The sequence below is a fragment of the Bradyrhizobium sp. STM 3557 genome, from assembly GCF_045571465.1.
Taxonomy (GTDB): domain Bacteria; phylum Pseudomonadota; class Alphaproteobacteria; order Rhizobiales; family Xanthobacteraceae; genus Bradyrhizobium.
This window is the reverse complement of sequence record NZ_CP120697.1, coordinates 1873189-1930859: the sequence shown is the minus strand read 5'-3', so window position 1 is coordinate 1930859 and position 57671 is coordinate 1873189. Positions and strand designations below refer to the sequence as shown.

Annotated in this window: 46 protein-coding genes and 1 tRNA gene (2 of these 47 only partly in view); 25 read left to right on the top strand and 22 right to left on the bottom strand. The window is 64.7% G+C overall.

Going from position 1 to position 57671, the window contains the following annotated elements; translation table 11 throughout:
* Nucleotides 1-472, bottom strand: the 5' portion of a protein-coding gene (locus P6U24_RS08750) for an NAD-dependent epimerase/dehydratase family protein (protein ID WP_407158734.1). It extends 428 nt beyond the left edge of the window; the window shows 472 of its 900 coding nt (coding positions 1-472); its start codon is at nucleotides 470-472; its stop codon lies beyond the left edge, outside the window.
* Nucleotides 473-886: 414 nt separating this feature from the next.
* Between P6U24_RS08750 and P6U24_RS08745 the strand changes: the two genes are divergently transcribed.
* Nucleotides 887-1540 carry a hypothetical protein gene (locus tag P6U24_RS08745; RefSeq protein ID WP_407158733.1) on the top strand — a complete coding sequence of 218 codons (654 nt, stop codon included), beginning with the start codon at nucleotides 887-889 and terminating at the stop codon, nucleotides 1538-1540.
* A complete protein-coding gene (locus tag P6U24_RS08740; RefSeq protein WP_407158732.1) occupies nucleotides 1488-1883 on the top strand; it encodes a hypothetical protein in 396 nt (131 codons plus the stop codon). The genes P6U24_RS08745 and P6U24_RS08740 overlap by 53 nt, the downstream gene beginning before the upstream one ends.
* 397 nt (nucleotides 1884-2280) lie before the next feature.
* Here the strand turns inward: P6U24_RS08740 and P6U24_RS08735 are convergent.
* A tRNA-Val gene (locus P6U24_RS08735) sits at nucleotides 2281-2355 on the bottom strand.
* Between the two features lie 111 nt (nucleotides 2356-2466).
* Nucleotides 2467-2826 (bottom strand): cell cycle two-component system response regulator CpdR, encoded by a 360-nt coding sequence (gene cpdR, locus P6U24_RS08730; protein WP_015669438.1) that lies wholly within the window; start codon nucleotides 2824-2826, stop codon nucleotides 2467-2469.
* A gap of 339 nt (nucleotides 2827-3165) precedes the next feature.
* Between cpdR and P6U24_RS08725 the strand changes: the two genes are divergently transcribed.
* The 4 genes from P6U24_RS08725 to P6U24_RS08710 all read left to right on the top strand — a co-directional run bounded on the left by P6U24_RS08725 (nucleotide 3166) and on the right by P6U24_RS08710 (nucleotide 8609).
* The gene (locus tag P6U24_RS08725) at nucleotides 3166-4050 is read left to right on the top strand and encodes an N-formylglutamate amidohydrolase (RefSeq protein WP_407158731.1); all 885 of its coding nucleotides are present in this window, start codon (nucleotides 3166-3168) and stop codon (nucleotides 4048-4050) included.
* 535 nt (nucleotides 4051-4585) lie between these two features.
* Nucleotides 4586-5368: a histidinol-phosphatase gene (hisN, locus tag P6U24_RS08720; RefSeq protein ID WP_407158730.1), complete on the top strand. Its 783-nt coding sequence runs from the start codon at nucleotides 4586-4588 to the stop codon at nucleotides 5366-5368.
* A gap of 201 nt (nucleotides 5369-5569) precedes the next feature.
* Nucleotides 5570-7540 (top strand): methyl-accepting chemotaxis protein, encoded by a 1971-nt coding sequence (locus P6U24_RS08715; RefSeq protein ID WP_407158729.1) that lies wholly within the window; start codon nucleotides 5570-5572, stop codon nucleotides 7538-7540.
* 100 nt (nucleotides 7541-7640) lie between these two features.
* On the top strand, nucleotides 7641-8609 hold the full coding sequence (locus tag P6U24_RS08710; RefSeq protein ID WP_407158728.1) for a Bug family tripartite tricarboxylate transporter substrate binding protein: 969 nt from the start codon (nucleotides 7641-7643) through the stop codon (nucleotides 8607-8609).
* 2 nt (nucleotides 8610-8611) lie between these two features.
* Here P6U24_RS08710 and P6U24_RS08705 read toward each other — a convergent pair whose 3' ends face one another.
* A complete protein-coding gene (locus P6U24_RS08705) occupies nucleotides 8612-9502 on the bottom strand; it encodes a LysR substrate-binding domain-containing protein (protein ID WP_407158727.1) in 891 nt (296 codons plus the stop codon).
* An 88-nt stretch (nucleotides 9503-9590) separates the two neighbouring features.
* Here P6U24_RS08705 and P6U24_RS08700 point away from each other — a divergent pair, with 88 nt between their 5' ends.
* Nucleotides 9591-10346, top strand: coding sequence for a sulfite exporter TauE/SafE family protein (locus tag P6U24_RS08700; RefSeq protein WP_407158726.1), 756 nt, complete (start codon nucleotides 9591-9593; stop codon nucleotides 10344-10346).
* Here P6U24_RS08700 and P6U24_RS08695 read toward each other — a convergent pair.
* The gene (locus tag P6U24_RS08695) at nucleotides 10334-10972 is read right to left on the bottom strand and encodes a LysE family translocator (RefSeq protein WP_407158725.1); all 639 of its coding nucleotides are present in this window, start codon (nucleotides 10970-10972) and stop codon (nucleotides 10334-10336) included. The two genes, P6U24_RS08700 and P6U24_RS08695, sit on opposite strands and share 13 nt — an antisense overlap.
* Before the next feature lie 187 nt (nucleotides 10973-11159).
* Here P6U24_RS08695 and P6U24_RS08690 point away from each other — a divergent pair, with 187 nt between their 5' ends.
* Nucleotides 11160-12962: an adenylate/guanylate cyclase domain-containing protein gene (locus P6U24_RS08690; RefSeq protein WP_407158724.1), complete on the top strand. Its 1803-nt coding sequence runs from the start codon at nucleotides 11160-11162 to the stop codon at nucleotides 12960-12962.
* Between the two features lie 156 nt (nucleotides 12963-13118).
* The gene (locus P6U24_RS08685; RefSeq protein ID WP_407160399.1) at nucleotides 13119-15920 is read left to right on the top strand and encodes a di-heme-cytochrome C peroxidase; all 2802 of its coding nucleotides are present in this window, start codon (nucleotides 13119-13121) and stop codon (nucleotides 15918-15920) included.
* Between the two features lie 649 nt (nucleotides 15921-16569).
* Here P6U24_RS08685 and P6U24_RS08680 read toward each other — a convergent pair.
* Nucleotides 16570-17841 carry a vanadium-dependent haloperoxidase gene (locus P6U24_RS08680; RefSeq protein WP_407158723.1) on the bottom strand — a complete coding sequence of 424 codons (1272 nt, stop codon included), beginning with the start codon at nucleotides 17839-17841 and terminating at the stop codon, nucleotides 16570-16572.
* Nucleotides 17842-18245: 404 nt separating this feature from the next.
* On the opposite strand from P6U24_RS08680, the gene P6U24_RS08675 reads away from it, so the two are divergent.
* Nucleotides 18246-19463, top strand: a complete 1218-nt coding sequence (locus tag P6U24_RS08675; RefSeq protein ID WP_407160398.1) for an MFS transporter — start codon at nucleotides 18246-18248, stop codon at nucleotides 19461-19463.
* Nucleotides 19464-19736: 273 nt separating this feature from the next.
* Here P6U24_RS08675 and P6U24_RS08670 read toward each other — a convergent pair whose 3' ends face one another.
* Together P6U24_RS08670 and P6U24_RS08665 are read right to left on the bottom strand one after the other, a co-directional pair.
* Nucleotides 19737-20216: a Crp/Fnr family transcriptional regulator gene (locus tag P6U24_RS08670; protein WP_407158722.1), complete on the bottom strand. Its 480-nt coding sequence runs from the start codon at nucleotides 20214-20216 to the stop codon at nucleotides 19737-19739.
* A 239-nt stretch (nucleotides 20217-20455) separates the two neighbouring features.
* A complete protein-coding gene (locus tag P6U24_RS08665) occupies nucleotides 20456-21520 on the bottom strand; it encodes a ketopantoate reductase family protein (RefSeq protein WP_407158721.1) in 1065 nt (354 codons plus the stop codon).
* Nucleotides 21521-21958: 438 nt separating this feature from the next.
* Here P6U24_RS08665 and P6U24_RS08660 point away from each other — a divergent pair, with 438 nt between their 5' ends.
* Nucleotides 21959-22669, top strand: a complete 711-nt coding sequence (locus P6U24_RS08660) for a hypothetical protein (protein ID WP_407158720.1) — start codon at nucleotides 21959-21961, stop codon at nucleotides 22667-22669.
* On the opposite strand, the gene P6U24_RS08655 is transcribed toward P6U24_RS08660, so the two are convergent.
* Both P6U24_RS08655 and P6U24_RS08650 read right to left on the bottom strand, forming a co-directional pair.
* A complete protein-coding gene (locus P6U24_RS08655) occupies nucleotides 22664-23509 on the bottom strand; it encodes a tetratricopeptide repeat protein (RefSeq protein WP_407158719.1) in 846 nt (281 codons plus the stop codon). The genes P6U24_RS08660 and P6U24_RS08655 overlap by 6 nt on opposite strands.
* Before the next feature lie 87 nt (nucleotides 23510-23596).
* Nucleotides 23597-24544 carry an alpha/beta fold hydrolase gene (locus P6U24_RS08650; RefSeq protein ID WP_407158718.1) on the bottom strand — a complete coding sequence of 316 codons (948 nt, stop codon included), beginning with the start codon at nucleotides 24542-24544 and terminating at the stop codon, nucleotides 23597-23599.
* A 194-nt stretch (nucleotides 24545-24738) separates the two neighbouring features.
* Here P6U24_RS08650 and P6U24_RS08645 point away from each other — a divergent pair, with 194 nt between their 5' ends.
* Both P6U24_RS08645 and P6U24_RS08640 read left to right on the top strand, forming a co-directional pair.
* Nucleotides 24739-25218 (top strand): Hsp20 family protein, encoded by a 480-nt coding sequence (locus P6U24_RS08645; protein ID WP_407158717.1) that lies wholly within the window; start codon nucleotides 24739-24741, stop codon nucleotides 25216-25218.
* A 166-nt stretch (nucleotides 25219-25384) separates the two neighbouring features.
* A complete protein-coding gene (locus tag P6U24_RS08640; RefSeq protein ID WP_407158716.1) occupies nucleotides 25385-26155 on the top strand; it encodes an alpha/beta hydrolase in 771 nt (256 codons plus the stop codon).
* A gap of 192 nt (nucleotides 26156-26347) precedes the next feature.
* Here the strand turns inward: P6U24_RS08640 and P6U24_RS08635 are convergent, their stop codons facing one another.
* The gene (locus P6U24_RS08635) at nucleotides 26348-27178 is read right to left on the bottom strand and encodes a hypothetical protein (protein WP_407158715.1); all 831 of its coding nucleotides are present in this window, start codon (nucleotides 27176-27178) and stop codon (nucleotides 26348-26350) included.
* Between the two features lie 500 nt (nucleotides 27179-27678).
* Between P6U24_RS08635 and gltB the strand changes: the two genes are divergently transcribed.
* Together gltB and P6U24_RS08625 are read left to right on the top strand one after the other, a co-directional pair.
* Nucleotides 27679-32415, top strand: a complete 4737-nt coding sequence (gltB, locus tag P6U24_RS08630; protein ID WP_407160397.1) for a glutamate synthase large subunit — start codon at nucleotides 27679-27681, stop codon at nucleotides 32413-32415.
* A gap of 297 nt (nucleotides 32416-32712) precedes the next feature.
* Complete coding sequence (locus tag P6U24_RS08625; protein WP_407160396.1) at nucleotides 32713-34161, top strand: glutamate synthase subunit beta; 1449 nt, start codon at nucleotides 32713-32715, stop codon at nucleotides 34159-34161.
* A gap of 217 nt (nucleotides 34162-34378) precedes the next feature.
* Here P6U24_RS08625 and P6U24_RS08620 read toward each other — a convergent pair whose 3' ends face one another.
* A complete protein-coding gene (locus P6U24_RS08620; RefSeq protein ID WP_407158714.1) occupies nucleotides 34379-35989 on the bottom strand; it encodes an ATP-binding protein in 1611 nt (536 codons plus the stop codon).
* Between the two features lie 321 nt (nucleotides 35990-36310).
* A complete protein-coding gene (locus P6U24_RS08615; protein ID WP_407158713.1) occupies nucleotides 36311-37000 on the bottom strand; it encodes a hypothetical protein in 690 nt (229 codons plus the stop codon).
* On the opposite strand from P6U24_RS08615, the gene P6U24_RS08610 reads away from it, so the two are divergent.
* Nucleotides 36971-38191 (top strand): Spy/CpxP family protein refolding chaperone, encoded by a 1221-nt coding sequence (locus P6U24_RS08610; RefSeq protein ID WP_407158712.1) that lies wholly within the window; start codon nucleotides 36971-36973, stop codon nucleotides 38189-38191. The genes P6U24_RS08615 and P6U24_RS08610 overlap by 30 nt on opposite strands.
* A gap of 177 nt (nucleotides 38192-38368) precedes the next feature.
* Here P6U24_RS08610 and P6U24_RS08605 read toward each other — a convergent pair whose 3' ends face one another.
* Nucleotides 38369-40102: an outer membrane beta-barrel protein gene (locus P6U24_RS08605; protein ID WP_407158711.1), complete on the bottom strand. Its 1734-nt coding sequence runs from the start codon at nucleotides 40100-40102 to the stop codon at nucleotides 38369-38371.
* Nucleotides 40103-40274: 172 nt separating this feature from the next.
* Between P6U24_RS08605 and P6U24_RS08600 the strand changes: the two genes are divergently transcribed.
* The gene (locus tag P6U24_RS08600) at nucleotides 40275-41276 is read left to right on the top strand and encodes an SIS domain-containing protein (protein WP_407158710.1); all 1002 of its coding nucleotides are present in this window, start codon (nucleotides 40275-40277) and stop codon (nucleotides 41274-41276) included.
* A gap of 101 nt (nucleotides 41277-41377) precedes the next feature.
* Here P6U24_RS08600 and P6U24_RS08595 read toward each other — a convergent pair whose 3' ends face one another.
* The gene (locus tag P6U24_RS08595) at nucleotides 41378-41920 is read right to left on the bottom strand and encodes a carboxymuconolactone decarboxylase family protein (RefSeq protein ID WP_407158709.1); all 543 of its coding nucleotides are present in this window, start codon (nucleotides 41918-41920) and stop codon (nucleotides 41378-41380) included.
* 78 nt (nucleotides 41921-41998) lie between these two features.
* Here P6U24_RS08595 and P6U24_RS08590 point away from each other — a divergent pair, with 78 nt between their 5' ends.
* The gene (locus tag P6U24_RS08590) at nucleotides 41999-42328 is read left to right on the top strand and encodes a winged helix-turn-helix transcriptional regulator (RefSeq protein WP_407158708.1); all 330 of its coding nucleotides are present in this window, start codon (nucleotides 41999-42001) and stop codon (nucleotides 42326-42328) included.
* Nucleotides 42329-42346: 18 nt separating this feature from the next.
* Here P6U24_RS08590 and hemH read toward each other — a convergent pair whose 3' ends face one another.
* On the bottom strand, nucleotides 42347-43384 hold the full coding sequence (gene hemH, locus P6U24_RS08585) for a ferrochelatase (RefSeq protein WP_407158707.1): 1038 nt from the start codon (nucleotides 43382-43384) through the stop codon (nucleotides 42347-42349).
* Between the two features lie 92 nt (nucleotides 43385-43476).
* Here hemH and P6U24_RS08580 point away from each other — a divergent pair, with 92 nt between their 5' ends.
* Both P6U24_RS08580 and shc read left to right on the top strand, forming a co-directional pair.
* A complete protein-coding gene (locus P6U24_RS08580) occupies nucleotides 43477-43875 on the top strand; it encodes an MAPEG family protein (protein WP_407158706.1) in 399 nt (132 codons plus the stop codon).
* Between the two features lie 247 nt (nucleotides 43876-44122).
* Entirely contained in the window at nucleotides 44123-46231 is a 2109-nt protein-coding gene (shc, locus tag P6U24_RS08575; protein WP_407158705.1) for a squalene--hopene cyclase, read from the top strand.
* A gap of 213 nt (nucleotides 46232-46444) precedes the next feature.
* On the opposite strand, the gene P6U24_RS08570 is transcribed toward shc, so the two are convergent.
* Nucleotides 46445-48529: a M3 family metallopeptidase gene (locus P6U24_RS08570; protein WP_407158704.1), complete on the bottom strand. Its 2085-nt coding sequence runs from the start codon at nucleotides 48527-48529 to the stop codon at nucleotides 46445-46447.
* Nucleotides 48530-48663: 134 nt separating this feature from the next.
* Between P6U24_RS08570 and P6U24_RS08565 the strand changes: the two genes are divergently transcribed.
* The 5 genes from P6U24_RS08565 (at nucleotide 48664) to P6U24_RS08545 (ending at nucleotide 53611) form a co-directional block, all read left to right on the top strand.
* A complete protein-coding gene (locus P6U24_RS08565) occupies nucleotides 48664-48924 on the top strand; it encodes a hypothetical protein (protein WP_407158703.1) in 261 nt (86 codons plus the stop codon).
* Between the two features lie 668 nt (nucleotides 48925-49592).
* Nucleotides 49593-50735, top strand: a complete 1143-nt coding sequence (locus tag P6U24_RS08560; RefSeq protein WP_407158702.1) for a type III PLP-dependent enzyme — start codon at nucleotides 49593-49595, stop codon at nucleotides 50733-50735.
* A gap of 155 nt (nucleotides 50736-50890) precedes the next feature.
* Nucleotides 50891-51496, top strand: a complete 606-nt coding sequence (locus tag P6U24_RS08555; protein ID WP_407158701.1) for a GNAT family N-acetyltransferase — start codon at nucleotides 50891-50893, stop codon at nucleotides 51494-51496.
* 249 nt (nucleotides 51497-51745) lie between these two features.
* Nucleotides 51746-52135 carry a RidA family protein gene (locus P6U24_RS08550; RefSeq protein WP_407158700.1) on the top strand — a complete coding sequence of 130 codons (390 nt, stop codon included), beginning with the start codon at nucleotides 51746-51748 and terminating at the stop codon, nucleotides 52133-52135.
* Between the two features lie 51 nt (nucleotides 52136-52186).
* A complete protein-coding gene (locus tag P6U24_RS08545; protein WP_407158699.1) occupies nucleotides 52187-53611 on the top strand; it encodes a homospermidine synthase in 1425 nt (474 codons plus the stop codon).
* 144 nt (nucleotides 53612-53755) lie between these two features.
* Here the strand turns inward: P6U24_RS08545 and P6U24_RS08540 are convergent, their stop codons facing one another.
* The 5 genes from P6U24_RS08540 to P6U24_RS08520 all read right to left on the bottom strand — a co-directional run.
* A complete protein-coding gene (locus P6U24_RS08540) occupies nucleotides 53756-54082 on the bottom strand; it encodes a hypothetical protein (RefSeq protein ID WP_407158698.1) in 327 nt (108 codons plus the stop codon).
* 91 nt (nucleotides 54083-54173) lie between these two features.
* Nucleotides 54174-55193 (bottom strand): WD40 repeat domain-containing protein, encoded by a 1020-nt coding sequence (locus P6U24_RS08535; protein WP_407158697.1) that lies wholly within the window; start codon nucleotides 55191-55193, stop codon nucleotides 54174-54176.
* Nucleotides 55193-56236: a CobW family GTP-binding protein gene (locus P6U24_RS08530; RefSeq protein WP_407158696.1), complete on the bottom strand. Its 1044-nt coding sequence runs from the start codon at nucleotides 56234-56236 to the stop codon at nucleotides 55193-55195. Before P6U24_RS08530 ends, P6U24_RS08535 begins: the two co-directional genes overlap by 1 nt.
* Before the next feature lie 63 nt (nucleotides 56237-56299).
* A complete protein-coding gene (locus P6U24_RS08525) occupies nucleotides 56300-57172 on the bottom strand; it encodes a metal ABC transporter substrate-binding protein (protein WP_407158695.1) in 873 nt (290 codons plus the stop codon).
* Nucleotides 57173-57181: 9 nt separating this feature from the next.
* Nucleotides 57182-57671, bottom strand: partial view of a metal ABC transporter permease gene (locus P6U24_RS08520; RefSeq protein WP_407158694.1) — the 3' portion only. The gene runs 383 nt beyond the window's last position; only the last 490 of its 873 coding nucleotides appear in the window; its start codon lies off the right edge, out of view — the gene reads right to left on this strand; its stop codon occupies nucleotides 57182-57184.

Sequence of the window (57671 nt, the reverse complement as noted above, 5' to 3'; positions counted from 1 at the left end):
AGGAGTCCATCGGGTCGGTGTCGTAGTCCTCCTCGAGTGGGAAGCTCTTGAAGTCCTTGTCGCCCTCGGCAAAGCAGACGCCGTATGTGGTCTCGCTGGAGGCGATCACGATCTTGCGGACGCCAAGCTTGGCTGCGGCTTCGATGACGTTATAGGTGCTGATGGTGTTGACACGAAATGTCTCGTTATCTGGCTCGATCAGGACGCGCGGGATCGCCGCAAAATGCACGACAGCATCCGGAGCTATCGCTGGCATGCCGGCCCCAAACCCTTCGAAGCCAAAATGCGTGGTCAGCGCGTTGAACGCTTGGCCGCTATGCGTCAAATCGGCAATCAGGGTACCAATGCCGGGATGATCGAACGGCTTGAGGTCGACGTTTAGCAGCTCGTAGCCCTTGCTCTTGAGATACGGCAGGACATGCCTGCCGGCCTTGCCGGTGCCCCCGGTGAATACGACGCGCTTCCCTGTCATTTGCTTTCTCGTCCTTAGCTGATCGAATGATGGAGACCGTGCAGTCGCTCCGCCACAGCAAGAGCCCTCGCCTCAAGTCCACAAATCCAGAGCGCTCACGTCGATCGGGCAGCCGGATTCGGGCCAAGGCCAACTCAACCATAGGAATGAGCCGACCGAAGCGCTCTCCTTCGACCACTCGGGCCGTTCTGCGAAATTTGCCGCCAGCTTCGCTGTCGCCCACCGCGGCCCGTGCGACAGACGCCGCAAGTGGTAGCAATAAATCACACAGGTTCCGTCCTTGAAACTATCTGCGTCAAATGAACTCATCAAGAGTTCTATTGCCATTTCTGGCAGTAGCCGTATTCACGGCACCACTAACATTTTGGGGGAATTGATGTCACCTGCGACTGGCTGCACCCCGTTGCAGCTTTGATGATACTTGTACTCACCACAGCTATGGCACCTGCGGCCGAAGCGCCTTGGCTTCAGAACTACTTTGATGCCAACGGCGGATGCGGGTCACACCGACTCGCGTTCAATCGGCTCACCACTATCTCGATCGATGTCCGCCGAGGCGCGGAAAAGGGACGAGATCCCGACGTGTTCGGGAAGGCGGCAAGCGAGTGGAGCGATCAGGACATCGCCGATGCGGTCGATCTTTATATCAAGTGCGAAGCGCAGATCGACGCGCGGTCCAGGCGCTGCGCGCCAGGCGGGTCCAATTGCCCGACCGGGCCTGATCAAGCCACGATGAATCTTGCCCGGGGATATGAGCGCGATCTGCGTGACATCGTGTTGGGCGTCCGCGAGCGGCTTGGGGTTCAGCAGCGGCAGGAGGCTGCCCGGCAGGCACAAGAAGCGGCATTGGCCATACGGAAGCAAAAAATGGCAGAAGATGCGGCACGGCTCAGGCAGCAGGAATTGGCGGACCAGACCGCGCGCGACCGAGCTGCCGCGGCGGAAGCAGCCCGACGTGCCGAAATAGAAGAGCTAAGGATTGCTGAAGCGGTGAAACAGGGCGGAAGAGGCTCGCATGGCACGCGAAGCGGCGGAGCGCCGGCTGGCAGAGATCAGAAGCAAAATTGACGCCGAGAACGCGGCAGCGAAGAGCGCCACGGAGAAGACACGGATAGCTGATGCTTCTCGAGAGCAGGCCGTCCGCGAGCAGGCCGCCAAGGAAGCCGACGAGCGCCTGTCCAGCGAATGCAAGGTGAGCCTGGAGCAGTTCAGCAAGGTGCAGTTCGGCATGCAGCTGCGACAGGTGAATCAACTGTTTGGTTGCCAGGGCCGGCAGGCATCCGGGACCCGCATCTCGGGATTTGGCACTTTCTCCACCTACACCTGGGATGGCAATACAGACCTGTCGGTCGTTACGGCCACGTTCAAGGAGAATACGTTGCAGTCAAAGGCACAGGTGGGCTTGGAGTAGCCAGTCCGGTCAGTAGCTCCTGATCGCGAAAGCGGTCGTGTCCCGGCAGGAGTGCGGCTCACCAGATAGCGATAACGCCATCAGATGCGCCGCCTCCTCGTCAGGTCCGCCCTGCCGGAACGAGCCGAGATTGCTCCGAAGGCTGCATCCTTGCTCTGCGCAGATCGTCATGATCGACGCTCGCGGATTGACTCAACAAAAGTAAGTTTAGCGATCGGCTTGACTGGAGGCCAATCCCGTCGCGCCGAACGCGCGCCATCAACTCATCATGCTTGCGGATCGTGCCATGAGCATCTCGCGCGACGTGGCGCCAGACTGGGACCAGCAAAGATGCCGACTGCTTTCGGAGGATCGGGCTGAACAGGGTAAACCCGTTCAGGATCATCGGCCTGGCCGATGGTGGGCACGACAGGGATCGAACCTGTGACCCCTACCATGTCAAGGTAGTGCTCTCCCGCTGAGCTACGTGCCCAAAAACCAAATCGTCATGTTCGGGTGGGGTCCCTATATCGGCTCCCACGCGGACAGGCAAGGACGCAAAGCCACTGAAACCCGGATAAATTCGCCTCCGCGGCGGCTGGTTTCAGGCGGCCAGCATCTTGTTGACCTCGCTGACCAGCTCGCGCAGGTGCACCGGCTTGGACAGCACCTTGGCGTTCTTCGGCGCCTCCGAATCGGAATTCAGCGCAACAGCGGCGAATCCGGTGATGAACATGATCTTGATGTCGGGATCGAGCTCGGAGGCCCGGCGGGCGAGCTCGATGCCGTCCATCTCCGGCATCACGATATCGGTCAGCAGCATCTCGAACGGCTCCTCGCGCAACCGTTGATAGGCCGACATCCCGTTATCATGGTGCGACACCTGGAAACCGGCATTTTCCAACGCCTTGACCAGGAAGCGGCGCATGTCGTTATCGTCTTCGGCGAGGAGGATCTTGTGCATGGCGAGGGGTCGCTTGAATCCCGAGGAGATGAGGGGCGGCTGCCGTCACTAAGCCTGACGGACGGTAAATTTGGGGTGAAAGAGTGCTTCACCCCATCGGACATCTGCAAGGCAATTTCAGGGCCGGACTGCGCCTTCCGTCAACGCGGGCGCGTCCTCGCTCAATCTAAGATATGTTCCATGGAAGTCGTGAACTTTTTCCTTGCTTTTTGCTTGGCAGAGCGGCCGGGATTGCCGACAATGCGGCGTCAAATCAAGAGTCCACGTCGCCAGAGCCTTGGATGGCCGCGACAACCCGGCAAGACCTGCGGACTCAGCCAGAGGGAACGGCGCCCGACCATGACCGAGTTTGATGGCGAATTGCCGCCGTTCGAGATCGTGGAGCCGGCCCAGTGGCGCGCGCCCATCATCTTCAACTCGCCTCATTCAGGGTCGGTCTATCCGAAGAGCTTTTTGAACGCTTCGCGGATCGATCTGGCGACGCTGCGCCGCTCCGAAGACTCGTTCATGGACGAGTTGATCGCGGATCTGTCCAACCGCGGCTTTCCGGTGGTGCGGGTCAATTTTCCGCGCTGCTATGTCGACGTGAACCGCGAGCCCTATGAGCTCGATCCGCGGATGTTCGCCGGCCGCCTGCCGAGCTTCGCCAACACCCGCTCGATGCGCGTGGCCGGGGGGCTCGGCACTATTCCGCGCGTCGTCGGCGACGGCCAGGAGATCTATCGCGACCGCCTCAGCGTGGAGGAGGCGCTGCAACGCATCGAGATGCTGTACAAGCCCTATCATCGGGCCCTGCGGCGGCTGATCAACCGCGTTCACCAGCATTTCGGCACGGCTGTCATCGTCGACTGCCATTCGATGCCGTCGGTCGGTGTCTCCCGCGACGAGCCGCGGCGGCCCGACATCGTGATCGGCGACCGCTACGGCACGAGTTGCGCGCCGTTGCTGGCTGACCTGGTCGAGAAGGTGATGAGCGGCCTCGGCCACTCGATCGGCCGCAACAAGCCCTATGCCGGCGGCTTCATCACCGAGCACTACGGCAACCCGGCTAGCGGGCTGCATGCGATCCAGCTCGAGCTCAATCGCGCCATCTACATGGACGAGCGACGCCGCGAGCGCGGGCCGCGCCTCGCCGAGATCGCGTCCGACTTCACGGTGCTGGCCGAGGCGCTGGCAAATGTCCCGCTGGGTGATCTCGGCCCGTTCCAGGCTGCTGCAGAATAAGGAGCTCCGCCCGCGATCGCTGGCCGACTGCGCCTGCTCGGGAAATAGCGGACGCGACGCACCCCGTCCTGTCTCGCGGAAACCGTGCCCGAAAAAAAGGGCCGCTTGTGAAAACAAGCGGCCCAAGTCTAGGGAGGAAACGCCCAAGGAGGGCAGCGGTAACGCGAAGCGCTACCGCACCGCAACAATATGCGTTCGCGCTGCACAAAGCGCAAGGGTTTTTCTGCCGATTCCCATGCAAAAATCGCAAGGCCGGGTCCCATCTACGTCGACCCATGCGGGCTTTTTATATCGGATTCCAATGACTTGATCGGGAATTCCAATCCAGGTGAAGCTGATCGATGTTTCGGTATCGCTTTCGTGAACAGCCCGAACGCAAGTTGAAGCGCACGTGCCAGATCGAGGTTCCATGCCGCCAGCCAGCGATCGGTAACCAACATGCCAACGGCCCCGTTCCATCTTCCGATGCAGAACCGCCGCATTTGAGCTAGGCATAGGTTTGCGAGTTCCTCGATTCCTCAACGAAGGATGTGTTGTGACGGTCATCGATTTCTCCGCCTTCATCGGCCGCCTGGCGACTGCCGCCGGGGAAACCATCCTGCCCTTCTTCCGGACCTCGCTCTCGGTCGACAACAAGAGCGAACGCCAGGAGTTCGATCCGGTCACGGAAGCCGATCGTGCTGCCGAAGCGGTGATGCGGCGCTTGATCAAGGCCAGCTTCCCGCAGCACGGCATCGTCGGTGAGGAATTCGGCAACGAGCGCGAGGACGCCGATTACGTCTGGGTGCTCGACCCGATCGACGGCACCAAATCCTTCATCGCCGGCTTCCCGATCTGGGGCACGCTGATCGCACTGCTGCACAAGGGCATGCCGGTGTTCGGGATGATGAACCAGCCTTTCATCGGCGAGCGCTTTTCCGGCGACAACGGCGTCGCCAACTATCGGAACAGCCATGGTGAGCGGCGGCTCGCGGTGCGGCGCTGCGGTTCACTGAAAGAGGCCATCTGCTACACGACGAGTCCGCGGCTGATGAACGACCCCGACCGCGCCATCTTCAACCGGGTCGAATCCGAGGTGCGGCTGTCGCGTTATGGCGGCGACTGCTACTCGTATTGCATGCTGGCGGCAGGTCATCTCGACCTCGTCATCGAGACCGAGCTGAAGCCCTATGACATCGCGGCCCTCATTCCGATCGTCGCTGGCGCCGGCGGCATTGTCACCAACTGGGACGGCGGTCCGGCCCAGAGCGGCGGTCGCATCATCGCTGCTGGCGATCGGCGCGTGCACGAGGCCGCGCTGAAGCTGCTGCGGGATTAGCGCGGACGGCGGCCAATCCAGTCGGCGTCTCGATAACCCCTTCCCCTTCGCTGCCGACAACGGAATCCCGTATTTCCCCGGGCGCGTCTGCGCACGCCGGGATGCATTGCCTTAACGAGCCCTTGACCGAACGCTGCTTAGGCTTGCCGCATTGAAGACGGCCGCCCCCTTGGTGCGATCACCCGCAGGCACGGACGTGATATGATTGGGTTCTCCTTTCGCCTGACCCACAAGGTCATGGCCATCGCCTTGATCGGCCTGTCGAGCCTCATTGCGTTCGGCGCCATCTATCTCGTCGGCCGTGCCTCGCAGGATGCTTCGCGCACTGCAGCGACGAATGCCCGCGCGATCGCCGATCTCAACCACAAGCTCGCGAACGACATGCTCGACGCGCGACGGGCCGAGAAGGACTTTCAGCTGCGCCGTGATCTGGCCTACGCCAAACATCATGCTGAGATCAGCGCCGAGATTGGCCGCGAGCTCGCCGAGCTGCGCAGCGCAACGCGCGCCGGCGGCTTTGCAGCGCTGGCTGACAAGGTCGATACCGTCGCCAAGGGCTTCGAGAACTACAATAAGGAATTCGCAGCCGTGGAGCAGGCGGAGGTCCGTCTCGGGCTGAACGAGACGCTCGGCCTCTCCGGCTCGCTGCGCGGTGCGGTGCACGACATCGAGGCCAAGCTGAAAGATATCGACGATCCCCGATTGACCAGCGGCATGCTGATGATGCGCCGGCACGAGAAGGATTTCATGCTGCGGCGTGATGCGAAATATGTCGGTGAACTGACAAAGAGCGCGACGGAGTTCGCGAAGGCAGCGGCAGTTGCCGAACTCGCGCCGGCCATCAAGGCCGACATCGCCCAGAAGCTCGCGAAATACCAGGCGGATTTCGGCGCCTGGGTCGAAGGCGCGCAGGATACGGCACGCCACAGCGCAGCAATGTCGAAGCAATATGCCGAGATCGAGCCCGTCATCACCGAGATCGGCAGGGATGTCGCCGAGCGCTACCGCCTCGCGCAAGCTGCGGAGACCGAGACCGCCGCTCCGGTGAAGCAGTGGATGCTGGTCACGCTCATCCTGGCGCTTGTTGTCGTCGGTGCCGTGTCGTTCTTGATTGGCCACGGCATTTCGCAGGCGATCCGTGCCATGGTGAGCGCGATGACGCGGCTCGCCAAGGGCGATGCCGCCGTCAATGTCCCGGGCATGGGCCGCCGCGACGAGATCGGCGAAATGGCTAGCGCCGTCGACGTGTTCAAGACCAATATGATCGAGGCCGAGCGGATGCGCAGCGAGCAGGCAGCGATCGAGCAGCGCCAGCGGGCGCAGCGCAAGGACGACATGAACCGGCTGGCCGCCGGGTTCGAGGTCGCGGTCGGCGAGATCATCGAAACGGTGTCGTCGGCATCGACCGAACTCGAGGCGTCCGCATCGACGCTGACATCGACGGCCGAGCGCGGCCAGTCGCTCGCCACGCGCGTAGCCTCGGCCTCCGAGGAAGCGGCTGCCAGCGTGCAATCGGTAGCCTCCGCGACCGAGCAATTGTCCGTCTCCGTCACCGAGATCGGCCGGCAGGTGCAGGAATCCGCGCGCATCGCCAGCGAGGCCGTCGATCAGGCGCGTCGCACCAACGAGCGTGTCAGCGAGTTGTCCAAGGCCGCGAACCGGATCGGCGACGTCGTCGAACTGATCAACACCATCGCGGGCCAGACCAACTTGCTGGCGCTGAACGCGACCATCGAGGCCGCGCGCGCCGGCGAGGCCGGCCGCGGCTTTGCGGTGGTCGCTTCCGAGGTCAAGGCGCTGGCCGAACAGACGGCGAAGGCGACCGGCGAGATCGGCCAGCAGATCTCCGGCATCCAGGCCGCGACCGCCGAATCGGTGGACGTCATCAAGGAGATCTCTCACACCATCGAGCGGCTGTCGGACATCTCGTCGACGATTGCCGCGGCCGTCGAGCAACAGGGCGCGGCAACGCAGGATATCTCGCGTAATGTCCAGCACACCGCGCAAGGCACCCGCAGCGTCTCCGCCAACATCACGGACGTGCAGCGTGGCGCGACGGAGACCGGCTCGGCTTCCGCCCAGGTGCTCTCGGCGGCGCAATCGCTGTCGCAGGAAAGCAACCGGCTGAAGCTCGAAGTCGGCAAATTTCTCGAAACTGTGCGCGCGGCCTGAACGACCCGAGGCTCTGTCCATCGCTTCCTGCGGCATGATAGGCTCGTCCCCATCAACAAGGCGCCAAGCCCTGGATCGTAGGGAATTGGGAGGAGCAAGGATGCGTCGAAGAGGCACGTTGCTGCTGAGCCTGGCGCTCCTGATCTCGCCCGTCGTCAGTCCCGCCGACGATTTTCCAATCAAGCCGATCCGGCTGATCGTGCCATTTCCGGCCGGTGGGCCTAACGACATCATCGCGCGCGTGGTCGGACAGCGCATGTCCGAGCTGTTCAAGCAGACGGTGGTGATCGATAATCGCGGCGGCCAGGGCGGTGTGCTGGGCACCGATGCGGTCGCCAAGGCTGCGCCAGATGGCTACACCATCGCGATCTCCAGCGCAGGCGCACTCGCGATCAGTCCGTCGATGGAGAGGGTCGCCTATGACACGCTGCAGGATCTCGCGCCGGTGACATTGGTCGCGACGGTGCCGGAGATGCTGGTGGTGGCACCCGACGTGCCCGTGAAGGATATGGCCGGGCTGATCGCGCTGGCGAAGTCCAAGCCCGGCCGCCTCAATTTCGCCTCCTCGGGTCCCGGCAGCCTGCCGCATCTCGCCGGCGAGCTGCTTCACCTGACGGCCGGGATCGACATCGTCCACGTGCCCTATCGCGGCGCGGCGCCGGCGGTGAACGATCTGATCGGGCAGCAGGTGCAGATGGCCTTTCTCGACCTGCCGGTGCTGCTGCCGCAGATCAAGGCCGGTTCGCTGCGGCCGATCGCTATCGGCTCGGAGCTGCGCGCGCCGACCGCGCCCGATGTGCCGACCTTGGCCGAGGCCGGCTATCCCGCACTTCGCATCGAGAACTGGTACGGCATGGTTGCGCCGAAGGGCACGCCGGATGCGATCATCGCCACGTTGAACCGCGTCGCTCGCGAAGCGATGGCCGATCCGACCGTGAAGGCGAAGCTGGCGGACCAGGGTGCTGCGCTCGCCGGCGACAGCCCGGAGCATTTCCGCAGCTTCATCGAGGCCGAGATCAAGCGATGGGCCGGTGTCATCAAGGACGCCGGCATCGAGACCGCGAAGTAGTCTCACACCGCTGCCTTGCGTAAATGATCGACCAGCAGTTTCGCTGGCCGCGGCAGCGCCTTGAAGCTGCGCGCGCAGATCACGAGCTTGCGGTTTGCAAACGCGTCGCGCAGCGTCAGCACTGCGATCGGCATGGTGCGGGCACAGCGCCGCGCTGCGGCCTCCGGCACCACCGCGATGCCGACGCCTGCCGCCACCATCTGGCAGATGGTATCGAAGTCGCGCAAGCGGGCACGGACGTGCAGCCGCATGCCGAGCCGCGCCGCATGCTTCGAAATGTGGACCTGCAGCGCGGTGGCCTGGGTCAGGCCGATGAAATCGTGGCCCGCGGCCTCGACGAAATCGATCTGCCGGCGGCCTGCGAACGGCCCGCGTCGTGAGGCAACCAGCATCAGACGGTCGGCGCCGAACACGAAGCGTTCGATCGTGTCGGGCAGCGCATGTTCCGCGGCAAAGCCGAGATCGGCAGAGCCTGCGGCGATTGCCGCGGCAATGTCGGTGCTCTCGCGCTCCTCGACATCGACATTGATGTCGGGATTGTCGCGCAGGAAGGCGGCGAGCGCCTTCGGCAGATGCTCGGCAAGGCCGACCGTGTTGGCGAGCAATTGCACGTTGGCGCGCAGGCCCGAGGCGAAGCGCGCCAGCTCGCCCTGCATCGCCTCGACATTATGCATGATCAGCCGCGCATGATCGAGCAGGCTCTCGCCGGCCGCAGTGAGCTCGACGCCGCGGCGCCCGCGCTTGAACAGCGCCACCGCAAACGCCTCCTCCAGCCCCTTGATCCGCGCGCTGGCTGAGGCCAGCGCCAGATGCGCGCGATCGGCGCCGCCGGTGATGCTGCGGGCGTCGGCGATCGCAATGAACAGCCTGAGATCAACCAGATCGAACCGCATCGCGTCCTCTTGAGGCTTCGCCTTCAGCGAAGGCTGTCTCCGTAACCTCCAGATTGTGCGCCAAAGCCCGATCAGTCAATGTCCTGACATGACCGACCCGATGCTCATCTTCATTGCTGCCGCGCTGCTGCTGGCCGGCTTCGTCAAAGGCGCACTCGGCCTCGGGCTGCCGACCGTCTCGGTCGGCTTGCTCGCGGTTGCGATGCCGCCGGGCCGTGCGCTTGCGATCGTGATCGTGCCGGCCGTCATCACCAACATCTGGCAGACCTTCGTCGGGCCATATCTGCATGACATCGCGCGGCGGCTGTGGCCGCTGATGCTCGGCACCGTCATCGGCATCTGCCTCAATGCGGCTGCGCTGAGCCACCCATCGACCGGCTTCGGCAACATCGCGCTCGGGCTGCTGCTCGTGATTTATGCCGTGATCGGCCTGTCTAAATTCGCCTTCAGCGTGGCGCCGCAAAACGAGAAATGGATCGGCGGCATCGTCGGCCTCGTCACCGGACTGATCTCGGCCGCGACGGGCATCCAGGTGGTGCCCTCGGTGCCCTACATGCAGGCGATCGGGCTGGAGAAGGACGAGCTGATCCAGGCGCTCGGCGTGTTCTTCACGGTCGCGACCGTCACGCTCGCCTTCAACCTCACGAGCTCGGGCCTGATCAGCAGCGCGACCGCCCTGCCCGGCGCCATCGCGATGGCCTGCGCCTTCATCGGCATGTATATCGGCCAGGTCGCGCGCTCGAAAATGCCGGCAGAGACGTTCCGCCGCGTCTTCCTGATCGCGATGATCCTGCTCGGCCTCTATCTCGCGGGCACCGCGGCCTGCGAACTCTACCGCGCCTGAAGCATCGCGATGCGGACGCCGAAATAGACGAAGCAGCCGCCGATCGCGCGGTTGACCCATTGCACCGCGCGTTGCGCCTGCCTGATCCGCCCGGCGGTGCGCGCGGTGACGATCGAGACGCCGAGCAGCCAGATCACCCCGTTGAAAACAAAGGTGACGCCGAGCGCGATGAAGGCTAGCGCCTTGTGCGGGGAATCGGCCATGACGAATTGCGGCAGGAAAGCCAGGAAGAACAGCGCCACCTTGGGATTGAGCACGTCGGTGAGCGCGCCCTGCCAGAATACCGCGCCGAACGATGCCGGCGCCCGCTCGGCCCGGCTGTCCTCTTTCGCGGCCGATGGCCGCGAGAGCAACATCGTAATGCCGATATAGACGAGGTAGGCCGCGCCCAGCCACTTCACCACGGTGAACGCCATCGCCGAGGCCGCCAGCAGCGCTGAGAGCCCAAGCGCCCCGCCGAACACATGAACCAGGCATCCGGTGCTGATGCCGAAGGTGGCCGCCACGCCGCCGCGCCATCCCGTCTGCAGGCTGCGCGCCACCACATAGGCGGTGTCCGGGCCCGGCGTTATGTTGAGCAGCAGCGCGGAGACGAAGAACAGCCAGAAATCGTGAATTCCGAGCATGGGCAATCCGCCTCATCCCGCCGCTGATGCCGCGGCATTGTGTCGTCTGGCCTTGTCTTACCCGCCACACGGCATGATCTGCAACGGTGACGGGCGGCCGAGGCCGGCGGATCCAGAGCCGCTCGCGCAAAAGCATTGGATTTGGCGGCCATTGCCGTGGTATCGCCCCTGTGGGAGCACAGGAGCAATGGAAAGACGCCTCGCTGCCATTGTCTGCGCTGACGTGGCCGGCTACTCGCGCATGATGGGCGCGGATGAAGCCGGCACGCATGCCGCATTCAAGGCTCATCGCAGCGCCATCCACCCGATTATTCTCAACCATGGCGGCCGGTTCGTGAAGAACACCGGCGATGGGTTCCTGCTGGAATTCCCGAGTGTCGTCGGCGCCATCGAGGCCGCGGTTGCGATGCAGACGCTGATGGTTGAGCGAAATGCTCACCTGCCAGCCGAGCGGATCATGCAGTTCCGCCTTGGTGTCCATATGGGTGACGTCATCGTCGACGAGGACGAGGTATTCGGCGAAGGCGTCAACATCGCGGTCCGGCTCGAGGCGGCAGCAGTGCCCGGCGGCGTATCGGTGTCTGCCAAGGCCTATCACGAGGCCAGCAAGCATCTGTCGGTGACGTTCACCAACGCCGGCTGCTTTCGCTTCAAGAACATCGAGGAGACGATCAACGTCTGGACCTGGGCGCCAGGCGGCGCCGAGCAGGAGCGCGAGCCGCGCAGCGGGGCCAGCCTGCCGCCGCAATATCGGACCGCGATCGTTGGCGTGCTGCCGTTCACCAACCTCAGCGATGAAGGCGACGAATATTTCGCCGACGGTCTTGCCGAGGACCTGATCCACGCGCTGTCGCTGCAATCCTTCTTCCGCGTGCTGAGTCGCAACGCCACCTTCGTGTTCAAGCACGCCGGGCTGAGCGCGCGCCTGATCGCCCGCGAGATCGACGCCACCTATCTGATCCAGGGCACGGTGCGCCGCGCCGGCCAGAAGATCCGGGTGACCGCCGAGCTCGTGGCGCCGGAAAATGGCGAGCAGCTCTGGGCCGACCGCTATGATCGCGATATCGACGACGTGTTCGCTGTTCAGGACGATATCACCGCCAATCTCTGCGCCGCGCTGATTCCGGAGATCTACCGCGCCGAAGCTGCAGTCCCGGCCCGCTCCCTGATAACAGACATCACTGCCTGGGACCGTTTCCTGCGTGGATTGTCGCATTACTATCGACCCACCAAAACGGATTACGAGCGCTCGATCGCGCTGTTCCGGGAGGCGATCGCGCTCGACCCCGCGCTTGCCATCGCTCATACCTATCTCGGCACCATCCTGCTGCAGGGCGTACATTTCGGCTGGATCAAGAACAGCCGCGCATTGTGGGACGAGGCGATGCATCTCGCCGAGACCAGCGTCCAGCTCGCCCCCCGCTCCTCCTTCGCCTATTCGCTGCTCGCCTATGTCAACGCGATGGAGGGCCAGCACGAGCCGGCGATGGAGGCCGCGCGCAAGGCGGTCGCGCTGAACCCTTACGACATGGGCGCCCGCGGCGTGCTCGGCGTCTGCCATTTCACGATCGGCGAGCACGACCATGCGATCGAGCTGTTCTCGACCGCCGCCCAGCGCGGCAACAGCGACCCGCGCTATCAATGGGGCGTGCTGACGGCGTTCAGCCACTACCTGCTCGGCCAGTATGATGCCGCGATGTCGTGGGCGCGCGAGTGTTACTACGAAAACCCCAATCACATGCAGTGCATGGCAATCCGCGCCGCAGCCCTGGCCCAACTCGGCCGGCCGGAGGAGGCAAAGCAGGCGGCCGAGCTGCTGCGCGATCGCTATCCCTGGCTCACGGTCCAGCGGCTCTTGAGCAATATTCGCTGGAAACGGCCAGAGGATATCGCCCGCTATCGCGAAGGTCTGCTGAAAGCCGGCCTGCCGGCCTCTCAGGGCAATGTGGTCTGGATCGATCCGTCGATACGGCGCGCCGGCGAATCCTGACTCTGCAAGGTGCCGTTGACACCGCATCCGGCTGGTCAACATCCCCAAAAAAAGGCGTGATATCTGCATTCGTGTGGGCTGGATCACGGGGACGGTGACCGGTTTTGCACTATTCGTTACATCCATCCGTACTCCCGGGGGATGCAATTCATGGCCATGCAAGAAGACGACGGCCGCGCCGGTGATGCGCTGCCGGACCAGGTGGCCGTTTCCAAAGACAATCCGTGCCCGTTCCTGCGCGCACTGGTGGCCAACGGCTTCATCGAGGGCGGCACCGTGCCGCTGTCGGCGATGAGCCGGACCATCGAGGCTGCGAGCGGCGAGCGCGGACTGCGGAAACGCCTGGTCGGCATCAAGACCTTCGGCGTGGCCCTGATCGCCAACGGTCTCGACCCGTTGCGGCTGTGGCGCACCCTGCGTCACGGCGTGGAGCCCGACCATCTGCGCAACGGCCCGCTCGACAAGCATGGCGGCGGCTCGCGCATCCTTGATGCCAATGCGCAGGTCCATGACGTTCAGCTCGACCGGCTGGCGAAGTTCGCGAGCGACTGGCCAAGCCCCGATGGCGGCTTCGAACTGGGGCTCAATGCGACGCAGATCAAGGCATTCATGCGGGCCAATCTGCAGCGCGATGGGGCGAAAGCGCTCTGGTACTTCCCTCTGCTGATGAAGGGCGAATGGCCGGTGCTGCTGCGCGTGATGGGCAGGGGCTCGGGCAAGACCCGTTACCTCAGCGTCGCCGAGGTCCGCACGCTGTTCAAGGCGCGCGAATTTCCCAGGCGCATCGTGTCGCGGCTGATGACAAAGCCGATGCCCAGCACCGTGGTGGTGTGGTTCGGCCGACTTGCTCTGGGCGTGCTTGCGCTCGGCGTGCTCGCGCTGGCGGCCGTGCTCGCGATCGGCCAATTCCCCGATCGGCTCGGCCCCATGGCCGCCCCGCTGATGCCGGAGAAGCTCGCGCAACTCATTCCGCCGCCGCTCCCGCCGCGCAAAGTGACCGAGAGCGCCTATTGGCTGGAGCAGAACTGGAGAACCGAAGACAGGCACTGGTTCCACCATGTCTCGCAGGGTACGGCGACGTTCCCCGTTCCCTACACATGGTTCATGGCGCTGGAGCAGCCTTATTTCAGCATCACGAGACCCGGACTGCTCTCGGAGAGCGCTTATCTCGAACGGTTCGGCTTCATTCCGAGCACCAAGTCGGTCAGCACCGATGCGATGCAGTTGCAGGCCGCCGGGTACACCTCCACGTCCGACGCCCAGATCGAAGCCGCACCAGCGACCGTCATTGCCGGACTCAAGCCGACTCCGGCCGACAATCCCGACGGCCTGCCGGTCGGCTTCGCCCGCCTGAGCGGCGCTGGCAATCCGGTGACGGGCGCGAGCGAGCCCGACAAGATCGGACTGACCTGCGCGGCCTGCCACACCGGCAGCATCAGCTATAAAGGCACCAGCATCCGCTTCGACGGCGGCCCGGCCATGGTGGATCTGCGCAAGCTCGAACAGGTCGTCGGCCTGTCGTTGTTCTACACGACGAAGATCCCTACGCGCTTCTCGCGCTTCGCCGACCGCGTGCTCGGTCCGGATGCCGGTGATGGCGCGCGCGAGAGGCTGAAGAAGGGCCTCGATGCCGCGCTCGACTTCGCTTTGAACACCAAGGAAACGCGATATCAGGACGCGATCAAAGCCAAAGGTCAGGTCGCCACCTATGAAGGGTTCGGCCGGCTCGATGCGCTGAACCGCATCGGCAACGAGGTGTTCTATCTCGACATGGCAAGGAGCGGCCTGTCCGATTTCGCCGATAACCAGGAGGCCGTCAGCGCGCCAGTAAGCTTCCCCCCGATCTGGACGGTACCGTGGTTCTCCTGGGCGCAATATGACGCCTCGATCTCGCAGCCATTGGTCCGTAACGCCGGCGAAGCGCTCGGCGTCTCGGCCGCGATCAACCTGTCGCCCGACACGGTGCGCGAAGACCTTTACCGGTCGTCGGTCGCGATCGAAAACCTCGACCGCATCGAGAAGATGCTGCGCGGGCCCAATCCGTTCGCGTCTTCCAAGCCGACCTTCAGCGGACTCACCTCGCCGAAATGGCCGGGCAAGCTGTTTGCCGGCGACCCGGCCTGGACGATCGATCCGGCCCGCGTCGCGCGAGGCCGCAAGCTCTATGCCGAGATCTGCGTCGAATGCCATCTCGGTCCGGTCAACGATCCCGTGTTCGACGACACCTACCCGGACAAGAGCTTCTGGAAACCCGGCAACGGTCACTGGAACAGCAACGGGCCCGTGCTCAACCTGGTCGAGAAGCCGGTCGACGACATGGGCACCGATCCCGGACAGTCCAACATCCTTCGCTATCGTACGGTGAAAATGCCGGGTTTTCTCGGCCTCGATCCGGCGAAGGACCTGAAAGGATGCCGCGGCGTCGCGCCGACCTCCACCACCGAGATGCCATATGCAACGGCGCTGATGGACGTCGTGCAGAAGGCGAGCGAGAAATGGATGGACGATCACCATCTCTCCGATGCCGACCGCAAGGCGCTGCTGGAGGATCGGCCGAACTGTCCCAACCCGGCGAAGGACCCGATCTATCGCGCACGGCCGCTGAACGGCGTCTGGGCCACCGCGCCCTATCTGCACAACGGCTCGGTGCCCTCGCTGTTCTGGATGCTGACCCCGGCGGCGGATCGGCCGACCTCGTTCTGCCAGGGCCCGCGCGACTACGATCCGCGGGATGTCGGCTTCCGCGTTCCGCCCGGCGGCGAGCATTCCTGCGGCACCGGCGAGACGCGGTTCGCGACGACGGACGAGAACGGCAAGCCGATCAGCGGCAACAGCGTGATGGGTCATTCCTTCGAAGGCCCGCATATCGACAACTACAACTATCCGAAGGGCGTGATCGGGCGCGGCTTCACCGTGGACGAGCGCTACGACCTGATCGAGTATTTGAAGACGTTGTGAGATCGGTGCCTGCTGGATTGCTTCGTCGCTTCGCTCCTCGCAATGACGCATGCCTCACTTTTCGCTTCACATGTTAAAACAACAAACGAGCGACCGCGTTCTCGCGACGTATCCGCCCGAGCTGTGCATCATCGATCGCCCTCGATAAATACGGAGGGCGCAGGGAAGGCCGGGAGCTCGCCGCTCCCATGGCCCGCCTGCAGAAAAGAATGCAGGCGGCAGTTACCACAGGCTCGGCCAAGACATCCCGGCCTTCCCTGCGCGAATGGGTTACGGCTTATACGTGCTCTCCTCGGGGACCGGCTCTCTTGCCCCCGTGTCGCGACAATGCGCGTTCCGCGCATTGCGCTGGGCCTCAGCACCGGGAGGCCAGGACCACACGATTTCGCCGTCCGCGTTCAGCGCGTTCGTCCGCATGAATGAACATGCTGCGCGCCGATCGCGGCCATCGCATCCCACCTCCACGTTCGTGACGATCGCGATACGCCCTCCTTAAGAGGAGGCGGGACGCGACAATTCATGCAGCTGATTTGCCCGACGAGGCAAGCTGATGCTTTTTTCCAGAAGGGCTGGACAGGTTTTTCCGAAGCCTGCCCGTCGGGCAAATCACTTGCGGCCCGCTTATCGCCGTCATGCTGCAAGCCAGAGCCTAACGTCCCGACGTTTGGACCGGCTGCATGACATTCTTCGCAACATACTCGCCGATCTGAAGGCCCATGTCCGTGCCCACCCGGGTCGAGAAGCGGTAGTGGAAGCCGGCCCATATCCGGGCATTGGCAACCTCCTCCATGTAGGCCGTCATATCGGTGAACCGATGCGTCACGCCCGGAGCTGTCGGGCTTTTCATCTCGATTTCCGGAATCAGCTCGCTCCCGAGCGCGGTCTTGATGACGCCTGCGACTGCTCCGCTCGAGATGCAGTGCGCGCACGGATATTCGGGATGCATCGGCGTGACGGCAATCGGCTGCCAGGTCGCTTCAACTTCGGTGGCAGGGTTGCCGTCGATATCCCCGTTGCGAATGGCGGTGATCGGGCGCCAGAAGTTGTAGTGGTATTTCGCATCCATGACTGCGACAAGCGCGTCGTTGATCGCAAACGACACGAGCGCCATGAACCGGGCGCTATCGACGACGTCCATCTGCTTGGCGATCACGAGCTGCCGCGTGAACGGATGATAGGCGGCCGGTCCCACCGTGAGCCAGAAGCGCGCCGTCTCGGTCTGTTGTTCGGTCCGCTTCGCGCTGGACCGCCGACCATAATCCTTGATCTCGTTGTAGTCTCTTGCCCAATCCTCGCTGTCGAGGGCGACCGGCGGCTTCGGCCGGAATTGGGATGGCTTGGCGATGGCGAACGGCGTCAGATCCGGCCACATCGAGCTGACGGTCATCGCCGTCGGCACGTAGACACCAGGCGAGGTTCGCGGCCGGTAGGCATCCGGCGCATCGCAACCATCCTGCGCCCGCGCCTCGATGACCTTTGCTGCTATTGCTTCGCCGAGCTTGATGCCATCCGATTTCGCGGCCCCCTCGGGGATCGATCCCAGATAGGCCGCCAGCGCGGTCTGCATGTCGCCAGCCGTTTTTCCATCAATCGTCGCCAGCACCGCGGCGGCTGCGGCCGCGGCAGCCGCCTCCTTCGAGGTGGCGGAGTCGGCGGGCAACTGCGTCAGATACGGACGATATCGTGGCTCGATCGAGTTCACCGCATCGAACATTGCGGCATGGACGATCGCCATCAGCCGCTCCATCTCAGGCGGGGTTTTGCCGAGGCTCGCCATTGGGGCAATGACCGCGACAGCCTTGTCGTCCCAATCCGTGATGACGTTGGCGGCTGCAGACAACGGCACACCGACGGCAAGCGCAGCGCCGATGATGATGGCTGACACCGAATGGCTTTTCTGAGAGGCAGGAGAAGCAGGCATATTTCCCTCCTCAAATCTGTTGCAGATCAGGCGAGACCGCTGCACGCGCAGCGAGCCGCACCGCTGAAACGACGGATGAAATTGCGTTGCTTGATGGAACGAGTCGCCACGTGTACTCCCCAGGAGCCTCGACGACGTCGAACCGGCAGACTACCACGAAGGTCTCGACCTGGAGGGTAAATAAGCCCACTTCGCAGCTTCGATTCTGGGACATCCATCATGCAGAGAAGCCCGGCGCATATGCACCTTATGCGCCTTTCGGCGTTGTCAGAGCACGGGATTGCCCGATAATCGACGTCGTCACCTTCTGCAGGAATCCAGACTTGTCACGAGATTTGTCCACCGCAGCAGCATCAAGTCCCGTTGGCGTGAAGCGGGCGGCGTTCGCCGCCACGATCGGCAACATGCTGGAGTTCTACGATTTCATCACCTACAGCTTCTTCGCGATCCAGATCGGGCACACCTTCTTCCCGGCGCAGAGCGAATATGGCAGCCTGATGCTTTCGCTCGCCACCTTCGGCGCCGGATTCATCACCCGCCCGATCGGCGGCATCGTGCTCGGCATCTATTCGGATCGGATCGGCCGCCGGCCGGCGATGCTGCTCAGCTTCGCGCTGATGGGGAGCGCGATCATCGTGATCTCGATCACGCCGTCCTACAACACGATCGGCCTTGCCGCCCCAATCATCGTGATCATCGCCCGCATGCTGCAGGGATTTGCACTTGGCGGCGAGGTCGGCCCGACCACCGCCTATCTGCTCGAGATCGCCCCGCCCGAACGGCGGGCGCTGGTGATCTCGCTGCAGCCGACCAGTCAGGAAATCGCCGCCACCGCGGGCGCACTGGTCGGCTTCATCCTGACCCAGACCATGACGCCTGCGGAGCTCGAATCCTATGGCTGGCGGATCGCATTCCTGATCGGCGCGATCGCCTTACCGTTCGGGCTCTGGATGCGCCGGACGCTGCCGGAGACAATCCCGCAAGGCGAGAGCGGTGCCAGGCGGTCTGAGGAGTCGGGCCATTTGAAGCTGGCGCGCCGGCATGGTCGCGTGATCGCGCTGGCGCTGATGATCCTGGCGAGCGGCACCATCTCAACCTACGTCACGCAATACATGACGACCTATGCGCAAGATACGCTGCACATCGCGCCGTCTGTCGCCTTCGCCACCTCGCTGGTCAGCAACGGGCTGCAGATCATCGGCGCCCTGCTTGGCGGCTGGCTGGCCGATCGCTACGGCCGCAAGCCGATCATGATCGCGCCGCAAATCGTCGTGCTGCTGTTCACCTATCCGACCTTCCTGTGGATCGTCGGCGCGCCCGGCGGCTGGTCGCTGCTGTTCGGCTTCGGCGCGTTGTCGCTGATCGGGTCCCTGCCCTTCACCGCCTTCTACGCGACCTTCACCGAGGCGCTGCCGCAAGCGATCCGCGGCGGCGTGTTCGCAACCATCTACGCCGTCGCGATCGCGAGCTTCGGCGGCACCGCCCAGCTCGTCGTCACCTGGCTGCTGCATATCTCCGGCAATCCGCTGGCGCCCGCGTGGTACCTTCTGCTCGCCGCCGCTGTCGGACTGCTCGCGATGGCACTGATGCCGGAGACCGCGCCGGTGAAAGGCGGCAAGTAGCTCGGAAGAATCGAGGCGGCTGGTGAGGGCCGTAGCCCGCATGAGCGAACGCGACATGCGGGAATCCCGGGTGTCGCTGCGCTCACCCGGGCTACGCTTGCTGATGCCGGAGACGGCACCCCGTGAAGGGCGGCAAGTAGCTCGGAAGAATCGTGGCAGCCGGTGAGGGCCGTAACCCGCATGAGCGAACGCGACATGCGGGAGTCCCGGGTGTCGCTTCCGCCGTCGCCCTTCGGGCTATGGCGGACAGGTCACCCGGGCTACGCTTCCTGCTCATTCGCCGATGTGCAGCTTCAACAGCTCGGCAATGCGGGCGTCGGCGCGGCGGAGCCGGCGGCACAGCTCGCGGTTGATGTTCTGGATCACCAGGACATAGGCGTGGATGTCGCTTTTGTAGCAGGTGTAGAGCGCTCTTGCCGTGAGCTCGTACAGCACGGTCGGGGTCGCGGCGACAACGCTGGCCGATCGGTTCTGCATCTCGATCAAGGTCATCTCGCCGAAGAAATCGCCGGCCGCAAGATCGGCGATGGGAATGATGTCCCCGGAGGCTCCGCGCTTGCTGACCGCAAGCTCGCCGGAATGCACGATGAACATCGCGTGGCCCGGCTCGCCTTCTGCCACGATGGTAGCGCCGGCTTCGAAGCGGCGCTCGACCAGCATCGAGACCAGGAGATCGAGGCTTGCGTCCGGGAGGCCGCCAAAGAACGGCGTGGCGAGCAGGAACGCTTTCAGATCGGGGGAGCTGACAGCCATCGGGCAAGTATACGCCCGCGCGAAATGCCGACAAGCGAACGACCTCGACGCGACGCAGCAATACACCAGAGCCTTTTCCGGTCCGATTGAATCGGAACGCGGCTCTAGCTTTTTGTCGTGACGCGTTTTCTTGACGCGAACCGGTGTCCACTTCGCTTGAAAACGCTCTATGCGGGACGCCGACTACACAGACGGCGGACCCGCATGGGCATCAGCGCCATGCGCATCACAGCTTGGCGTCACGACGCGCCGGAGCCGCCCACCACGATCTTTTCGTTCAGCTTCTGATCGACCGTATCGACTGTTCGGTCGACCTCGGCATTGGGCATGCCGAGCTGATGCGAGATCAGCTTCACCAGGAGGTCGACCCGCTCGATGAACGGCGCGCCGGCGGCAACTGCGCGCGCCGCCGATGATGGCTTGAGCAAGCTCTCCGCCGCCTTGGCGTATTTCTCGAACGGCACCTGATCCATGGGGTCGGCGCCAAGGCGTCGAGCCACCGCATCGACATGCTCGTAGATCGACCGCGACAGATTGAGGTCGCCGTGCACGGCATCGCGGATCGACTGCGGCTCCTGCGGGGTGATGCAGCGGTAATTGCCGGTCAGCAGCATTGACCATTTGGCAAGCGGCACGAACAACGACGAGAACACCTTGAGCTTGACCGGCACGTCCTGGCCGGCCAGCGTCACTGCATCGATATCAGCCTCGAGCTCGCGCAGCAGCGCGGTGTGCCGCTCCTCAGTGAACGCCGCGGCCTTGAAGTTGGTCGGCAGTCCGACGTGAAGCACGTTCGGCGCCTCCTCCGGTGGACGGAAGGCCTGCGGGTCCGGCGAGCACAGCGACACCAGCCCCGGCTCGAACCGCTCCCACACCTGGGCATTGGTGTAGGCCTCCTCCAGCTCCATGTCAGCCAGCGCGGGTATCCGCTTCAGATAGGGCAGCGGCGGCATGTTCATGATCGACAGGCACGGCAGCTTCGCCAGAGCGATCCTAACCATCAAGGCCCGGATCGTGTGGTTGGTGTATTGCGGCTCCTGCATGGCGAGGCCGACCAGGTCGTAACGCGAAAGATCGACGTCCTGCGGCGGCTTTGCATCGAGCCTGCCGGGCAGATCGCGAGAGAAGATCGCGCGGTGCTCCGCCTCGTCGCGCAGCTTGATGCGCACCTCGGTGCCGTCACGGTTGATCAGCTCGGCCGTGTTCTTGCGGCACACCAGCGTGACATTGTGCCTCGCCATCAGAAGCTTCGTCGCCAACAGAGAGCCATAGGAAGCTCCCAGGATCAGAATGTTGCGCGCCATGCTCTCCCTTTCCCGGACGTGCCGGAATTCCTCCATCGTGTTGTCCTCTTCTCACGAGAGGTACCCATCTCTATCGCAACCGAATAGGAACTACAACAAATCGGGGAAGCTGCATCGAGCCGTTCCGGTGTTCATTGCAATCGCAAATCGATCGATAACAAATCGGCAATGCCGTTCGATGGAAGGCCGATGGAGAGAGAAGCGAGCTGGGTGGGCGAAGCGACCAGGCCGCAACGACGCGCGACCTATCCACGTCATTCCGGGCCGGCGGAACGCGCGAAGCCGGGAATCCATTTCACCGCGGTACATGAGGCGGATCTGGTCAAAGAGATGAAGTCGCGCGGGCAGTAACTGTCGCGGGTCGCCTGGATGGTCTTGCAATCCATCGCGCGTCGGGCTTCCGTAGGCGCGAGTGAGAACAGCAGCACCGGGGCGCAGATGTCCGACAACGATCACCTCACGATCGAATTCCGTTGTCCGAAGGAGCTTGAGGGGCTGCTACCGCAGCCTGTCCCTGCGGCGATGGGCATTCCCGATTGGCTCAAGGCGATGCCGAGCACAGCCTTCAGCGCGCTCAATCAGAACGATGAGCAGACCGTCAAGCGATGCCCGCCTTTCGTTGACGCGATGACCTGCGGCTTTCTCATCCCCTTGATCTGCGATCTGAGAGTTGAGGACGGTCAGATCACGTGGGACAACGAGCTGCCGCCGGGCGGAGCGATCGATTTTCCGCGCTCGCCCGTCAGCTTCCACGATCAAGCGCAACTCACGGGCTCGCCGCTCTTCGAAGCCGACCGATTCGTCGTCAAGTTTCACAATTTGTGGACGATCGAAGCTCCGGAAGGCTACGCGTTGTTGTTCACGCATCCGGTCAACCGCTTCGATCTGCCGTTCACCACGTTGACCGGCCTGGTCGATTGCGATCGATACCACGATACGTTCGTCCATTTTCCGGCGCATTGGCACAACACGGCGTTCCGCGGCGTCCTGCCCAGAGGGACGCCTGTTGCGCAGTGCATTCCAGTCAAACGGCAGGACTGGAAAGCGCGCTTTTCCTCGTTCACCGATGAGAAGACCAGGGAGGTTCAGGAGCTGCGCGCCGCACTCAAGCGGGAGCAAGGATTGTACCGCAGAAAGTTCAGGTCATGATCCGCTTCCGGCGGCGTTCCCCACCAGAAATTTCGCAGCGGCGCTCGGACGGAAGAAGAAGCGGCCATGTGAGCAACCGGCAAGCGCGTAAGCTGCCCGGGCAAGCAAATGAGGCCGTCCTCGCAGCATGACCCGTAGCGCGGTCTCGGCGGCATCCCGTTCCCCCAGTTCGAGGAGACACATCGCCAGATGGGCGCGTGACTGGGTATCGTCAGGCCGCAGGCCAAGCGCGTTTCGTAAGGTGCCGGCCGCCTCGGCGTAATCTCCGTCGAGAAACTGAACCATGGCGAGCTCGGTCAGAATGTCGGGGCGCCCCGGCGCCGCGACCCGCGCAGCCTCGAGATTTGCACGCGCTCTTGCGCGATCATGGTCCTGAAGGCACAGGCGTGCCAGATCGACTTTCAAGTCGACGCTTGCAGGGGAAAGTGCGAGACCATCCTCGATGACAGAGATCGCCTCGCCGAGCTGTCCGGCCTTGGCGAGCCGGCCTGCGAGCTCCTGAAACACCGGCAGATAGGGCGGGCGCCGTGCCGCGGTTTCGCGCAATTGCGCGATCCCCTCCGCCGCGCGCCGGGCGTCGCACAGCGCCGCACCGAGCAGGGTCTCGATCTCTGGATCGCTGGCTCGACGTGCGGCCTTCTCGAGCGGCGCAATCGCCTCGTCCGCGCGGTGCTGGCCGAGAAGCGCATGAGCCAGAATGAGCAGGGCGGTCCGGTCCGTGCGATTGGATTTCAGGACCTCGGTTGCGTGCTGCTCCGCACGACTGAACTGCCGCGTTCGGAGCGCGATCGAGGCTTGCTGCAGGGCCTCCGCATGCAACCTGTTCTTGCGCTCTCTCACGATCCGCCGCCGCAACCTCTCGGAGCAACAGCTCTAACCTGCCGGCGCCGGGGTGTCCAGCAACACGCGCCTCGTCGCACGCCAGCCTCAGCCAAACAGCGGCGTACCCGGCACGAAGGCATCGAACGCGGCCCAGAACTGGCTGCGATAGCGGTCCTGCTCCTGCAGGATTTCATGTTTGGCGCCGGCGATGACGAGATGCGAGCCGGCGCGCAAGTGATAGGCGAACTCCTCGATCGCCGGCGTCGACACCACAGTGTCGCTGGAAGCTGCCAGCATCAGGATCGGCTGGCGGATCTGCGAGGGGTAGTTCATGCCGCGGAACGTGACCATGGCGCTGAAGGCGGCATCGGCCCAGGCGACCGTCGGCGAGGCGATGCCGAGCGTCGGGTCCTCTTCCAGGATCGCGGCGTTGCGCGCGTACCGCACCGGATCCGATGTGACGGGATTGCCGACGAAAGGGCCGAGCCCGGCGATCTCATCATTGCCGCCGGGCACGTAGCGGCCGCCCTGCCCCGCAAAGCGCAAGGTGCGCAGCAAGAGCCGCGCGGGCAGCCCGGTGCGCTTGCCCGGCAGGTCGATCATCGGCGCCGTCAGCACGATGCGGTCGAACCAGCGCTTGCCCGCATAGGAGAGCCGCAGCAGCACCGTGCCGCCCATCGAATGCGCCAGCGCGAAATAAGGCGGCGGGCAGTCCGGCAGCACCACCTGCTGCACGAAGGCCTCGACATCGACCTCGTAGTCGGAGAAGGAGCGCACATAGCCCTTGCGCGGATCGCGCAGCCGCCGCGAGGAATGGCCCTGGCCGCGCCAATCGATCATCGCCACCGCAAAGCCGCGGTCGCGCAGGTCGCGCACCGTCTCGAAATACTTCTCGATCATCTCGCTGCGGCCCGAGAACACGCAGACGGTGCCCTTGCGGCCCGACGGCGGCGCCCAGCGCGCAAAGCGCAGCTCGGCGCCATCGGGGGTCTTGATGGTGCCGGTCGTGACGTTTTCGGGGACGGGATTGGCGGGAATCGAGACGAGCGTCATGGGGCGCCATCGAATAGGTGAAAGGGGTGCGGAATCAAGGGCGGGACCTGCGAAAAAACAGCCCATGGCGAAACCTTGAACGAGGGCTTTCTGCACCTAAATCAGCACCGTGCAGGCCGGATCCGGCTGCACGACAGCCCGGCCCGATGGCGGGCGGGTTGCTTGCAACAGTCGCTCAATGGAGGACTTTGACCATGCGTACCTACGACCTCACCCCGTTTTATCGTTCCACCGTCGGCTTCGACCGTCTCTTCAACCTGCTCGACCAGGCCACCTCCGACGGCAGCCCCGGCTATCCCCCGTACAACATTGAGCGGACCGGCGAGAATGCCTATCGGATCACCGTGGCGGTATCCGGCTTCTCCAGGGATGAGCTCTCCCTCGTCGCGAAGGAAAACACGCTGACGATCAAGGGCGAGAAGGTCGCCAATGAGAACGGCAAGGCCAAGAGCGAGGTGCTCTATCGCGGCATCGCCGCGCGCGCCTTCGAGCGCTCCTTCCAGCTCGCCGACCATGTGACGGTGAAGAATGCGAGCCTCGAGAACGGCCTCCTCCACGTCGACCTCGAGCGCGAGATTCCGGAAGCCAAGAAGCCCCGCAGCATTCCGATCTCGACCAGCGCACAAGGCGCGCCGCAGGTGGTCGACGGCTCGGCCGAGAAGGCCGCCGCCTAAGGCTCACACAAATCGTATCGTTCGTATCCGAAACGCCCCGGGAAACCGGGGCGTTTTTCTTTTGCGATGGCCGTACACCGATCAATCGATCGTGACGCGGCGTAACGCTGTGCCGCTCCATGTCGAAACATGAGCGATCCCGCTCGGGACAAGCAAGGAGCCTGCAATGCATATCCTACGCACCACCCTCGTCGCCGCCACCTTAATGGGTGCGACTTTGATCGCCACGAACCCCGTCGCGCAGGCTGCGCCGCCGAAGGCCACCAATGTCGTGCTGGCGCACGGCGCCTGGGCCGACGGTTCGAGCTGGGCCAAGGTCATTCCTTATCTGCAGGCCGCCGGGCTGAAGGTCACAGCGGTGCAGAACCCGCTGACCTCCCTCGCCGACGCTGCGGCCGCGACCCGGCGGGCACTGGCATTGCAGGACGGCCCGACCGTGCTGGTCGGCCATTCCTGGTCCGGCACGCTGGTCAGCGAGGTCGGGACCGATCCGAAGGTCACAGCGCTGGTCTATATCGCGGCGCGCGCACCGGATGCAGGCGAAGACTTTCTCAAGCTGGCCGGCCAATTTCCGAACCCGCCGGCGCGCGCCGGCATCGTCGACCATGACGGCGAGACCAAATTGTCCGAGGACGCCTTCCTGAAGTACTTTGCCAATGGCGTCGATGAGACGACGGCGAAGGAGCTCTATGCGGTGCAGTGGCCGACCGCGGCCTCGATCTTCGGCAACCGCACCACCGCCGCCGCCTGGCACGACAAGCCGTCATTCTATGCGGTGTCCAAGCAGGACAAGACCATCGATCCCGATTTCGAGCGCTTCCTCGCCAAGCGCATGAAGGCAACCACGATCGAGCTCGATGCCGGGCACCTCTCGCTCGTGTCGCATCCGAAGGAGGTCGCGGATTTGATCCTCAAGGCTGCGGGGCAGCATGAGTAGTCAGGCCGCTCGCTTCGAGCACGCCGCTTGAGAAACAAAGACTGTCATGCCCCGCGAAGGCGGGGCATCCAGTACGCCGAGGCGGTCGTGAAAAATCGAGTTGCTGGTGTTTACTGGATCGCCCGCCTGCGCGGGCGATGACAGTTTTTGTGTTGAAACGGCTCGCGTCCGAGATGCAGCTACAAGAGCGCTCTATTCCAGCCCCTGCGCCGGCGGCATCTTCTCGGTCGGCAGGATCTGCGGTGCAGGCTTCTGCTCGGCCGGTACTTGCTGCGGAGCGGCGGCCGGCCTCGGCTGCACCGCCGCCGTCTGCGGCGCAGGCGCCGCCGGGCGCGTCGCGGGTACGGCGGGCTTCGGCGCCGGCATCGCGCGGCTCGCCATCTGCGGCCCCACGGGAGCGGCTGGCGCCGCCTGCAAGAGGTGCGGATCGGCCTTGATCACGGTCGGCGGCGGCAGGCTATCGAGGCTGGCGCGCGGCATGATCGGGGCCGGCCGTTCCCGGCCCGGCTCATAGCGCATCCGCTCATACTGCTCGCCCCACTGGAACGCCGGCACGAAACGGATGATGCGGCCCGAGCGGGCATCAATCAGCAGCCGGCCATCCTCGCCGTCGCGGTCGAGCACCGAGATCACATAGGTATAGCCGCGCTGCCGCGGCTCGCCCAGCGGCGAGAAGCCGTTGTCGCGCGCAATGGCGTAGACGGCACGCACCGGCAGAAATGCCGGGGCATAACCATAGTCCGGCCGATAAGGCTCGGGGCGATAGGCATCCGGGCCGTATACCGGAGCTGGCGGCCGGTAGCCGTAATCCGGTCCCGGACCGTAGCCATAGCGCGGCGCGGGCGGCGGTACCGGGGCCGGTGGCGGAGGCGGCGCTTCCGAATAATAGGGTTCGTCAATGTCTGAGACCGTCCGATAGAGCGGCGATGCGCTCGCTCCCGACGAAACCAGCGGCTCAGCCTGCGCGCCTGCCGTTGCCGCGACAAGCAAGGTCGCCGAGACGGCCCCAATGACTAGCTTCATGACCAAAGCTCCTGATAAGGCCCCGAAAAGTGGAGCATTTTCGCATCCACCGTTCCGGCCTGACGTTCGATTCCGATTCAGGCGGTCCTTGGTCGGCGCTGCGGCGGGATCAGGGCACCTCGTTTCAGCGTGAGGCCGCCACAGCAAAAGACTGTGACAAATGACACGACAATTCGCAGGCAGGACACCAGCCACGCTTGTATGCTAGAGAAAAGTTTGGCATGGTTGCAGTTAGGACAGGATGACTGTCTCAAATTTCCTTGCAAAGGCGGTACAGACTTTGCAATGAAATTTCGGCGCCCACGGTCGGGCGCTAAGGAAGTTGCCAGGCTTGGCCGTCCGTCGGGGACGTTTTCACCGGGACGCCCGCCTGAATTCTGAAAATGCGGCTCGCTGATGAGGACGAGCGTGGGCTCCGGATGAGGGCCGCGCTGCGCCCGGGGTGCGCCGGACGGTGGTGGTTAAAGGCCAAGGCCCTTGCCGGAACGAAGGGGATGGATATGAGCGGATCGATGTTCGAGCACGACAGGATGGGTGGCGGTGTGCCGGCTCGGGATTCCCGTTCGAAACCGGCCGGCATCGCCCGCGAACTACACACGTGGCGCCCTGAGGCGGAAGGTCTGTACGATCCGGCGCAGGAGAAGGATTCCTGCGGCGTCGGCTTCATCGCCAACATCAAGGGCCAGAAGTCGCACCAGATCGTCTCCGACGCGCTGAACATCCTGTGCAATCTCGAGCATCGCGGCGCGGTCGGTGCCGACCCGCGCTTCGGCGACGGCGCCGGCATCCTGGTGCAGATCCCGCACGCCTTCTTCAAGCGCAAGGCCGCCGAGATTGGCTTCCAACTGCCTGATCCCGGCGAATATGCGATCGGCGCGCTGTTCATGCCGCGCGACACCGCCTGGCGCAACGTGATCAAGAGCATCATCGCCGACCAGATCAAGGCCGAGGGCCTGGTGCTGCTCGGCTGGCGCGTCGTGCCGACCGACAATTCCTCGCTCGGCGAGACCGTGAAGCCGACCGAGCCGACGCATATGCAGGTCTTCATCGGCCGCAATGGCGCGGCGAAGACCGAAGACGAGTTCGAGCGCCGGCTCTACATCCTGCGCAAGTCGATCTCGCAGGCGATCTATCAGCGCCGCGACCGCGGCATGGCCGGCTATTACCCCTGCTCGATGTCGTGCCGGACCGTGATCTACAAGGGCATGTTCCTGGCCGACCAGCTCGGCAAGTACTACGCCGATTTGCACGAGCCGGATTTCGAGAGCGCGCTGGCGCTGGTGCATCAGCGCTTCTCGACCAACACCTTCCCGACCTGGTCGCTGGCGCATCCCTACCGCATGATCGCGCATAATGGCGAGATCAACACGCTGCGCGGCAACGTCAACTGGATGGCGGCGCGCCAGGCCTCGGTCGCGTCCGACCTCTATGGCAAGGACATCAACCGTCTCTGGCCGATCTCCTATGAGGGCCAGAGCGACACCGCCTGCTTCGACAACGCGCTCGAATTCCTGGTGCAGGGCGGCTACTCGCTGCCGCACGCGGTCATGATGATGATCCCGGAGGCGTGGGCCGGCAATCCCTTGATGAGCGAGGAGCGCCGCTCCTTCTACGAATATCACGCCGCCCTGATGGAGCCGTGGGACGGCCCGGCCGCGATCGCCTTCACCGACGGCCGCCAGATCGGCGCCACGCTCGACCGCAACGGCCTGCGACCGGCGCGCTATCTCGTCACCAAGGACGACCGCATCGTGATGGCGTCCGAGATGGGCGTGCTCAAGATCCCGGAAGATCAGATCGTCACCAAATGGCGGCTGCAGCCGGGCAAGATGCTGCTGGTCGATCTCGAACAGGGCCGTCTCATTCCGGACGACGAGATCAAGGCGCAGCTGGCCGCCAGCCATCCCTACAAGCAGTGGCTCGACCGCACCCAGCTGCAGGTCGAGACGCTGCCGGACGCGCCGACCAAGGGCGCGCGCACCAACCTGTCGCTGCTCGATCGGCAGCAGGCGTTCGGCTACACCCAGGAAGACATCAACATCCTGATGACGCCGATGGCTTCGACCGGTGAGGAAGCCACCGGCTCGATGGGCAACGACACGCCGATCTCGGCGCTGTCGGACAAGCCGAAGCTGCTGTTCACCTACTTCAAGCAGAACTTCGCGCAGGTGACCAACCCGCCGATCGATCCGATCCGCGAGGAGCTGGTGATGAGCCTGGTCTCGATCATCGGCCCCCGCCCGAACCTGTTCGACCTGCAGGGCGTCGCCTCGACCAAGCGGCTCGAAGTGCGCCAGCCGATCCTGACCGATGCGGACCTGGAGAAGATCCGCTCGATCTCGCAAGTCTCCGACAGCCATTTCGTCTCACGCACGCTCGACACCACCTTCGATGCCTCGCTGGGCTCGGCCGGCTTCGAGCAGATGCTGGACGATCTCTGCGGCCGTGCGGAAGCAGCGGTGCGCGAAGGCGTCAACATCATCATCCTGTCGGACCGCATGGTCTCGGCCGATCGGATCCCGATCCCGTCGTTGCTGGCCTGCGCCGCCGTGCATCATCACCTGATCCGCACCGGCCTGCGCACGTCGGTGGGCCTCGTCGTCGAGAGCGGCGAGCCGCGCGAGGTGCATCACTTCGCCTGCCTCGCCGGCTACGGCGCCGAGGCAATCAACCCCTATCTCGCCTTCGAGACCATCATCGCGCTGAAGGACCGGCTGCCGTCGGCGCTCGACGACTATGAAATCGTCAAGCGCTACATCAAGTCGATCGGCAAGGGTCTGCTGAAGGTGATGTCCAAGATGGGCATCTCGACCTATCAGTCCTATTGCGGCGCGCAGATCTTCGACGCGGTCGGCCTGAAGGCCGAATTCGTCCAGAAGTTCTTCGCCGGCACCCATACGCGGATCGAAGGCGTTGGCCTCAACGAGATCGCCGAGGAGACCGCACGCCGTCACGCGGACGCGTTCGGCGAGGCGCTGGTCTACAAGAGCGCGCTCGATGTCGGTGGCGAATACGCCTTCCGCACCCGCGGCGAGGACCATGCCTGGACCGCGGAGTCGGTCTCGACGCTCCAACATGCGGTGCGCGGCAATTCGAGGGAGCGCTACCAGGCCTTCGCCAGGATCCTCAACGAGCAGTCCGAGCGGCTCGTCACCTTGCGTGGCCTGTTCCGGATCAAGTCGGCCGAGGACGAGAAGCGCAAGCCTGTGCCCTTGGACGAGGTCGAGCCGGCCAAGGAGATCGTCAAGCGCTTCGCCACGGGTGCGATGAGCTTCGGCTCGATCTCGCGCGAGGCGCACACGACGCTCGCGATCGCCATGAACCGGATCGGCGGCAAGTCGAACACCGGCGAAGGCGGCGAGGAAGCCGATCGCTTCAAGCCGCTTCCCAATGGCGATTCCATGCGTTCGGCGATCAAGCAGGTCGCCTCGGGCCGGTTCGGCGTGACGACGGAATATCTCGTCAACTCCGACATGATGCAGATCAAGATGGCGCAGGGCGCCAAGCCTGGCGAAGGCGGCCAGCTGCCCGGCCATAAGGTCGATGCCACCATCGCGAAGGTGCGGCATTCGACGCCAGGCGTCGGCCTGATCTCGCCGCCACCGCATCACGACATCTATTCGATCGAAGACCTCGCCCAGCTGATCTACGACCTGAAGAACGTCAATCCTGGCGGCCAGGTCTCGGTGAAGCTGGTGTCCGAAGTCGGCGTCGGCACGGTCGCCGCCGGCGTCGCCAAGGCGCGCGCTGACCATGTGACCATCGCGGGCTTCGAGGGCGGCACCGGTGCGTCTCCCCTCACCTCGATCAAGCATGCGGGCAGCCCGTGGGAGATCGGCCTTGCCGAAACGCACCAGACCCTGGTGCGCGAGCGGCTGCGCAGCCGCATCGTTGTCCAGGTCGACGGCGGCTTCCGGACCGGGCGTGACGTCGTGATCGGCGCGCTCTTGGGCGCGGACGAGTTCGGCTTCGCCACCGCGCCGCTCATCGCGGCCGGCTGTATCATGATGCGCAAGTGCCACCTCAACACCTGCCCGGTCGGCGTTGCGACGCAGGACCCGGTGCTGCGCAAGCGCTTCACCGGCCAGCCGGAGCATGTCATCAACTACTTCTTCTTCGTCGCCGAAGAAGTCCGTGAGATCATGGCGAGCCTGGGCTATCGCACCTTCAACGAGATGATCGGCCAGGTGCAGATGCTGGACCAGAGCCGGCTGGTGGCGCATTGGAAGGCCAAGGGTCTCGACTTCTCCAAGCTGTTCGTGAAGCAGACGGAGCAGCCGGGCCAGAAGATCTATCACGCGGAGGCCCAGAACCATCATCTGGAGGCCGTGCTCGACCGCAAGCTGATCGCGCAAGCGCAGCCCGCGCTCGACCGCGGTGCGCCGGTCAGAATCGAAGCCGAGATCAACAACACCGACCGCTCGGCCGGTGCGATGCTCTCGGGCGCCGTGGCCAAGATCTACGGCCATGCCGGCCTGCCGCATGACACCGTCCATGTCAGCCTGAAGGGCACCGCCGGTCAGGCGTTCGGCGCCTGGCTCGCGCATGGTGTCACCTTCGAGCTGGAAGGCGAAGCCAACGACTATGTCGGCAAGGGCCTGTCCGGCGGCCGCATCATCGTCAAGCCGCCGCGCAACTCGGGCATCGTGCCGGAGGAGTCGATCATCGTCGGCAACACCGTGATGTACGGGGCGATCTCGGGCGAGTGCTACTTCCGCGGCATCGCCGGCGAGCGCTTCGCGGTGCGCAACTCCGGCGCGGTCGCGGTCGTCGAAGGCGCCGGCGACCATTGCTGCGAATACATGACCGGCGGCATCGTGGTCGTGCTCGGCAAGACCGGGCGCAACTTCGCGGCCGGCATGTCGGGCGGCGTTGCCTACGTGCTCGACGAAGCCGGTGACTTCAGCAGGCTCTGCAACATGGCGATGGTCGAGCTGGAGCCGGTGCTGTCGGAGGAGATGATCGCCGAGAACGCCTATCATCAGTCCGGCGACCTCGAAGCACATGGCCGGGTCGATGTATTCCAGAATCTCTTGGCCTCCGATGTCGAGCGCCTGCACGTCTTGATCACGCGCCACGCCAAGGCGACAGGGTCGAAACGCGCGGAAGACATCCTGGCGAACTGGAGCAGCTATGTGCCGAAGTTCCGCAAGGTGATGCCGGTGGAGTACCGCCGCGCCCTGAAGGAAATGGCGGCCAATGCCGACGCCGAGCCGAAGATCGCGATCGGGGCGTAGGCGCAACTCAACCAAAGACGTCATTGCGAGCGCAGCGACTTGTCCGCCATAGCCCGAAGGGCGACGGCGGAAGCAATCCAGAAAGGCCAGAAAGCAAGAACTGGATTGCTTCGTCGCTTCGCTCCTCGCAATGACGGAGTGAGACAGAAAGGGCCTTCATCCTTTTAAGACGCGGCGCACGCGCCGCTCCCAGAGGATGAGGAAAATAGAACCGAATGTTTGTTCCTCATGGTGAGGAAGGTGCGCAGCACCGTCTCGAACCAGGAGGCTCGAATGGATCAGGGACGTCGAACGGGTATGGGCAAGGTCACAGGTTTTCTCGACATCGAGCGGCACGATCGCAAGTACGCGCCCGTTGCCGAGCGGCTGAAGCATTTCCATGAATTCGTCGTTCCCCTGAGCGAGAAGGACCTGCGCGACCAGGCCGCGCGCTGCATGAATTGTGGCATCCCCTATTGCCATGGCACCGGCTCGGCGGCGCCGGGCACGCCTGGCTGCCCGGTCAACAACCAGATCCCGGACTGGAATGACCTGATCTATCAGGGCAACTGGGAAGAGGCCTCGCGCAACCTGCACTCGACCAACAACTTCCCCGAATTCACCGGGCGCATCTGCCCCGCGCCATGCGAAGCGTCCTGCACGCTCAACATCGATGACAACCCGGTCACCATCAAGACGATCGAATGCGCCATCGTCGACAAGGCCTGGGAACAGGGCTGGCTGAAGCCGGAGCCGGCCGCGATCAAGACCGGCAAGAAGGTCGCGATCATCGGCGCAGGCCCGGCAGGTCTCGCGGCTGCACAGCAGCTCGCGCGCGCCGGCCACGACGTCCACGTCTATGAGAAGCATGCCAAGGCCGGAGGCCTACTGCGCTACGGCATTCCCGACTTCAAGATGGAGAAGGGCATCATCGACCGCCGCATCGCCCAGATGGAAGGCGAAGGCGTCACCTTCCATTACGGCGCCCATGTCGGCGCGGCCGGCGGAATTGACGCCAAGAGCCTGCTGAACGAGTACGACGCGGTCGCGCTGACCGGCGGCGCCGAGGCGCCGCGCGACCTGCCGATCCCCGGCCGTGATCTTGCCGGCATCCACTACGCGATGGACTTCCTGCCCCAGCAGAACCGCCGCGTTAGCAACGAGCCCGTCAACGCGACCGACATTCTCGCCGGCGGCAAGCATGTCGTGGTGATCGGCGGCGGCGACACCGGATCCGACTGCATCGGCACCTCGCTGCGCCAGGGCGCGCTCTCGGTGACGCAACTGGAGATCATGGCAGCTCCTCCCGAGCGCGAGAACAAGGGGCTGACCTGGCCGAACTGGCCGCTGAAGATGCGGACCTCGTCGAGCCAGGCCGAGGGCGCGGTGCGCGAATTCGCGGTGCTCACCCAGAAGTTCGAAGGCGAGAATGGAACGGTGAAGAAGCTGCATTGCGTGCGCGTCGATGGCCAGTTCAAGCCGATCCCGGGCACCGAGTTCGAGCTTGCCGCCGACCTCGTGCTGCTGGCGATGGGCTTCGTGCACCCGGTGCATGAGGGCCTGCTCAAGAGCCTCGGCGTCGATCTCGACCCGCGCGGCAACGTCAAGGCCAATTTGTCGGACTACCAGACCTCGCTGCCCAAGGTGTTCTCCGCCGGCGACATGCGTCGCGGACAGTCGCTGGTCGTCTGGGCCATCCGCGAGGGTCGGCTCTGCGCCCAGGCCATCGACAAATTCCTGATGGGCAAGACCGACCTGCCGCGGTGAGCAGCAGGCATCAGAGCTGACATAGCACTCGCGTTCACCGCAACTTCGGCTGTCATCGCCCGCGAAGGCGGGCGATCCGGTACTCCGAACTACCAGCGGTCGAATCGAGAGAGCCCGGCGTACTGGATGCCTCGCCTGCGCGGGGCATGACGACCATTTGTGTAGCTGAGCTCTTGTTCACCATACGCCGGCCTCGTTGCTCGCCGCCTGGACCACCTCACGTCGCCAGTGCCGTGCGGATGCCGCGCGCGAGATCGGAGCTGAGATAGGGCTTCGGCAGCAGCAGGACGCCGGCATCGAGCCGGCCATGATGCACGATGGCGTTCTCGGTGTAGCCTGACGTGTAGAGCACCTTCAGCCCCGGGCGGCGCTTCTGGGCCTCGGTCGCGAGCTGACGGCCGTTCATGCCGCCGGGCATCATCACGTCGGTGAACAGCAGATCGATAGGCTCGGGACCGTCGATGATATCCAGCGCCTCGGCGGCACTGGCGGCTGAGAGCGTGCGATAGCCCAGCCGTTCGATCTGCGCCACGACATAGTCACGCACCAGCAAATCGTCCTCGACGATCAGGATGGCTTCATCGCCATGCTCGCCCTCGCGCACGGCGAGGTCGGCTAGCGGTGCGTCCGCATCTATCTCGGGCGTATGGCCGGCCTGCGGCAGATAGAGCTTCACGGTGGTGCCGTGGCCCTCCTCGCTGTAGATCTTGATGTGGCCGTTCGACTGCTTGACGAAGCCATAGACCATGGACAGGCCGAGCCCCGAGCCCTTTCCGACCCCCTTGGTGGTGAAGAACGGCTCGAACACCTTGTCGAGCAGCGCGCCGGGAATGCCCTCTCCCGTGTCACTCACGGCGATCATCACATAGTTGCCGGGCTGAACATCACTATTCAGAGCGGCATAGTCGGCGTCGAGCACGACGTTCTTGGTCTCCAGGGTCAGCTTGCCGCCGTCTGGCATCGCATCGCGCGCGTTCAGCGCGAGGTTGAGGATCGCGGTGGAGAGCTGGCTGGGATCGATCAGCACCGGCGCGGCGTCGTCGGCCAGCATCGCCTCGATCTCGACCTGCACGCCGAGCGTCGGACGCAGCAGGCCGGCGACGTCGACAAGCAGCGCGTTGATGTCGGTCGAGCGCGGCTGCAGCGGCTGCTGCCGGGCAAAGGCCAGGAGATGCCGGGTCAGATCGGCGCCCCGTGTCGCCGCGGCGCCGATCATGGCGGTGATCTGGGCGAGCAGCGGCCGGTCCTTGACGCCATCGCTGAGCATCTCGATCGAGCCGGTGATCACGGTCAGGATGTTGTTGAAGTCGTGGGCGACGCCGCCGGTGAGCTGGCCGATCGCTTCCATCTTCTGTGCCTGCCGCACCTGGGCCTCGGTGGCCTCCATCTCCTGGAAGCGCCTGACCATGGCTTCCGCCTTTTGGCGCTGCCGGGTCTCCTCCTCGAGCGCCGCATAGGCCTGTTGAAGTTGGACGCGGGTCGACATCACGAGCAGACGCGGCAGCCCGACCAGCAGCGGGGCGGCGATCAACACCGACACCAGGGCCAGGAGGCCCTTGACGACGGCCTCGGCGCCGTAGGCCGGCGTCCACAGCGTGATGATGGAAAGTCCGCAGCTCACCGCGCCGAGCAGCGCGAAGACACCGAGTGCGGCGATCAATGCCACGAAGACCGGCAACATGTCGCCATGCCGGCGCCACAGGAAGATCGCGATGACGACGGCCAGCGATGCGAAGGCGCTGCCCAGCACGGCCTCGGAGGCCACATCGAACCAGAGTGATCCCGGCAGCCATTGCAGACAGGCGGCCTGCGGGGTGAGCGTCGACATCTTTCGGAACATCTCCAAGCAACGGCCGGGCTCCGGCGCCGGCGCAATCCGACGACTCGCAGCGACGCAGGAGCACCGCAGCAGATCATTCAGGTTTCCGCCTACCGCGCAAGCACGGGCCGGCAAACGCAACGGCGGTGGCTGCGCCGCGGGATGCGCAGATCGCCAGCCGCTCCAGAGCTGCGCCGACGTGGCTGCGGGGCGGCCACGACCGCGGCGCGCACCAGCTTGTTGAACGGCGGCACGACGGCGATGCTGCGGACCCTCATGCCGGAAAGGCAAGGTCCGACGCGCGGAACTTAATGATGCCCAAGACTGTTCCTAGATAAAGCTGTTCTTGAAGCAGTGTGTGGCGTTGCCGGCTTTTCCGACCGCCGTTTTGCATGGGAGGAAAACATGAGTATTTCCCGCAGGCAGGCTTCGCTGGTGGTAGCCGCAATCCTCGCAGGCGCCGTTACGAGCCTCACGCTGACCGGCTTGGCGCAAGCAGGCCCGGGCGGCGGTGGCTTCCATGGAGGTGGAGGCGGCGGCTTCCATGGCGGTGGAGGCGGCGGCTTTCACGGTGGCGGCGGTGGCGGTTTCCATCCCGGCGGTGGTGGAGGCTTTCATCCCGGTGGTGGTGGAGGCTTTCATCCCGGTGGTGGAGGTTTTCATGTAGGTGGCGGTGGCTTCCATCCCGGCGGCGGCTTCCATCCCGGCGGAGGCGGCTTCCATCCAGGCGCCATGCGCGCGGCCGGTGGTTTTCACGGCGGCGGCTTCCACCCGGGCGGCGGACCGCATGGCGGTTTTCACGCCATGCGTGGTGTCCCCGGCGGTGGTGGACACGGGTTTGCCGGCCACGTCCCCGCGGTGCACGGCTTTGCCGGTCACGGTCCATCCGGTCGCAGCTTCGTCGGCCACAACGCGCCTGGCCATGGTCCGGCCGGCTTCGCCGCAGGCAATCGTGCAGCCCCGATCAGCCACGCGGTCTCGAACCGCGTGATGCAGCGCAACGCGCGTGCCGTCGGCCATGCGCTATCTTCGCCGCAGGTCAGGACCGCCATGCACGCGCCCGGCGGTTTGCGCAATCCTGCAGGCCGCGCCGCGATCACCGCGGCCGTCGCCGGCGCCGCCTTCGCGCATCATCATGGCGGCCTGTGGTGGCGCCACGCCCATGGCGGCTTCGGCTGGGTCGGCCCGGTGTTCTGGCCCTATGCCTATGATGATTTCTATGACTACGCCTGGTGGGGCGGCGACTACGACCCGTTCTGGGATTACGGCTACGGCGATCTCTATGCCGGGCTGTTCGGCCCCTATGACTACGGCACGCTGAATGCCTATGCCGCCTATCTGCCGGAGACCACCGGCTCGGTACGCCGTGCGCGTGCGGCCAGGACCAGGGACACGTCGGCGACGCTGGCCGACATGTGCGGCAGCGACAGCAAGACCATCGCCGGCTTCCCGGTCGAGCAATTCCGCAACGCCATCCAGCCCAATGCAGAGCAGGCGGCGGCACTCGACGATCTCGCCAATGCCTCGCAGCAGGCGGCCGAGATCATCCGCAACTCCTGCCCGAAGGACGTGGCACTGACCGCGCCGAGCCGGCTCGCCGCCATGCAGGAGCGCGTCCAGGCGATGCGCGATGCCGTCAATACCGTGAAGCCGGCGCTCAACAGGTTCTACGGGCTGCTCAGCGACGACCAGAAAGCCAAGATCACCGCGCTGGCGGCGGAGCAGCGTGGCGCACAGCAGGGCGACACCAGCGCGAGCGGCGGCAGCTGCGCGGCGGCCCAATCTGCCGCGGCGGATTCTGCGATGCCTTGGCCGAGCGAGCAGATCGAGCGCGACGTCAACCCGACCGATGCGCAGCGCGCGAGCCTCACTGCTCTGCAGGATGCAACGGCGAAGGCTGCCGACATCCTCAAATCATCCTGCCCGCCGAGCGAGGCGCGCACGCCGCCCGCCCGGTTGGACGCGGTCGGCAGCAGGCTCGATGCGATGCTGCAGGCGCTCGGCACCGTGCGCCCGGCGCTTGACACCTTCTACAATTCGCTCAGCGACGAGCAGAAGGCCGCCTTCGATGCCATCGGGCCGGCGCGCAACGGCGCCGCGATGGCCTCCGCTGACGAGGACGAGGCGCCGCGGCATTCACACCATCGCCGTCATCATCACGGCCACGGCATCGGCATGCGCGGCCTGGTGTTTCGAATGATGGGGCTGTGAGTCACTCGTCATTGCGAGCGAAGCGAAGCAATCCAGAGCCAACTAAGAAATCTGGATTGCTTCGTCGCCTTCGGCTCCTCGCAATGACGACGCAAGGTCATCGCCCGCTTCATCGCGGGTACGACGACCATCTGTGCAGCAGCGCTTGCCGTTCAAACAAGCGACGCGCGTCGCGCCTCAGTTCTGCAGCCTCACGCCCAGCAGCAGCACGGTCGCGGCCGAGCTCGCGCCAACGACGTTGGAGTCGAGCACGTCGCGGCGGAGCGTGCCCTTGAGCCACAGACTGCGGGTCATCTTGTAGATGACGTCGCCTTCGAGCGAGTACGTCTTGTCGCTGCGGCCAGAGCCCTGATAGTCGAGCGTGCCGACCGTGAATTTGCCGATTCCCGTGAGCCAGCGGCGGAAGTCGTGATCGACCTCGACCGTATAGGTGCGCACCAGGACGCCGGACGCGCCGGCGACGGTGGTTTCCGCAAGCTGAGTGTCGGAGAAGAATTTTGCCGTCGTCAGCGGCGTCGCCGCCCACACGAGCGAGGCCGTGGTCAGGAAGCCCTCGAGCCGGTTGAGCCGGGGATCGACATAGTTGCGCGCGGCATAGCCGATCGAGACCTCACCGGTCATCAGCCGCGTCAGCTCGAACGAGGTACCGGCCTTGGCGTAGCCGCCGCTCGAATCGCGCTGAAAGCCGGCGCGGTCGAGGCGCAGATCGTGCACGCGGCTGTCGCCCTGGATTTCGGCGAACGGCTTGAGCCATGGCAGCACCTCATAGGAGATGCGCCCTACCCCGCCATACTGGTTGAAATTGCGGTCGTCGTTCGACGAGGTCAACCCGTCGGTGAGCTTGCTCTGCTGATAGCTCGTGCGGTCGACCGTGGCGCCGGCCGAGACCTGCAGCCGGTTGAAGCGCTGGTCGAAGCCGATGGTCGAGCCGAGCGTGGTGTAGACAGGATATTCGGAAAGCCCGGCCTGGATGTTCGGGCTGCCGGGATTGTCGGTCGCCGCGCGCAAGCGGAGTTGCGCGGTGATATCGGTGTCGCGGGTGACGTCGAGCCGGCCGTCGACATGGCCCGTGAAATCCGGGCGGTCGAGCTTGGTCGCCGCTGCATTGACGCCGCCGTCGATGCTGGCCGGCGAGGTGCCGCCATAGCCGGTGAACGAGCCTCGGAGATCGGCGACCAGCGCGTGGCGCTCCCAGTCCGACACCGCCAAAAATTCCGGCGCCACCACCCAGTACGGCAAGCCGCGCTCATTGGCGAGCCGGCCCGGATTGGAGTCATAGCCGGCCGAGATCTCGACCGCCGACTTCACCATGAACGGGCCGACATAATCTCCGATCGCGCCGAACGGATCGTCATCGCCGTTGAGCCGCTTGCGCGCCGGCTGGCCGATGACGGTGCCAGCCATGGCAGGCGCGATCGGCTGCTTGTTGACGCCAGCCGAAGGCCTCGAAAGCCGGAGCTGGCTAGCGAGATCCGGCTGCGATCCATCCGACGCTGGCGTGCCGGATCCAGGCGGTGGCTTCGGGCGCGCCTGCGCGGGATAGTATTTCGGCTTCTTGCGGGTGCGGTTCAGGGAGTCGTAGCCGGTCGCCGCCGCGCCGCTCGCGGCCGGCAGGCCGTAGGTCGGCAGCCGACCGATCCGCGACGGCGCCTTGCGGTCGGCGCTACGGGATCTGGGTGGGTTGTTGGGGTCCGGCATGGCATCCGCTGGGCTGCCGACGGCCGGGGTCCGGCGCAGCGGCGAATCCTGCGGCGCCAGGAAACCGTCACGCACCGGGCTCAGCACGTCCATGGTCTGGGCGCTCGCGGGTGTTAACGGAACCGTGCCGGCCGAGGCGAGCAGAAGGCACGCAAGAGATGCGCGCAAGATCGGCGCACGCGTCTTGCGCGCCCTGGCGGACCTCCACCCCACGGCCAAAATACCCCAACGAAATCAGTAATTTCCCCAGACAGCCCCGCGCCATCAGGACAATCGCCGTTAAGGGAGTAAAAACAAATATGGTTAATGGGCTGTTGATGGCCCTCTTGTCGCCGCACCCGTGCTAAAGACCCGGCGTGTTGCAGCCCCGTCGCTCCGAATCGCCATGCCCAAATCGAAACCGTCGATCGCCCCGCCCGCCGCCCATGCCGACGTGCAATCGGCGCTGCGCACGCTGGAGGCCGGCAGCAACGGAATCGCCGCGATCTCGGCAGCGCTGCAGGGCCCCCTCGCGCCCGCCTTCGTCGCCGCGGTCGAGCTGATTCGTGAGGCGAAGGGGCGTGCCATCATCACCGGGCTCGGCAAGTCCGGGCACGTCGCACGCAAGTTCGCCGCCACCCTGGCCTCAACCGGCACGCCCGCGTTCTTCGTCCATGCCGCGGAAGCCGGGCATGGGGACCTTGGCATGATCACCGCCGACGACGTCATCATCGCATTGTCCTGGTCCGGCGAACAACCGGAGCTGAAGACGCTGATCAATTACGCCAAGCGCTTTGCAATCCCGTTGATTGCAATGACCTCAAGCGCGACGTCGTCGCTCGGCGCGGCAGCGGGCATCGTGCTCGAACTGCCGAAGGCACGTGAGGCCTGCCCGCACAATCTCGCGCCGACCACGTCGACGCTGATGCAGGCCGCAATGGGCGACGCGCTCGCGATCGCTCTATTGGAGAGCCGTGGCTTCACCGCGCTCGAATTTGCCAATTTCCATCCGGGCGGCAAGTTAGGCGCCATGCTCAAGCACATCTCCGACCTGATGCGCTCGGGCGATGCGGTGCCGCTGAAGCCCGTGGGCACCGTGATGTCGGAGGCGCTGGTCGAGATGTCGGCCAAGGGGCTCGGCTGCGTCGTCATCGTCAACGCGAGCGGCCACGTTGCCGGCATCATCACCGATGGCGATCTTCGCCGGAAGATGCGCTCCGACCTGCTCACGGTGTCCGTCGACGAGATCATGACACCGAGCCCGAAGACGGTGCGCAGCGACGCGCTCGCCTCCGAGGCGCTGGAGATCCTGAACTCGGCGAAGATCACGACGCTCGTCGTCACCGATGCCGGCAAGCCGGTCGGCATTTTGCACATGCACGACCTGCTGCGCGCCGGCGTGGCTTAAGCCTCTCCATCTTCATTGCGAGCCGCGTAGCGCCGAAGCAATCCAGAATCTTCGCATCATGCTGGATTGCTTCGCTTCGCTCGCAATGACGGAGAAGATCATCAGCCAACCGGAAACCGCGCCGCATCGTCCTCCAGCGGCAAGGCCAGTCCGTTCGCGAGATAGGACACGGTGCGATAGAAGCCGCAGAGCAGGATGATCTCCAGGATCTGGTCGTCATCGTAATGCGCTTTGACGGCAGCGAATTCGGCATCGCTCAGGGTCGAACGATGATGCAGGGCATCGACCGCCGCAATCAGTGCCCGCTCTGCCGCCGACCAGCACGGCGCGTCGGCGCCGCCGATCACGGTGGCTCGGACCTCTTCAGCGCCGAGGCGAGCTCCTTGCGCAAACACGCTGACATGCACGCCCCATTCATATTCGCAGGCATTCAGCGCGCAGGTGCGGTCGATGACGATCTCCCGCGCGCGGAGCGGCAGCGGTCCGCGATCCAGCAGGCTGCCGGCGGTGAATTTCTCCCACGCTCGTGCGTGGCCGGCCATGACGCGGAACAGCGCAAGCGGCGGCGCGCCGCGCATGATGCGGTCGAACTGGGCCTGGATATGGGGCGGATAAGGCGGCGCGAGCGCGGCGATCCGGGACATGCGGGCGTCCTTCCCTTATTGCTACATTTATTGTAGCGATACGCTACATTTTCCGTAGCGACATGCAAGGATGATTCGATGCCCAAGCCGGCGACATCGCATGCCGTCCGCGGCTCCCGAACCGGACGGCCGATCATGGCACTGCTCGACCTGTTGGGCCGGCGCTGGAGCCTGCGGATTCTCTGGGAGTTGCGGGATCATGCCCTGACCTCGCGGGCGCTGCGCGCGGCCTGCGACGAGGCCTCACCGACGGTGTTGCAAAGTAGGCTTGATGAGCTGCGCGAGGCCGGCTTCATCGCGCTCGGCGATACTGGCTATGCGCTGACACCGCTCGGGCGCGAGCTTTACGCAACCTTCATGCCGCTGCACGGCTTCGCCGAGCGCTGGCGCAAACGGCAAAGCGGCTAGAGCACCGCCGTGGCTTGATCAAATCCAGCCCTGCAGCTCGCGCATCACCAGCTGCTGGATCACGTCCATGCCCTCTTCGCTGTCATTCAGGCAGGGAATCGCGGCGAACTGCTCGCCGCCATTGTGCTTGAAGATCTCGGCGTTCTCGCCGGCGATCTCCTCCAGCGTCTCCAGGCAGTCGGCGGCAAAGCCCGGCATCACCACTGCTATCCGCTTGACGCCGTCTCGCGCCAGCTTCTCGATGGTCTTGTCGGTGTAGGGCTGCAGCCATTCGGCGCGGCCAAAACGCGACTGGAAGGTGAGCAGGAGCTTCGTCTCGTCGAGCCCGAGCCGCTTGCGCAGCAAGGCCGTGGTGGCGATGCACTGCTCGCGATAGGGATCGCCCTTGTCGACATACTCCGTCGGCATGCCGTGGAATGAGGCCACGATCAGCTCCGGCTCGAAGGACAGCGTCTTCAGATGATTCTCGATCGAGCTCGCTAAGGCCTCGATGTAGAAATCGTCGTCATAATATGGCGGCGTCACCCGCAAGGTCGGCTGCGCACGCAAGCGGGTGAGCACCCGGAAAGCCTCATCGCAGACGGTTGCGGAGGTGGCGGCCGAATATTGCGGATAGAGCGGCACCAGCAGGATGCGATCGCAGCCCTGCGCCATCAGCGCGTCGATACCCGCCTTGATCGACGGATTGCCGTAGCGCATCGCCCAGTCCACCACGACATGGGCGCGGTCCGCGATCCCAGCGGCGAGCTTGTCGCTCTGCGCGCGGGTGATGGTTTTCAGCGGGGACTCATCCAGCTCGTTGTTCCAGATGGTCTGATAGTCGCGCGCCTTCTGTTTCGGCCGCCTGCGCAGGATGATGCCGTTGAGCACGACCTTCCAGAGCAGGCCCTGATCCTCGATCACGCGCGGGTCGGACAGGAACTCCTTCAGATACACCCTCACCCCGGCCGCATTGGCGGTATCGGGCGTGCCGAGATTGACCAGCAGCACGCCGACGCGCGAGACCTTTGCAGACGGTGAGGCTTCGGCCTGAGAGGGGGAGACGGCGATGGTCATGGGCCTTTTGCAGTTCTGGTCGCAGGTGGCTTGGCGGGTGAGCCTTGCCAAGATAATGACGATTTAGCTGATGTCATCGGGCCGGAGGAGCCATGACCGTTGCGGAATGGTGCGTTTTCGCCAGCGTGATGCTGTATCTCCTGACGATCGTGCCGGTGAAATGGGCCAATGCGAAGCAGTATGACAACGCCCGGCCTCGCGATCCGGCCTTCTACCAAGATGGCCTCCGCTCGCGTGCGCTCGGCGCGCACCAGAACGGCATCGAGGCGTTCCCGTTCTTCGCCGCGGCCGTGCTGCTCGCCGAATTCCGCGGCGCACCGCAGAACCTGATCAACGAGCTGTCGGTCTTGTTCGTGATCGTGCGAGCGGCCTATGTGCTGACCTATGTCGGCGACCGCCCGTCGCTCCGCTCGATCCTGTGGACGCTCGGCTTCCTGATCACCGCGGCCATCTTCTTCCTGCCGCTGATCCGCAATTACCTGCCCCTCTGAGCGACATTTACCACCGCACCGCGCCGGCGAGGCATGTCACGCCTGCATGACCGGCAGCGCGTTCGTCATCATCACCGAAACCCGCGGATTTGACCGCCAAAACCGCCGTTTTCGTTGCCATTCAGGCCCTGCGGCCGAAGGTCTCGTGAATTGGCTTGATCGCGGAAATTGCCTATACGGCGGGGTCAGATCCTAGAAATCCGCCAGATGGAGCGCCCGACCCGGGCCGCCAGGGGAATTTGTGCTGATGACGTTGAGTGGCCCGACATCCGAGCCCGCCGCGCGCGAGGAAGGCAATTTCGAGACCGCCTTGCGATCGACGGTGCGGACGGCGACCGAGTGGCTGATCGCGAACCAGAAGCCCGATGGCCATTGGGTGGGACGCGCCGAATCCAATGCCTGCATGGAGGCGCAATGGTGCCTCGCACTGTGGTTCATGGGGCTCGAGGATCACCCGCTGCGCAAGCGGCTGGGGCAGGCACTGCTCGATACCCAGCGGCCCGACGGCGCCTGGCAGATCTATTACGGCGCGCCGAACGGCGACATCAACGCCACGGTTGAGTCCTATGCGGCGCTGCGCTCCCTGGGCTTTCGCGACGAGGAGCCGGCGCTCACCCGCGCGCGCCAATGGATTGAGGCCAAGGGCGGCCTGCGCAATGTGCGTGTCTTCACCCGCTATTGGCTCGCCCTGCTCGGCGAATGGCCGTGGGAGAAGGTGCCGAACATCCCGCCGGAGGTGATCTGGTTTCCGGTCTGGTTTCCGTTCTCGATCTACAATTTCGCGCAATGGGCGCGCGCCACCCTGATGCCGATCGCGGTGCTGTCGGCGCGGCGGCCGAGCCGGCCGCTGCCGCGCGAGAACCGGCTGGACGCGCTGTTTCCGCGCGGACGCGAGGCGTTCGACTACGAGCTACCGGTGAAGGCCAATGCCGGCGGCTGGGACAAGTTCTTTCGCGGGGCAGACAAGGTTCTCCACGCGCTGCAGAACTTCGGCAACCGGCTGAACCTCGGACTGTTTCGCCCGGCAGCGACCAGCCGGGTGCTGGAATGGATGATCCGCCATCAGGATTTCGACGGCGCCTGGGGCGGCATCCAGCCGCCCTGGATCTATGGCCTGATGGCGCTCTACGTCGAAGGCTACCCGCTCAATCATCCGGTCATGGCCAAGGGCCTCGACGCGCTGAACGATCCCGGCTGGCGCGTCGATGTCGGCGAGGCCACCTACATCCAGGCCACCAACAGCCCGGTGTGGGACACGATCCTGACGCTGCTGGCCTTCGACGATGCCGGCGTCGTAGGTGACTATCCGGAAGCAGTCGACAAGGCCGTGAACTGGGTGCTCGAGCGCCAGGTGCGCGTGCCCGGCGACTGGTCGGTGAAGCTGCCGCACGTCAAGCCGGGCGGCTGGGCCTTCGAATACGCCAACAACTATTATCCCGACACGGACGACACCGCGGTGGCGCTGATCGCGCTGGCGCCGCTGCGTCATGAGCCGAAATGGAAGGCCAAGGGCATCGACGAGGCGATCCAGCTGGGCGTCGACTGGCTGATCGGCATGCAGAGCAAGAGCGGCGGCTGGGGCGCCTTCGACAAGGACAACAATCAGGAGATCCTTACCAAGATTCCGTTCTGCGACTTCGGCGAGGCGCTCGACCCGCCCTCGGTCGACGTGACAGCTCATGTGATCGAGGCGTTCGGCAAGCTCGGCCTCTCGCGCAACCATCCCGCCATGGCGCGCGCGCTCGATTTCGTCCGCCGCGAGCAGGAGCCGGAAGGGCCGTGGTTCGGCCGCTGGGGTGTGAACTACGTCTACGGCACCGGCGCCGTGCTGCCCGCACTGGCTGCGATCGGCGAGGACATGAGCCAGCCCTACATCGTCAGAGCCTGCGATTGGCTCGTGGCGCACCAGCAGGACAATGGCGGCTGGGGCGAGAGCTGCGCCTCCTACATGGACGTCTCGGCGGTGGGCCGCGGCAAGACGACCGCCTCGCAGACCGCCTGGGCGCTGATGGCGCTGCTCGCTGTCAATCGGCCCGAGGACCGCGAAGCCATCGAGCGCGGCTGCACCTATCTCGTCGAGCATCAGTCGGCAGGCACCTGGGCCGAACCGGAGTTCACCGGCACCGGCTTCCCCGGCTATGGCGTCGGCCAGACCATCAAGCTGACGGATCCGAGCCTGTCAGAGCGCCTGATGCAGGGCCCGGAGCTCTCCCGCGCCTTCATGCTGCGCTATGGCATGTATTGTCACTACTTCCCGCTGATGGCGCTCGGCCGCGCCCTGCGGCCACGGGCACATGGCAAGGTGGCGGCAGCACCCAGGGCAGCGGAGCAGAGCGCTGCGGACGCGGTGATGTGAGAACCAGGCCGCCCGAGGAAGGCGTTGAGCGCGCCGCCTCACACTCAATGTCATGCTCCGCGCAGGCGGAGCATCCAGTACGCCGCGGCTTATCGATTGATCACTGCCGTCTCTGGATACTGGATCGTCCGCCTTCGCGGACGATGACAGCGGTGTGAACGGAGACAACAGAGTGAACGGATCGAGCGTCGCGCCTAAGCGCGACGTCTACCCTCACGCCGCCTCGGGCACGTCGAGCAGGCCGCGCCGGCGCAAGAGCGCGTCCGGCTCCGGCTCGCGGCCGCGGAAGGCGACGTAGGCTGCTTCCGGATCGACCGAGCCGCCGGAGGCGTAGATGTTGTCGAGCAGGCGCTTGGCGGTCGGAGGATCGAAGATGTCGCCGGCCTCCTCGAAGGCGCCGAAGGCATCGGCGTCCATCACCTCCGACCACATGTAGCTGTAATAGCCCGACGCGTAGTGGTCGCCGGAGAAGATGTGGCCGAACTGGGTCGGCCGATGCCGCAGCACGATTTCCGCGGGCATGCCGATTTTCTCCAGCTCGGCCCGTTCGAAGGCAGCTACATCCTTGGCTGCTGCGGCCGGCTGGGTGTGGAATTCGAGATCGATCAGCGCCGAGGAGACGAACTCGACGGTGGCAAAGCTCTGGTTGAATTTGCGTGCGGCGAGAAAACGCTTCAGGAGATCCTCCGGCAGCGGCTCGCCGGTCTGATAGTGCGTGGCGAAGCGCTGCAGCACTTCGGGCCGCTCCTGCCAGTGCTCGTAGAGCTGCGAGGGCAGCTCAACGAAATCGGTGAACACGGAGGTGCCGGACAGCGAGGGATAGGTCACATCGGACATCATGCCATGCAGGGCGTGACCGAACTCGTGGAACAGGGTTCGAGCGTCATCCGGCGACAGCAGGCAGGGCTGCCCGTCAGCGCCTTTGGCGAAGTTGCAGACGTTGATGATCAGCGGCGCGATCGCGAAATCGAGCTTTTGCTGGTCGCGCAGCGAGGTCATCCAGGCGCCGGACCGCTTCGAGGGCCTGGCAAAGTAGTCGCCATAGAACAGCGCCTTGTGCGCACCATTGGCGTCTTTGACCTCCCACACTCTCACATCAGGATGCCAGACCGGGACGTCGTGACGCTCCGTGAAGGTGACGCCGAACAGCCGCGTGGCGCAGTCGAACGCGGCGGCGATCATGGTCTCCAGCGTCAGATATGGCTTGATCGCGGCATCGTCGAAATCGGCCTTGGCCTGCCGTAGCTTCTCGGCGTAGTAGCGCCAATCCCAGGGGGCGAGCTGAAAATTGCCGCCCTCCGCGGCGATCAACTTCTGCAGCTCGTCGCGGTCGGCCAGCGCCTTGGCTCGCGCCGGCTTCCAGACCCGCTCCAAGAGGCCACGCACGGCCTCCGGCGTCTTGGCCATGGAGTCCTCCAGCCGGTAGGCGGCATAGGTCGGGAAGCCCATGATCCCAGCGGCCTCCTCGCGGAGCGACAGGATCTCGCCGATGACGGCGTTGTTGTCGTTGTCATTGCCGTTGTCACCGCGCGCGGTGAAGGCGCGGAAGACCTTCTCGCGCAGGTCGCGTCGGCTGGAGCTCTGCAGGAACGGCTCGACCGAGGAGCGCGACAAGGTCACGATCGCCTTGCCGGGCATGCCGCGCTCTTCCGCCGCAGCCTTGGCGGCGGCAATGAAGCTGTCGGACAGGCCGGCGCGATCGTCCTCGCCGAGCTCCAGGAACCAGCTCTGCTCGTCCCCGAGCAGGTGGTGACTGAAAGTCGTGCCCAGCTGGGCCAGCCGCTCGTTGATCTCGGCCATGCGTTGCTTGGCGTCCTCGGAGAGGCCGGCACCGGCGCGGCGGAAGCGGTTGTAGGTGCGCTCAAGCAGCCGCTGCTCCTCGCCGGTCAGCTTCAGGCTGGCGCGGTTGTCGTGCAACAGCGCGATGCGGCCGAACAGCACGGCGTTCATCAATATAGGATTCCAATGTCGCGCCATGCGCAGGGAGACGTCTTTGTCGATCTCCAGGATCTCCGGGCTCGAATGCGCCGAGACCAGGTCGTAGAACACCGCAGACACTTTCGAGAGCAGCTTGCCGGAGCGCTCGAGCGCCGTGATCGTGTTGGCGAAGTCGGGCTGCGCCGGGTCATGAGTGATGGCGGCGATCTCGGCAGCGTGATCGGCAAAGGCGCGCTCGAAGGCGGGCAGGAAATGTTCCGGCTTGATCTCGTCGAAGGGCGGCGTCTGGTGCGGCGTCTCCCAGGGCTTCAGGAGCGGATTGGCTTTTTCGGCAACGGTGGTGCTGGCTGAATCTGACATCGCGAGAGGCCCGTCTTTGAACCGGAATTGTCCTGACCAGATATAGCATCTGGCGGGCCATTTTCAGGCCTTTAACACTTGCGAGGGCCGGCCTTTTCGAAGACATTGCGGCCACCAAAAGGACCCTAACGACCATGAGCGCACAGACCTCGCCGACCGCCTCCCGCCAGATCGTATGGCCAAGCGTCATCACCGTCCTGTCGGCCGCGATCCTGATCGGCGCCGAAGTGTTCGGTGCCGCGTTCGCCGGCGGCTGGGCGCTCTCGATCCTGCTCGGGCTCGGCGACACCGGCACGCACATCCTGCAGGCGGTGCTGTTCGGGCTCGGCGTCCTCGTGATGATCGGCTTCATCCGCGCCGCGCAGCGCGTCGAGCCTTTCGTGAAACGCGCCTGACCGTGAAGCGCGCCTGACGCGCGGCGCGCGAAAACACTATCCTGCAAGCGCGAAAACGTTGCGCCGCTTTAAGCTAGCTTAACGTTCGTTCAGGCTTCGTCGCGCCCGCTGTGCTCTGCAAGCACACGTTAGGGAAATCTCTCGCGACGTCGGAAAATTTTCTTGCGATCAACAATCAAAACGCTTATGTGCGGACTTGCCCAATTTCGCACGTGCCTGTGGTCGTGTGTCAGTCGGTAGGTATCCGGACAAGAGGCCGGACAGCCGCCAAGGGATGAGGAACCGAGGGGCGCAGGGGTCGATGACCCAAGCGCCCAGCATCTCTCTCAAGAGATGCCTCGTTGAAGGTCCCCTCGCCTCTTGCAACCGTGACTGGCAGCCGGAGGCGAACCGGCGCACCCCGCTCTCAACGGGGGACGCGACTTAAAGCAACGACGGATCGGGCTTTTTTGGTCTCTACCGGCAGTCCAAAGCCGGCGCGGGCTACTGAAAAGGCTTGTCCTTCATTGCCAGGTGTGCGGGCGGGAAATGTCCCAACCAATCCACGGCAGCACAATTCGGCTCTAGGTCCGAGGCATCTCCGCGTCTCCATCACGCGGCGGCGCCAAGGCACCTGTGCCGAGATCATTTTGAACGGGTCTCGTCGCTGGGGCCGTTTGGAGGGTGCTATGACCGAACGTATCCGGGAATTCCTGCGCAACCGCCGCGAGGAAGGTCTGGACACCGAGCCCTGTCTCGTTGTCGACCTCGACATCGTGCGCGACAACTACATGAGCTTCGCCAAGGCGCTGCCGGACAGCCGCGTGTTCTACGCGGTGAAGGCCAATCCTGCGCCCGAGGTGCTGTCGCTGCTCGCCTCGCTCGGCTCCTCCTTCGACACCGCGACGGTGGCGGAGATCGAGATGGCGCTGGCGGCCGGTGCGACGCCGGACCGCATCTCCTTCGGCAATACGATCAAGAAGGAGCGCGACATCGCGCGCGCCTACGCGCTCGGCATCCGCCTGTTCGCGGTCGACTGCGCCGCCGAGGTCGAGAAGATCTCGCGCGCCGCGCCGGGCGCCAAGGTGTTCTGCCGCATCCTCTATGACTGCGCCGGTGCCGAGTGGCCGCTGTCGCGCAAGTTCGGCTGCGACCCGGAGATGGCGGTCGAGGTTCTCGATCTCGCCAAGCGTCTGGGCCTGGAGCCGTGCGGCATCTCGTTCCATGTCGGCTCGCAGCAGCGCAAGGTGAAGGCGTGGGACCGCGCGCTGGCCATGGCCTCGACCGTGTTCCGCGACTGTGCCGAGCGCGGCATCAACCTGACCATGGTCAACATGGGCGGCGGCTTTCCGACCAAGTACCTGAAGGACGTGCCGCCGGTCGTGCAGTACGGCCGTTCGATCTTCCGGGCGCTGCGCAAGCATTTCGGCAACCAGATCCCGGAGACGATCATCGAGCCGGGCCGCGGCATGGTCGGCAATGCCGGGATCATCGAGTCGGAAGTGGTGCTGATCTCGAAGAAGAGCGACGACGACGAGGTGCGCTGGGTCTATCTCGACATCGGCAAGTTCGGCGGTCTCGCCGAGACCATGGACGAGTCGATCCGCTATGCCATCCGCACCCCGCACGACGGCGCGGAGATGGCGCCCTGCGTGCTCGCCGGCCCGACCTGCGATTCGGCCGACGTGATGTACGAGAAGCTGCCGTATCCGCTGCCGGTGACGCTCTCGATCGGCGACAAGGTGCTGATCGAAGGGACCGGCGCCTATACGTCGACCTACTCGTCGGTGGCCTTCAACGGCATCCCGCCGCTGAAGACCTACCACATCTAAGGCGCGCTTCTCTCCCGAGCGCCGGGTGGGGCTCTCCCCCACCCCGATCTCCCCCGCATGCGGGGGAGGGAGCGACAGAGCTGCAAACCCTCACTTGATTTGACGTGCTTCCGCGCGGGCAATGCCTGCTGCGGCGAGCCGGGGACTGACGTGCCATGACTGCTGTGCTTGAGGCTTCTCTTGCCATCCCGACTGCGCCCCTTCGGACTGCCGTTCCGTTCGTGATCCGTGCGGAACGTGCCTCCGACGTCCCGGCGCGCGAAGCGCTGCTCGATGCCTGCTTTGGCGACAACCGCCATGAGCGGACCTGCCAGCGCCTGCGCGACGGACGCGCGCCCGCCACAGGCCTCGCCCTGTCGGCGGTCCGCGACGGCCAGCTCATTGGGACCTTGCGGTTGTGGCACGTCAGCGCCGGTGGGCGCGACGCGCTGATGCTGGGGCCGCTCGCCGTCGATCGCGACGCGCGCGGCCGCGGCGTCGGCGCCGCGCTGATGGACGAAGCGCTCGCAATTGCAGAGGCGCGCGGCCATGGCGCCGTGATCCTGCTCGGCGATGCGCCCTACTACGCCCGCCATGGCTTCACGGCCGAGAAGACGGCCGACCTGCAGCTTCCGGGGCCGTTCGAGCGCGAGCGCCTGCTCGGCCGCGAGCTCACCACCGGCGCGCTGGACGGCGCCTTCGGCATGATCGTGGCGACAGGGGCGGCCGAGCGCAAGCCGCGGCGCGGGCGCAAAGCGACGCCGGTATCATGCGCGGCCTGATGGCCCGCGCGCCCCGAAATGGGACAATCCAGCGTCGCCCCTCCCTGGTGCCCACGCTGGTTCTGATCCTGCTCGCGATCATGATCGTGCGGGATATCGTGGTGCGGCGCTGGACGGGAACACCGACCGCACCGCCGGACGTCACGCGGTCGCACTAGCCGCAACTCCGCCTGGCAGCCCCGTTTCGAGGGGTTGCGCAGGTGCAGCAAAAGCCCTTAAACCCCGGCCATATCGCTTAGGAAATCCGCCATGTCCCGCCGCCTGATCTCCACCGGTTCGCCGTTCGAGAAGACCGCCGGCTACAGCCGCGCCGTCGTCGACGGCGACTTCGCCTTTGTCGCCGGCACCACTGGCTACGACTACACGACGATGACCATGCCGGCGGACGTCACGAGCCAGTCACGCAACTGTTTCAAGACCATCGCAGCTGCGCTGAAGGAGGCCGGCTTCGACATGGCCGACATCGTCCGCGCGACCTACTACCTCACCGACATCAAGGATGCCGATGCGCATTTCGCTGTTTGTGGCGAAGTTCTCGGCGAGATCCGCCCGGCCGCCACAATGGTGGTGGTGGCGGCGCTGCTCAAGCCCGAGATGAAGGTCGAGATCGAGGTCACGGCCAAGCGCCGCAGCGCCTGACACGATCAGCATCCGTTCTGTTTAACGCACCTTTCCCGGAGAAGACCATCCATGAGCTCGCAGATCCACGCGAAGATTTCCGGCCCCATCGTGATGATCGGCTTCGGCTCGATCGGCAAGGGCACCCTGCCCCTGATCGAGCGGCACTTCGATTATGACAAGACGCGCTTCGTCATCATCGATCCGCATGACGATGGCGCGCTCGCCAAGAAGCATGGCGTGCGCTTCATGCAGCAGGCGGTGACCCGCGACAATTACCGCGAGCTGCTGGTGCCGCTGCTCACCGAGGGCGGCGGCCAGGGCTTCTGCGTCAATCTCTCGGTCGATACCTCCTCGGTCGACATCATGACGATGTGCCGCGAGATCGGTGCGCTCTATATCGACACCGTGGTCGAGCCCTGGGCCGGGTTCTACTTCGACAAGAAGATGGGCGTCGAGCAGCGCTCGAACTACGCGCTGCGCGAGACCCTGCTGGCGGCGCGCCGCAAGCATCCCGGCGGCACCACTGCGGTCTCCACCTGCGGCGCCAATCCCGGCATGGTGTCCTGGTTCGTCAAGCAGGCGCTGCTCGACATCGCGCGCGATACCAAGACCGAGTTCAACGAGCCGAAGAGCCGCGAAGGCTGGGCGCAGCTCGCGCACAAGCTCGGCATCAAGGGCATCCACATCGCCGAGCGCGATACGCAGCGCTCGAAGAACCCGAAGCCGATGGACGTGTTCGTCAACACCTGGTCGGTTGAAGGCTTCGTCTCCGAAGGCATGCAGCCGGCCGAGCTTGGCTGGGGCACGCACGAGAAGTGGATGCCGGACAACGGCCGTACCCACGCCGAAGGCTGCGGGGCCGCGATCTACCTGATGCAGCCCGGCGCCAACACCCGCGTGCGCTCCTGGTGCCCGACGCCGGGCGCGCAATACGGATTCCTGGTGACCCACAACGAGTCGATCTCGATCGCCGACTATTTCACGTTGCGCGACGGCGAGAAGGTGGTCTACCGGCCGACCTGCCACTACGCCTATCATCCGGCCAATGACGCGGTGCTGTCGCTGCACGAGATCTTCGGCGCTACCGGCAAGATGCAGCAGAAGTGGCACATCCTGGACGAGAACGAGATCGTCGACGGCATCGACGAGCTCGGCGTGCTGGTCTACGGCCACGCCAAGAACGCCTATTGGTACGGCTCGCAGCTCTCGATCGAGGAGACCCGCCGGATCGCGCCCTATCAGAACGCGACCGGCCTGCAGGTGTCCTCCGCCGTCCTCGCCGGCATGGTGTGGGCGCTGGAGAATCCGACCGCAGGGATCGTCGAGGCTGATGAATTGGACTTCCGCCGCTGCCTGGAAATCCAATTGCCTTATCTGGGCCCGGTCAAAGGCTTCTACACCGACTGGACCCCGCTCACCGACCGTCCCGGCCTGTTTCCGGAAGACATCGACACGTCCGATCCCTGGCAGTTCCGGAATATTCTGGTGCGGTGAGCGAGTAATCCGCTCTGTCGGTCCATATACAATCGTCATGCCCCGCGCAGGCGGGGCATCCAGTACGCGGCGGCAGCAGTTAAGATCGAGACGCCCGTGACTACTGGATCGCCCGCCTTCGCGGGTGATGACAGCGGAGCATAATTACTTCTTCTCGATCGGCGGAGCGACCTTCTCGGCGGGTGCGGGCGGCAGCGCAGGCTTGGCGCCTTCCTTCTGCGCTTCCGGCGCAGGCGTCGCCGGCTCGGGCGCCGGCGTGGTCGGACGGGTGCCGCCGGGCTTTGATTCAGCGGGCGTTGGAGACGGCGATGGAGATGCAGACGGCGAAGGCGTCGCCTGCGCCATCTGGTCCAGATGCCCGGCGCGAATTTCCGTCAAGGACACCGCGATCATGACGGCCCCGGTCGCAAACAGACCAGCTGCGAGCAGCAAGTCCTTGCGCAACGTCCGTGTGCTGTTCCCTGAGGCCATCATCGTCACCCGCGAGTCTGTCGGGGATCAACGACCATCCTCGAACGCGGTTCCCCGGAGAGGGGTCTAGGGAACCGCGGCGACAGCCGACCTAGAGCTTCAGGAGCCCCGCCTCGCCGCTCTCGTCCGCGAAGGCAAGCCAGGTGCCAGCGGCGTTCCAGGCCAGCCCGGCGATCGGCGGCGTGCCGTTGCGGCGGACCAGGATCTCGGCGCCGTCATGCATGCGCACCATCAGCACCGTGCCATCTTCATAGCCGCCCGCAAGCACGTCCTCCCTGGGATGGCAGGCCACAGCCGTCACCTTGGCCTGCAGCGGCGCCAGCATCGCCGGCTCCTTGCCCATCGGGCCGTCCTTGCCGACGAACGGCCACATGATGACCATGTCCGCTCCCGAGGTCGCGAGATAGCGGCCGCCGGCGCCCCAAGCCATCGATTTCACCCGCGAGGGATAGCCGGTCATCCGCATATGACGGTTGTCGGCCAGACGCCACCCGTGCAGCGCCGGCTCATGCATGGAGGTGACCAGGAACTTGTTATCCGGGCTGAAGGTGACGCCGAGATGCGAGCCGGCCCAGGCGAGAAATTCCGGCTCGCCCGCCATGTTCGGAAACCACAGCGTGGCGCCGTTGTAATGCGCGATCGCAAGCCGCAGGCCCTTTGGCGCGAATGCCAGCCCGCCGACAGTGGATGGTACGTCGAGCGACTTCTCCTCGCCCTTGGGAGGGCGGACGAAGGCAGTCTTGCCGACCGACCATGCAATGGCGCCGTCGCCGTGCAAAGCGACGTTGTCGATCCAGCGCCGCTTCGGATCGGTCGCCAGCACGCTGGTCTCGCCCTTCCTGTCGAGCGCGACCACCTGGCCATTGTCGCAGCCCATCAGGATGCGCGCGCCGTCGGCGACGGCCGAAAGGATGCCGCCACTCGTGACCTCGACCTTCGAGACGGCGCCTTCGTTGTCGACGAAGGCGACGCTCTCCTCGGTGCCGACGAAGGCGGCACGATCGCCGAGATAATGCACGGCGGCCACGCCCATGCCGAGCGAGACAGATTTCACCTTGTCGGTGACCGAGACGATGGATGCGGGCTCGCCGCTGGCGTCAGACGAACTCATCAGGTCACGATGCAGCGCTCGAAGCCTTCGCGAATGGCCGCTTCCGGCAATTCGCGACCGATGAAGACGACGCGGCTCTCGCGCTTCTCGCCGTCCTTCCACTTCCGCTGATGATCACCCTCCAGCATCATGTGCACGCCCTGGAACACGTAGCGGTCGTCATCGTCCTGAAACGACAGGATGCCCTTGGAGCGCAGGATCTTCTGGCCCTCCGTCTGCACCAGGTTCTGCAGCCACGGCATGAACCTGGAGGGATCGAGCGGCCTGTCTGATCGCAGCGACAGCGATTGCATCTCCTCGTCGTGATAGTGCTTCAGGCCGTGACCATGATCATGGTCGTGATGATGATTGTGATGGCGGTGATCATGATCATGATCGTGATCGTCGACCTCGAGGAAGTCAGGCTCGATCTCCAGGATGCGGTCGAGATCGAAGGCGCCGCGCTCCAGCACATCAGTGATGCCGACCTGGCAGCGCTCGGTGCGATGCAGCTTGGCATAAGGATTGATGCCGCGGATGCGGGCCTCGACCTCGGCAAGTTCGGGCTTTGAAACGAGGTCGGTCTTGTTCAGCACGATGACGTCGGCGAACGCGATCTGGTTCTTGGCCTCGGGCGCATCCTTGAGCCGGTCGGACAGCCATTTGGCGTCGGCCACCGTGACGACCGCATCGAGCCGCGCATTCTTCTGCACGTCCTCGTCGACGAAGAAGGTCTGCGCCACCGGCGCCGGATCCGCAAGCCCCGTGGTCTCGACGATGATCGCGTCGAACTTGCCCTTGCGCCGCATCAGGCCGTCGATGATGCGCACGAGATCGCCACGCACCGTGCAGCAGATACAGCCATTGTTCATCTCGAACACTTCCTCATCGGCGCCGACGATGAGGTCGTTGTCGATGCCGATCTCGCCGAATTCGTTGACGATGACGGCGTATTTCTTGCCGTGGTCCTCGGACAGGATGCGGTTCAGAAGCGTGGTCTTGCCGGCCCCGAGATAGCCGGTCAGAACCGTCACGGGGACTTTTTGGGAAGTCGCGTCAGACATACTCACTCCGGGGAAAGGTGCTGAAACCTGCAAGGATGCTTTGCGCCGCAAAAGCCTTCCAAATCAAGGCGCGAGCGCGCTGGTCAGGGTCTTTATATTGTGCCTGACCATGTCAATGTAAGTGGGGGCCGGGCCGTTTTGGTCGCTCAGGGCGTCGGAATACAGCGTTCCACCCACCTTGGCGCCGGTCTCCGTGGCGATCCGGCTGGCCAAGCGGTCATCGTTGAAATTCTCCAGGAATACCGCCGGAATCTGCGCCTGCTTGATCTGGCCGACAATCTCGGCGAGATCCCGCGCGCTGGGCTCGGTCTCCGTGGAGACGCCGAGCGGCGCGATGAACTGAATGCCGTAAGCCTCGCCAAAATAACCAAAGGCGCTATGCGTCGAGATCACCTTGCGCCGCGCAAGCGGGATCTTGTCGACCGCCGCATGCACGTCGCGATCCAGCGCTGCGAGCGCGGCGAGATAGTGTTCGACATTGCCCTTGAACACATCGGCGTCGGCCGGATCGACCGCGGCTAGCGCTGCACTGATGTTGCGCACGTAGATCATGGCATTCTTGACCGACTGCCAGGCATGAGGATCGGCATCCGCGCCGCGCTTGAGCGGCGTGATGCCCTGGCTCGCGGTCACCACCTGCGCCTTGCTGGCGGAGGCCTGCAGCAAACGCGGCATCCAGCCTTCAAGGCCAAGCCCATTGATGATGACGAGCTTCGCTGCGCCGACGTCGCGCGCGTCATGCGGCGAGGGCGTGTAGACATGCACATCGCTGTCCGGCCCGACCAGCGTCGTGACATCGACCTTCTCACCGCCGACCTGGCGGGCGAAGTCGCCGAGGATCGAAAAGCTCGCCACCACGTTCAGACGATCAGCAGCCAATGAGGGTTGCGCGATGAACGCGCATGCGAGGCAGATCAGGGCGGAGCACAGACGCATGGGAAGACTTCAAGCTTCGAGATGGCGACCGGGAAACAACTGGGAGACCACGCCGCCGACACGGCCGAACAGCACCGAGCCGAGATAGAGCATGGCGGCGACCAGGATGATTGCGGGACCCGAGGGAATGCGGGTCTGGAATGACAGCACCAGGCCGATATAGCCCGAGGCGATCGCGGATGCCACCGCGATGCAGATCATGGGCGTGATGTCGCGCGACCAGAACCGGGCGATGCCGGCGGGCAGAATCATCAGCCCGACGGCAAGCAGGGTGCCGAGCGCCTGGAAGCCGCTGACGAGATTGATCACGATCAACGCCAGGAACACCAGATGCGCCGGCGCCCCTGCCCGGCTCACCGTGCGCAGGAACAAAGGATCGACGCTCTCGATCACCAGCGGGCGATAGATCACCGCGAGCACGAGCAACGTGATGGTGGCGTTGATCGCGACCAGCAGCAGGGTCGGGTCGTCCATCGCCAGGATGTTGCCGAACAGGACG

Excerpts from the sequence above, each read along its gene's own strand:
- P6U24_RS08745 (WP_407158733.1), top strand. The coding sequence starts at position 887 with ATGATACTTGTACTCACCACAGCTATGGCACCTGCGGCCGAAGCGCCT.
- P6U24_RS08740 (WP_407158732.1), top strand. The coding sequence starts at position 1,488 with ATGGCACGCGAAGCGGCGGAGCGCCGGCTGGCAGAGATCAGAAGCAAA.
- cpdR (WP_015669438.1), bottom strand. The coding sequence starts at position 2,826 with ATGCACAAGATCCTCCTCGCCGAAGACGATAACGACATGCGCCGCTTC.
- P6U24_RS08725 (WP_407158731.1), top strand. The coding sequence starts at position 3,166 with ATGACCGAGTTTGATGGCGAATTGCCGCCGTTCGAGATCGTGGAGCCG.
- P6U24_RS08715 (WP_407158729.1), top strand. The coding sequence starts at position 5,570 with ATGATTGGGTTCTCCTTTCGCCTGACCCACAAGGTCATGGCCATCGCC.
- P6U24_RS08710 (WP_407158728.1), top strand. The coding sequence starts at position 7,641 with ATGCGTCGAAGAGGCACGTTGCTGCTGAGCCTGGCGCTCCTGATCTCG.
- P6U24_RS08705 (WP_407158727.1), bottom strand. The coding sequence starts at position 9,502 with ATGCGGTTCGATCTGGTTGATCTCAGGCTGTTCATTGCGATCGCCGAC.
- P6U24_RS08700 (WP_407158726.1), top strand. The coding sequence starts at position 9,591 with ATGACCGACCCGATGCTCATCTTCATTGCTGCCGCGCTGCTGCTGGCC.
- P6U24_RS08695 (WP_407158725.1), bottom strand. The coding sequence starts at position 10,972 with ATGCTCGGAATTCACGATTTCTGGCTGTTCTTCGTCTCCGCGCTGCTG.
- P6U24_RS08690 (WP_407158724.1), top strand. The coding sequence starts at position 11,160 with ATGGAAAGACGCCTCGCTGCCATTGTCTGCGCTGACGTGGCCGGCTAC.
- P6U24_RS08685 (WP_407160399.1), top strand. The coding sequence starts at position 13,119 with ATGCAAGAAGACGACGGCCGCGCCGGTGATGCGCTGCCGGACCAGGTG.
- P6U24_RS08680 (WP_407158723.1), bottom strand. The coding sequence starts at position 17,841 with ATGCCTGCTTCTCCTGCCTCTCAGAAAAGCCATTCGGTGTCAGCCATC.
- P6U24_RS08675 (WP_407160398.1), top strand. The coding sequence starts at position 18,246 with ATGCTGGAGTTCTACGATTTCATCACCTACAGCTTCTTCGCGATCCAG.
- P6U24_RS08670 (WP_407158722.1), bottom strand. The coding sequence starts at position 20,216 with ATGGCTGTCAGCTCCCCCGATCTGAAAGCGTTCCTGCTCGCCACGCCG.
- P6U24_RS08665 (WP_407158721.1), bottom strand. The coding sequence starts at position 21,520 with ATGGCGCGCAACATTCTGATCCTGGGAGCTTCCTATGGCTCTCTGTTG.
- P6U24_RS08660 (WP_407158720.1), top strand. The coding sequence starts at position 21,959 with ATGTCCGACAACGATCACCTCACGATCGAATTCCGTTGTCCGAAGGAG.
- P6U24_RS08650 (WP_407158718.1), bottom strand. The coding sequence starts at position 24,544 with ATGACGCTCGTCTCGATTCCCGCCAATCCCGTCCCCGAAAACGTCACG.
- P6U24_RS08645 (WP_407158717.1), top strand. The coding sequence starts at position 24,739 with ATGCGTACCTACGACCTCACCCCGTTTTATCGTTCCACCGTCGGCTTC.
- P6U24_RS08640 (WP_407158716.1), top strand. The coding sequence starts at position 25,385 with ATGCATATCCTACGCACCACCCTCGTCGCCGCCACCTTAATGGGTGCG.
- P6U24_RS08635 (WP_407158715.1), bottom strand. The coding sequence starts at position 27,178 with ATGAAGCTAGTCATTGGGGCCGTCTCGGCGACCTTGCTTGTCGCGGCA.
- gltB (WP_407160397.1), top strand. The coding sequence starts at position 27,679 with ATGAGCGGATCGATGTTCGAGCACGACAGGATGGGTGGCGGTGTGCCG.
- P6U24_RS08625 (WP_407160396.1), top strand. The coding sequence starts at position 32,713 with ATGGGCAAGGTCACAGGTTTTCTCGACATCGAGCGGCACGATCGCAAG.
- P6U24_RS08620 (WP_407158714.1), bottom strand. The coding sequence starts at position 35,989 with ATGTCGACGCTCACCCCGCAGGCCGCCTGTCTGCAATGGCTGCCGGGA.
- P6U24_RS08610 (WP_407158712.1), top strand. The coding sequence starts at position 36,971 with ATGCAGCGCAACGCGCGTGCCGTCGGCCATGCGCTATCTTCGCCGCAG.
- P6U24_RS08615 (WP_407158713.1), bottom strand. The coding sequence starts at position 37,000 with ATGGCCGACGGCACGCGCGTTGCGCTGCATCACGCGGTTCGAGACCGC.
- P6U24_RS08600 (WP_407158710.1), top strand. The coding sequence starts at position 40,275 with ATGCCCAAATCGAAACCGTCGATCGCCCCGCCCGCCGCCCATGCCGAC.
- P6U24_RS08595 (WP_407158709.1), bottom strand. The coding sequence starts at position 41,920 with ATGTCCCGGATCGCCGCGCTCGCGCCGCCTTATCCGCCCCATATCCAG.
- P6U24_RS08590 (WP_407158708.1), top strand. The coding sequence starts at position 41,999 with ATGCCCAAGCCGGCGACATCGCATGCCGTCCGCGGCTCCCGAACCGGA.
- hemH (WP_407158707.1), bottom strand. The coding sequence starts at position 43,384 with ATGACCATCGCCGTCTCCCCCTCTCAGGCCGAAGCCTCACCGTCTGCA.
- P6U24_RS08580 (WP_407158706.1), top strand. The coding sequence starts at position 43,477 with ATGACCGTTGCGGAATGGTGCGTTTTCGCCAGCGTGATGCTGTATCTC.
- shc (WP_407158705.1), top strand. The coding sequence starts at position 44,123 with ATGACGTTGAGTGGCCCGACATCCGAGCCCGCCGCGCGCGAGGAAGGC.
- P6U24_RS08570 (WP_407158704.1), bottom strand. The coding sequence starts at position 48,529 with ATGTCAGATTCAGCCAGCACCACCGTTGCCGAAAAAGCCAATCCGCTC.
- P6U24_RS08565 (WP_407158703.1), top strand. The coding sequence starts at position 48,664 with ATGAGCGCACAGACCTCGCCGACCGCCTCCCGCCAGATCGTATGGCCA.
- P6U24_RS08560 (WP_407158702.1), top strand. The coding sequence starts at position 49,593 with ATGACCGAACGTATCCGGGAATTCCTGCGCAACCGCCGCGAGGAAGGT.
- P6U24_RS08555 (WP_407158701.1), top strand. The coding sequence starts at position 50,891 with ATGACTGCTGTGCTTGAGGCTTCTCTTGCCATCCCGACTGCGCCCCTT.
- P6U24_RS08550 (WP_407158700.1), top strand. The coding sequence starts at position 51,746 with ATGTCCCGCCGCCTGATCTCCACCGGTTCGCCGTTCGAGAAGACCGCC.
- P6U24_RS08545 (WP_407158699.1), top strand. The coding sequence starts at position 52,187 with ATGAGCTCGCAGATCCACGCGAAGATTTCCGGCCCCATCGTGATGATC.
- P6U24_RS08540 (WP_407158698.1), bottom strand. The coding sequence starts at position 54,082 with ATGGCCTCAGGGAACAGCACACGGACGTTGCGCAAGGACTTGCTGCTC.
- P6U24_RS08535 (WP_407158697.1), bottom strand. The coding sequence starts at position 55,193 with ATGAGTTCGTCTGACGCCAGCGGCGAGCCCGCATCCATCGTCTCGGTC.
- P6U24_RS08530 (WP_407158696.1), bottom strand. The coding sequence starts at position 56,236 with ATGTCTGACGCGACTTCCCAAAAAGTCCCCGTGACGGTTCTGACCGGC.
- P6U24_RS08525 (WP_407158695.1), bottom strand. The coding sequence starts at position 57,172 with ATGCGTCTGTGCTCCGCCCTGATCTGCCTCGCATGCGCGTTCATCGCG.